Annotated in this window: 50 protein-coding genes and 4 pseudogenes (2 of these 54 cut by a window edge); 37 read left to right on the forward strand and 17 right to left on the reverse strand. The window is 55.6% G+C overall.

The window, feature by feature from the left end; translation table 11 throughout:
* The 4 genes from PM3016_RS17870 to PM3016_RS17885 form a co-directional block, all read left to right on the forward strand.
* A protein-coding gene (locus tag PM3016_RS17870) for a low molecular weight protein tyrosine phosphatase family protein (protein WP_041619460.1) crosses the window boundary here: on the forward strand, positions 1-282 show its 3' portion. Its footprint begins 48 nt before the window's first position; only the last 282 of its 330 coding nucleotides appear in the window; its start codon lies off the left edge, out of view; the stop codon is at positions 280-282.
* Between the two features lie 45 nt (positions 283-327).
* On the forward strand, positions 328-810 hold the full coding sequence (locus PM3016_RS17875; protein ID WP_238540545.1) for a hypothetical protein: 483 nt from the start codon (positions 328-330) through the stop codon (positions 808-810).
* A 133-nt stretch (positions 811-943) separates the two neighbouring features.
* Positions 944-2,407, forward strand: coding sequence for an amidase (locus PM3016_RS17880; RefSeq protein ID WP_014370392.1), 1,464 nt, complete (start codon positions 944-946; stop codon positions 2,405-2,407).
* A gap of 102 nt (positions 2,408-2,509) precedes the next feature.
* Positions 2,510-3,049, forward strand: coding sequence for a GNAT family N-acetyltransferase (locus tag PM3016_RS17885; protein WP_014370393.1), 540 nt, complete (start codon positions 2,510-2,512; stop codon positions 3,047-3,049).
* Positions 3,050-3,294: 245 nt separating this feature from the next.
* Here the strand turns inward: PM3016_RS17885 and PM3016_RS17890 are convergent, their stop codons facing one another.
* Complete coding sequence (locus PM3016_RS17890; RefSeq protein WP_014370394.1) at positions 3,295-4,236, reverse strand: aldo/keto reductase family protein; 942 nt, start codon at positions 4,234-4,236, stop codon at positions 3,295-3,297.
* 514 nt (positions 4,237-4,750) lie between these two features.
* Here PM3016_RS17890 and PM3016_RS17895 point away from each other — a divergent pair.
* Both PM3016_RS17895 and PM3016_RS17900 read left to right on the forward strand, forming a co-directional pair.
* Entirely contained in the window at positions 4,751-6,286 is a 1,536-nt protein-coding gene (locus PM3016_RS17895; protein ID WP_014370395.1) for an NAD(P)H-hydrate dehydratase, read from the forward strand.
* Between the two features lie 137 nt (positions 6,287-6,423).
* Positions 6,424-7,848 carry a PASTA domain-containing protein gene (locus tag PM3016_RS17900; RefSeq protein ID WP_014370396.1) on the forward strand — a complete coding sequence of 475 codons (1,425 nt, stop codon included), beginning with the start codon at positions 6,424-6,426 and terminating at the stop codon, positions 7,846-7,848.
* 798 nt (positions 7,849-8,646) lie between these two features.
* Here PM3016_RS17900 and xerS read toward each other — a convergent pair.
* A complete protein-coding gene (gene xerS, locus PM3016_RS17905; RefSeq protein ID WP_013919641.1) occupies positions 8,647-9,726 on the reverse strand; it encodes a tyrosine recombinase XerS in 1,080 nt (359 codons plus the stop codon).
* Positions 9,727-10,577: 851 nt separating this feature from the next.
* Here xerS and PM3016_RS38730 point away from each other — a divergent pair.
* On the forward strand, positions 10,578-10,745 hold the full coding sequence (locus PM3016_RS38730) for a hypothetical protein (protein ID WP_041619161.1): 168 nt from the start codon (positions 10,578-10,580) through the stop codon (positions 10,743-10,745).
* A 772-nt stretch (positions 10,746-11,517) separates the two neighbouring features.
* Positions 11,518-11,676: a hypothetical protein gene (locus PM3016_RS38735; protein WP_014370399.1), complete on the forward strand. Its 159-nt coding sequence runs from the start codon at positions 11,518-11,520 to the stop codon at positions 11,674-11,676.
* A 711-nt stretch (positions 11,677-12,387) separates the two neighbouring features.
* Here the strand turns inward: PM3016_RS38735 and PM3016_RS17915 are convergent.
* The gene (locus PM3016_RS17915) at positions 12,388-13,488 is read right to left on the reverse strand and encodes a citrate/2-methylcitrate synthase (protein WP_041619162.1); all 1,101 of its coding nucleotides are present in this window, start codon (positions 13,486-13,488) and stop codon (positions 12,388-12,390) included.
* A gap of 206 nt (positions 13,489-13,694) precedes the next feature.
* Here PM3016_RS17915 and PM3016_RS17920 point away from each other — a divergent pair, with 206 nt between their 5' ends.
* The 7 genes from PM3016_RS17920 to PM3016_RS17945 all read left to right on the forward strand — a co-directional run bounded on the left by PM3016_RS17920 (position 13,695) and on the right by PM3016_RS17945 (position 20,905).
* Complete coding sequence (locus PM3016_RS17920) at positions 13,695-14,600, forward strand: NAD(P)/FAD-dependent oxidoreductase (RefSeq protein WP_014370401.1); 906 nt, start codon at positions 13,695-13,697, stop codon at positions 14,598-14,600.
* A 91-nt stretch (positions 14,601-14,691) separates the two neighbouring features.
* Entirely contained in the window at positions 14,692-15,714 is a 1,023-nt protein-coding gene (locus PM3016_RS17925; protein WP_014370402.1) for a serine hydrolase domain-containing protein, read from the forward strand.
* A 126-nt stretch (positions 15,715-15,840) separates the two neighbouring features.
* Positions 15,841-16,857, forward strand: coding sequence for a LacI family DNA-binding transcriptional regulator (locus tag PM3016_RS17930; protein ID WP_014370403.1), 1,017 nt, complete (start codon positions 15,841-15,843; stop codon positions 16,855-16,857).
* 376 nt (positions 16,858-17,233) lie between these two features.
* Positions 17,234-17,737 carry an extracellular solute-binding protein gene (locus PM3016_RS40830; protein WP_274380009.1) on the forward strand — a complete coding sequence of 168 codons (504 nt, stop codon included), beginning with the start codon at positions 17,234-17,236 and terminating at the stop codon, positions 17,735-17,737.
* A complete protein-coding gene (locus tag PM3016_RS17935) occupies positions 17,700-18,647 on the forward strand; it encodes an ABC transporter substrate-binding protein (RefSeq protein ID WP_274380010.1) in 948 nt (315 codons plus the stop codon). The genes PM3016_RS40830 and PM3016_RS17935 overlap by 38 nt, the downstream gene beginning before the upstream one ends.
* A gap of 12 nt (positions 18,648-18,659) precedes the next feature.
* Entirely contained in the window at positions 18,660-19,781 is a 1,122-nt protein-coding gene (locus PM3016_RS17940; RefSeq protein ID WP_013919632.1) for a carbohydrate ABC transporter permease, read from the forward strand.
* Positions 19,781-20,905, forward strand: coding sequence for a carbohydrate ABC transporter permease (locus tag PM3016_RS17945; RefSeq protein WP_014370404.1), 1,125 nt, complete (start codon positions 19,781-19,783; stop codon positions 20,903-20,905). The genes PM3016_RS17940 and PM3016_RS17945 overlap by 1 nt, the downstream gene beginning before the upstream one ends.
* 137 nt (positions 20,906-21,042) lie before the next feature.
* Here PM3016_RS17945 and PM3016_RS17950 read toward each other — a convergent pair whose 3' ends face one another.
* Entirely contained in the window at positions 21,043-21,654 is a 612-nt protein-coding gene (locus PM3016_RS17950; protein ID WP_014370405.1) for a c-type cytochrome, read from the reverse strand.
* A gap of 343 nt (positions 21,655-21,997) precedes the next feature.
* Here PM3016_RS17950 and PM3016_RS17955 point away from each other — a divergent pair, with 343 nt between their 5' ends.
* The 18 genes and pseudogenes from PM3016_RS17955 to PM3016_RS18040 all read left to right on the forward strand — a co-directional run bounded on the left by PM3016_RS17955 (position 21,998) and on the right by PM3016_RS18040 (position 39,550).
* Positions 21,998-23,308: an ABC transporter substrate-binding protein gene (locus PM3016_RS17955; RefSeq protein WP_014370406.1), complete on the forward strand. Its 1,311-nt coding sequence runs from the start codon at positions 21,998-22,000 to the stop codon at positions 23,306-23,308.
* A gap of 205 nt (positions 23,309-23,513) precedes the next feature.
* A complete protein-coding gene (locus PM3016_RS17960) occupies positions 23,514-24,548 on the forward strand; it encodes a carbohydrate kinase family protein (protein ID WP_014651181.1) in 1,035 nt (344 codons plus the stop codon).
* 391 nt (positions 24,549-24,939) lie between these two features.
* Positions 24,940-26,172, forward strand: coding sequence for a branched-chain amino acid ABC transporter substrate-binding protein (locus PM3016_RS17965; RefSeq protein ID WP_014370408.1), 1,233 nt, complete (start codon positions 24,940-24,942; stop codon positions 26,170-26,172).
* Positions 26,173-26,273: 101 nt separating this feature from the next.
* The gene (locus tag PM3016_RS17970) at positions 26,274-27,257 is read left to right on the forward strand and encodes a branched-chain amino acid ABC transporter permease (protein ID WP_014370409.1); all 984 of its coding nucleotides are present in this window, start codon (positions 26,274-26,276) and stop codon (positions 27,255-27,257) included.
* Positions 27,258-28,574 (forward strand): branched-chain amino acid ABC transporter permease, encoded by a 1,317-nt coding sequence (locus PM3016_RS17975; RefSeq protein ID WP_014370410.1) that lies wholly within the window; start codon positions 27,258-27,260, stop codon positions 28,572-28,574.
* Entirely contained in the window at positions 28,571-29,356 is a 786-nt protein-coding gene (locus tag PM3016_RS17980; RefSeq protein WP_014370411.1) for an ABC transporter ATP-binding protein, read from the forward strand. The genes PM3016_RS17975 and PM3016_RS17980 overlap by 4 nt, the downstream gene beginning before the upstream one ends.
* The gene (locus tag PM3016_RS17985) at positions 29,353-30,057 is read left to right on the forward strand and encodes an ABC transporter ATP-binding protein (protein ID WP_013919623.1); all 705 of its coding nucleotides are present in this window, start codon (positions 29,353-29,355) and stop codon (positions 30,055-30,057) included. Before PM3016_RS17980 ends, PM3016_RS17985 begins: the two co-directional genes overlap by 4 nt.
* A gap of 245 nt (positions 30,058-30,302) precedes the next feature.
* Positions 30,303-32,015 (forward strand): spore germination protein, encoded by a 1,713-nt coding sequence (locus PM3016_RS17990; protein WP_014370412.1) that lies wholly within the window; start codon positions 30,303-30,305, stop codon positions 32,013-32,015.
* Positions 31,963-33,084 (forward strand): GerAB/ArcD/ProY family transporter, encoded by a 1,122-nt coding sequence (locus PM3016_RS17995; protein WP_014370413.1) that lies wholly within the window; start codon positions 31,963-31,965, stop codon positions 33,082-33,084. The genes PM3016_RS17990 and PM3016_RS17995 overlap by 53 nt, the downstream gene beginning before the upstream one ends.
* Positions 33,053-34,282 (forward strand): Ger(x)C family spore germination protein, encoded by a 1,230-nt coding sequence (locus PM3016_RS18000; protein ID WP_014370414.1) that lies wholly within the window; start codon positions 33,053-33,055, stop codon positions 34,280-34,282. The genes PM3016_RS17995 and PM3016_RS18000 overlap by 32 nt, the downstream gene beginning before the upstream one ends.
* A 51-nt stretch (positions 34,283-34,333) precedes the next feature.
* Positions 34,334-34,543 (forward strand): CLC_0170 family protein, encoded by a 210-nt coding sequence (locus tag PM3016_RS18005; RefSeq protein ID WP_013919620.1) that lies wholly within the window; start codon positions 34,334-34,336, stop codon positions 34,541-34,543.
* A 231-nt stretch (positions 34,544-34,774) separates the two neighbouring features.
* Complete coding sequence (locus PM3016_RS18010; protein WP_013919619.1) at positions 34,775-35,305, forward strand: DUF420 domain-containing protein; 531 nt, start codon at positions 34,775-34,777, stop codon at positions 35,303-35,305.
* A gap of 185 nt (positions 35,306-35,490) precedes the next feature.
* Positions 35,491-36,168, forward strand: coding sequence for a class I SAM-dependent methyltransferase (locus tag PM3016_RS18015; protein ID WP_014370415.1), 678 nt, complete (start codon positions 35,491-35,493; stop codon positions 36,166-36,168).
* Positions 36,169-36,320: 152 nt separating this feature from the next.
* Positions 36,321-36,506, forward strand: a complete 186-nt coding sequence (locus tag PM3016_RS18020) for a hypothetical protein (protein ID WP_013919617.1) — start codon at positions 36,321-36,323, stop codon at positions 36,504-36,506.
* Between the two features lie 123 nt (positions 36,507-36,629).
* Entirely contained in the window at positions 36,630-37,142 is a 513-nt protein-coding gene (locus tag PM3016_RS18025) for a sigma-70 family RNA polymerase sigma factor (protein ID WP_014370416.1), read from the forward strand.
* An 11-nt stretch (positions 37,143-37,153) separates the two neighbouring features.
* Positions 37,154-38,092, forward strand: a pseudogene (locus PM3016_RS41420) (DUF4179 domain-containing protein); the annotation flags it as partial.
* A gap of 19 nt (positions 38,093-38,111) precedes the next feature.
* Entirely contained in the window at positions 38,112-38,471 is a 360-nt protein-coding gene (locus PM3016_RS18035) for a hypothetical protein (RefSeq protein ID WP_238540546.1), read from the forward strand.
* A 239-nt stretch (positions 38,472-38,710) separates the two neighbouring features.
* Positions 38,711-39,550, forward strand: a complete 840-nt coding sequence (locus PM3016_RS18040) for an SGNH/GDSL hydrolase family protein (RefSeq protein ID WP_051044979.1) — start codon at positions 38,711-38,713, stop codon at positions 39,548-39,550.
* Positions 39,551-39,973: 423 nt separating this feature from the next.
* Here PM3016_RS18040 and PM3016_RS18045 read toward each other — a convergent pair whose 3' ends face one another.
* The 6 genes and pseudogenes from PM3016_RS18045 to PM3016_RS18070 form a co-directional block, all read right to left on the reverse strand.
* Entirely contained in the window at positions 39,974-40,327 is a 354-nt protein-coding gene (locus PM3016_RS18045; protein ID WP_014370419.1) for a VOC family protein, read from the reverse strand.
* A 203-nt stretch (positions 40,328-40,530) separates the two neighbouring features.
* A complete protein-coding gene (locus PM3016_RS18050) occupies positions 40,531-40,995 on the reverse strand; it encodes a DinB family protein (RefSeq protein WP_014370420.1) in 465 nt (154 codons plus the stop codon).
* A 142-nt stretch (positions 40,996-41,137) separates the two neighbouring features.
* A complete protein-coding gene (locus PM3016_RS18055; protein ID WP_337999638.1) occupies positions 41,138-41,809 on the reverse strand; it encodes an isocitrate lyase/PEP mutase family protein in 672 nt (223 codons plus the stop codon).
* Between the two features lie 511 nt (positions 41,810-42,320).
* Positions 42,321-43,151, reverse strand: a complete 831-nt coding sequence (locus PM3016_RS18060) for an NAD(P)-dependent oxidoreductase (protein ID WP_081473210.1) — start codon at positions 43,149-43,151, stop codon at positions 42,321-42,323.
* A gap of 5 nt (positions 43,152-43,156) precedes the next feature.
* Positions 43,157-43,528: a MerR family transcriptional regulator gene (locus PM3016_RS18065; RefSeq protein WP_013919609.1), complete on the reverse strand. Its 372-nt coding sequence runs from the start codon at positions 43,526-43,528 to the stop codon at positions 43,157-43,159.
* 193 nt (positions 43,529-43,721) lie between these two features.
* Positions 43,722-43,892, reverse strand: a pseudogene (locus PM3016_RS18070) (transposase domain-containing protein); the annotation flags it as partial.
* A 3-nt stretch (positions 43,893-43,895) separates the two neighbouring features.
* Between PM3016_RS18070 and PM3016_RS37435 the strand changes: the two are divergent.
* Positions 43,896-44,207, forward strand: a pseudogene (locus PM3016_RS37435) (transposase); the annotation flags it as partial.
* 949 nt (positions 44,208-45,156) lie between these two features.
* On the opposite strand, the gene PM3016_RS18080 reads toward PM3016_RS37435, so the two are convergent.
* Positions 45,157-45,903, reverse strand: coding sequence for an SDR family NAD(P)-dependent oxidoreductase (locus tag PM3016_RS18080; RefSeq protein WP_013919607.1), 747 nt, complete (start codon positions 45,901-45,903; stop codon positions 45,157-45,159).
* Between the two features lie 181 nt (positions 45,904-46,084).
* Between PM3016_RS18080 and PM3016_RS18085 the strand changes: the two genes are divergently transcribed.
* On the forward strand, positions 46,085-46,435 hold the full coding sequence (locus tag PM3016_RS18085) for a winged helix-turn-helix transcriptional regulator (protein ID WP_014370422.1): 351 nt from the start codon (positions 46,085-46,087) through the stop codon (positions 46,433-46,435).
* Here PM3016_RS18085 and PM3016_RS37440 read toward each other — a convergent pair.
* Positions 46,436-46,708 (reverse strand): annotated as a pseudogene (locus tag PM3016_RS37440) (transposase); the annotation flags it as partial. It abuts the gene before it with no gap.
* Positions 46,709-46,977: 269 nt separating this feature from the next.
* Here PM3016_RS37440 and PM3016_RS18090 point away from each other — a divergent pair.
* Complete coding sequence (locus tag PM3016_RS18090) at positions 46,978-48,201, forward strand: IS110 family RNA-guided transposase (protein ID WP_014368826.1); 1,224 nt, start codon at positions 46,978-46,980, stop codon at positions 48,199-48,201.
* A 195-nt stretch (positions 48,202-48,396) separates the two neighbouring features.
* Here PM3016_RS18090 and PM3016_RS18095 read toward each other — a convergent pair whose 3' ends face one another.
* The 4 genes from PM3016_RS18095 to PM3016_RS18105 form a co-directional block, all read right to left on the reverse strand.
* On the reverse strand, positions 48,397-48,645 hold the full coding sequence (locus PM3016_RS18095; RefSeq protein ID WP_014370423.1) for a hypothetical protein: 249 nt from the start codon (positions 48,643-48,645) through the stop codon (positions 48,397-48,399).
* Positions 48,646-49,140: 495 nt separating this feature from the next.
* Positions 49,141-51,063, reverse strand: a complete 1,923-nt coding sequence (locus tag PM3016_RS18100) for a hypothetical protein (RefSeq protein WP_013917901.1) — start codon at positions 51,061-51,063, stop codon at positions 49,141-49,143.
* Positions 51,060-51,440, reverse strand: a complete 381-nt coding sequence (locus tag PM3016_RS37445) for a site-specific integrase (RefSeq protein ID WP_236628485.1) — start codon at positions 51,438-51,440, stop codon at positions 51,060-51,062. Before PM3016_RS37445 ends, PM3016_RS18100 begins: the two co-directional genes overlap by 4 nt.
* A gap of 124 nt (positions 51,441-51,564) precedes the next feature.
* Positions 51,565-55,158, reverse strand: a complete 3,594-nt coding sequence (locus tag PM3016_RS18105; RefSeq protein ID WP_014370424.1) for a glycoside hydrolase family 2 — start codon at positions 55,156-55,158, stop codon at positions 51,565-51,567.
* Positions 55,159-55,595: 437 nt separating this feature from the next.
* Here PM3016_RS18105 and PM3016_RS18115 point away from each other — a divergent pair, with 437 nt between their 5' ends.
* Positions 55,596-57,149 carry an alpha-L-fucosidase gene (locus PM3016_RS18115; protein WP_238540547.1) on the forward strand — a complete coding sequence of 518 codons (1,554 nt, stop codon included), beginning with the start codon at positions 55,596-55,598 and terminating at the stop codon, positions 57,147-57,149.
* 114 nt (positions 57,150-57,263) lie between these two features.
* On the opposite strand, the gene PM3016_RS18120 is transcribed toward PM3016_RS18115, so the two are convergent.
* Positions 57,264-57,671: the 3' end of a glycoside hydrolase family 2 protein gene (locus PM3016_RS18120; RefSeq protein ID WP_014370426.1), read on the reverse strand. 1,296 nt of this gene lie beyond the right edge of the window; 408 of the gene's 1,704 nt are visible here — the last part of the coding sequence; its start codon lies beyond the right edge, outside the window; the stop codon is at positions 57,264-57,266.

Here is a 57,671-nt window from a genome sequence, read left to right on the forward strand (position 1 = left end):
GCGGAGAAGATATTTAATGGGGTTAATGGTCATGTGGTCCGATCGGCAGGTACCGAGGAGAAGGCGAGAATTCGGGTAACCGCCGGCCTGATCGGTTGGGCCGACTGGATTCTGGTGATGGAACGGAAGCACATACAAAGACTGAAGGAGAAGTTCCCGATGGAGCTGCAGGGCAAAAAGCTGATCTGCCTCGATATCCCGGACGAATACGGCTATATGGACGAGGAGTTGATCGGTCTGCTTGAGAGCAGCGTGTCCTCTTATGTGAATCTACATAATTAATTAGGTTAATCATTAATGGCCTATACCAATGGAGGTGCCATTCCGGTGAAGGTTCATAGTCGGGTGAGTGTTCCGTGGAAGATCAAAGAGCCTTCCCGGGTCAAGCTGCTTCTCTGCATGAGTGCGGTTGTGCTTGTCATGGGCCGCGGTGTCGTGAGGGGTCTGGATGAGGGGAGAACCGGACTGCTTTTTTATGCCCATCTGGCTCTGGTCCTCCTGTGTCTCGCCATCATCGGGATTGCGGTCTTCCGAGGGTTCCGAAAGCCGGAAGAGCTGCTGCTTCAGGAAGGGTGGCTGTCCATCCGGGGCCGGCGGTTGAGTGCCGGTAAGCTGGGGCGTGTATACGTGCATGCCGCAGCCGGGCGTACGGTTGGTATCGGACTGCTGCCGACAGGAAAAAGGGTGGTCCCTGCGCCGTACATGTTCCGCTATGCAGACGGGGAGGAAGAGGCGCTGAAGCAGCTGGAGGAATGGTCGGCGCGGCATGGAGTGACCTTGGAGCGAAAGAGGTTCCTGCGATGGATTTGAGTTATCCGGTAAAATAGGGAATGGAAAAAAATGTGAAGCTTCCGTCTTTCCCGTAAGCGGATGCGCTGGGGCGGGGTAATATACGGATAACTCCGGCATGCCGGGAAAGAAAGCAAGAGGAGGCGCAGTACACATGACCCCAACCGCGGACTGGCTGCAGGATCTTGGGATCGCGGAGCTGCAGCGCAGGATGGAAGAAGGAGAGCTGACCGCGGCCGGGCTGACCGAGGGCTATCTGCTGCGGATTGCCGCTTATGATAAACAGGGACCGATGCTGAACGCGGTTCTGGAAGTCAACCCGGATGCGATGGCCATCGCGGAGGGGCTGGACGCCGAACGGCGTGCCAAGAGAGCGAGGGGACCGCTGCACGGCATTCCCCTGCTGCTCAAGGATAACATCGATACGGGAGACGGGATGATGACGAGCGCCGGATCGATCGCCCTTGCCGGCCACTATGCCATGCGCGATGCGCATCTGGTCTCCCGGCTGCGGGAAGCCGGCGCGGTCATTCTCGGCAAGACGAACATGACCGAGTGGGCGAACTTCATGACCCAGGGCATGCCCGGGGGCTACAGCTCCCGCGGAGGGCAGGTGCTGAACCCGTACGGCTGCGGCCGGCTGAACTGCGGCGGCTCCTCGAGCGGGTCGGGTGCGGCGGTGGCCGCTTCCCTCGCTGCCGCCGCCGTCGGCACCGAGACGTCGGGCTCCATCCTGAGCCCGGCGGTGTGCAGCTCGGTCGTCGGCATCAAGCCGACCGTGGGCCTCATCTCCCGCAGCGGCGTCATCCCGCTGGCGATGAGCCAGGATACACCGGGGCCCCTGGCCCGCACGGTGGCGGATGCGGCGCTCCTGCTCGGCGCCATGGCCGGCCCCGATGCGGACGATCCGGCGACGGCCGCCGGCATCGGCCGGGCCTGCCGGGATTACACGCCCTTCCTCGACGCCGATGGGCTCGAAGGAGCGAGGATCGGCGTGCCCCGGAGGATCTTTCATGACCGGCTTCCGCAGGATGAAGGGGCTCTGTTCGAGGAACACCTGGAAGCGATGCGGGCTGCCGGGGCGGTGATCGTCGACCCTGCGGAGATCCCGTCCGCAGCGGAGCTGGTGCAGTACCAGTCGACCGTGTTCCGCTACGAATTCAAATCCGGCATCAACCGCTACTTGAGCCGGCTGGCCCCCCATCTGCCTGTGTACTCGCTCAAGGACCTCATCCTGTTCAATACGATGCATCATGAGGAGGCGCTGAGGTATGGACAGGACAACCTGCTGCTTGCCGAAGAGACCAGCGGCACGCTGACCGAGCCCCGGTACCTGGAGGACCGGCTCACGGACCTGCGTCTCTCCCGCAGGGAGGGCATCGACGCGGTGATGAAGGAGCATGGCCTCCGGGCGCTGGTGTTCCCCGGAACCGCGGGGGCCAGCATTGCCGCCAAGGCAGGCTACCCGTCGGTGACAGTGCCCGGCGGGTATGGGTCCGGCGGCCGGCCGGTCGGCGTCACCTTCACCGGGGGCGCTTATGCGGAGCCCCAGCTCATCCGAATCGCTTATGCGTTCGAGCAGCTGCGGGGGATGAGACGCCGGCCGGTTTGGCTGTGACCCGTCAGGCAGCGGGGGATGCGGCGGAAGCAGCCATTGTTATCATGAGTATGAACATGAACAAGCCATCAGGCAGGAAACGTAGAAGAGGAGAGGAGCACCATGATGATCGGTGATCGGATTCGGTTCAGAAGAATTATGGAAGAAGATTGGGAGCTTCGCTACCGGTGGGGGACGGACCCGGACATCAGCGCGACCCTGCAGTCTGGACTCGGGATTCCGTTATCCGCCGCCAAAGCTAGAGAACAGATACTTTCTTTTTTGGCGGACCCCGGCAGCCGTGCCGATTTTGTTGTGCTGGACAAGGAGACGGAGGAGCCGATCGGTTTCGTGCATCTCACCGGCATCGATCCGTGGGCGAGGCGGGCGGAGCTTGGTATTCTCATCGGACGCAAGGAGTACCACGGACAGGGCTACGGGACCGAGATCACGCGGCTGATCGTCCGCTTTGGGTTCGAGCGGCTCAATCTGCACAAAGTGTACTTGACCGTCAATGCGGATAATCCGGCGGGCATCCGGTGCTATGAGAAAGCAGGCTTTCGCCGGGACGGCGTTCTGAGGGATGAAATCTACAAGAACGGTGTATATCTGGACCGGATCATGATGAGCATCTTGAAGCACGAGTTTCATAGCGCGGAGTAGAGGTTGGCATCGGGAGTACAAGCAGTGGCCTGCAGGTCTGGTAGAATATCAATCCGAATCTATGATCGACTTTGCTGTTGGCATGCGATGTTATAGATCAGATGCAGGCCTCAAACGGATCGCTGAGCAAAACATAGGATAAATTTCATCATATAGCCCCTGATGCTTAGGCGTAATAAAAACACCGCCTTCTGCGGCCCTTTGTAGGGAGCCTGCGGAGAGCGGTGTTTTTGGTGTACAAGGAATTAAGCTTCCAGCACGGCTTCGATCCGCTGCAGCACCTCAGAGGACAGGGTGATGCCGGAGGCGGCGGCATTCTCGGTGACCTGCTCGGGGCGGCTGGCGCCGACGAGCGCGCTGGCCACATTCTCCTGGCGCAGCACCCACGCGAGCGCCAGCTGGGAGACCTGAATGCTGAGCTCGGCGGCAATCGCCGTCAGCTGTTCGACCTGCCGCAGCTTCTTCTCGTTGATGCGTTCCTCGCCCCAATTTTTGCTGGCGGCGCGGCTGTCCGCCGGTACGGCCTCGCCGAGGCGGTATTTGCCGGTGAGCAGGCCCTGCGCCAGCGGAGAGAAGACGACCTGGGAGATGCCCTTGGACGTGCCGGTCGGGATCACTTCTTTTTCGATGTAGCGGTTGAACAGGTTGTAGATCGGCTGGTTGACGATGATCCGGTCTAGCAGGTACCGCTCCGCAATCCCGAGCGCCTCGACCATCTGGGCTGCCGTCCACTCGCTGACGCCGATATACAGCACCTTGCCCTGCGTAACGAGATCGTCGAGCGCGCGGAGCGTTTCATCGAGCGGGGTCTCAGGATCGTAGCGGTGACAGTAGTACAGGTCCACGTAATCGGTGCCGAGCCTCTTCAGCGAAGCGTGGCACTGCTCGGTAATGTGCTTGCGGGAGAGACCGCGGTCGTTGGGGCCGTCGCCCATGATGCCGAACACTTTGGTCGCAAGCACGTACGATTCCCGGGGGTAGCGGCCGAGCACCTGGCCTATCAGCTTTTCGGCTTCGCCCCGCTCGTACACATTCGCCGTATCAAAAAAGTTGATGCCCAGGTCATACGCCTGTTCGATGGAACGGACCGCGCGTTCATTTTCGACATAGCCTCCGTACGTCATCCAGCTGCCCAGGCTGATTTCGCTGACCTTGAGTCCGCTTCGGCCGAGTTTGCGATACTGCATGGATCCCTGCCTCCTAACATGAAATAGTGTTTCCCTTGGAAGTTAGACCATGGAGCCGGTGCTGCCCCTGCGTCAGACCCGCTTCCGGATGCATAGGTCTCCTGAACAGAGTGAACGGGAGCCGGTCCTGCGAAAGTGCAGAAGGTGACTTTCCATTCCCGGCACCCGCTGCGGTAAACCGGCTGTACATCCAGATATATACCTTGCTTGGCAGCAAGGCGGGTCGTGGTTACAGCGCTTTCTTTATTATAGAACGTATTGGCTTGAAGGGTAAGAAGTGACATTGGGGTGACTTAGTTACGTTGGGGTAAGCCATGGAGCCGATCTGCTGATCAGAGGTGTTTCAAGGGAGCAGGCTCGGGGTAAGAGGGGGGAATGAGCGCTTCAGGAGCGCAGCGCAATAAGAATACATAACAAATATTACGTAAAGAATGGGACGATGATAACAGGAAGCCGCACATCCGGATGTGCTATACTGGAAATACAATGAAGTGCAAACAGGGAGTGGGTCAGCGTGTACATCGTCACGGCAGAACAGATGAGACGAATCGACCGTGAAACGATCGAGAACATCGGCATTCCGGCTCTGGTGCTCATGGAGAATGCAGGCCGGGCCGTGGCAGAAGAGATTGTGAGAAGACGGGGGCGCACGGAGCATCCGCTGCGGGTTCTGGTGCTTGTCGGCAAAGGAAACAACGGCGCGGACGGGATCGTCGCCGCCCGCCACCTGCAGCAGGAGGGGCACCGCCCGTATCTGTTATTCGCGGATGATCCCTCGCAGTACCGGGGGGAGGCCGAGGTGCAGTACCGCATCGCGGTGAAGCTCGGCCTGGAGGGCCGCAGGTTCGCGGACGGGGATACGCTGGATGCGGCAGGCTTCGATCTCGTGATCGACGCGCTGCTTGGGACAGGCAGCACCGGAGCGCCGAGGGGCTCCTACGCCCGGCTGATCAGCCAGGCGAATGACTCGGGGCTGCCGATTGCGGCGGTCGATCTTCCGAGCGGCCTGGACGCAGATACGGGACAGGTGCATGATCCCTGCGTCCGGGCGGAGCTGACAGTAGCCCTCGCCTACAGCAAAATCGGGCTGGAGCAGTACCCCGGGGCCGGTTACGCCGGTGAGGTTGTCGTCCGTGGCATCGGGATTCCGCCCGAGGGGGCGGAGCGGGCCGGCGTGCGCACGTTCCGCGTGCAGGAGCCGCTGCTCTCGGAACGCCTCGGCTATGCACAGTACCGCCGCCGTCAGCCTGATTCGCACAAGGGCACCTACGGCCATGTGCTGGTTGCCGCAGGCAGCCGCCCTATGAGCGGCGCCGGCCTGCTGTCGGCGACGGCGGCCCTGCGGGCAGGCAGCGGGCTCGTCACGTGGGCGCTGCCGGACCGGCTGGTGGACGCGATGACAGGCCGGCTGCCCGAGGCGATGCTGCGCGGGCTTGCGGACGGCGGCACCGGCGAGTGGAGCGGAGTGGACCCGCACGCACTGGTGAAGCTGGCTGCCGGCAAGGACGCGCTGGTGTTCGGTCCCGGCGCCGGCCGCTGGGAGGGCGACGGACACTTTCTCCGCACCGTGTGGGAAGAAACCGGGTGTCCGCTGGTTCTTGATGCCGATGCGCTGAATATGATGGGAGAAGCGGACGGTCCCGCTTCCTGGCCGAAGCGCAGCGGCAGCGTCGTAGTTACGCCGCACCCGGGCGAGATGGCCAGGCTGCTGGGAGTATCGACGGCGGAGGTGCAGCGCGACCGGGTGCGGGCTGCAGCCGATTATGCGGTCCGCTGCGGCGTGGTCGTGGTGCTGAAGGGCACCCGGACCGTGACAGCCGCTCCGTCCGGTGAGGTGTACCTGAATCCGACCGGTAACCCCGGTATGGCCACCGGAGGCACCGGCGATGTGCTCGCGGGGATCATCGGTTCCCTGCTGGGACAGGGGTATACGGCCGTGCAGGCCGCGGCGCTTGGCGCTTATCTGCATGGGGCCGCCGGTGACCGGGCTGCTGCCGCCCGGGCGCATGAAGCGTCGCTGACCGCGGGGGATATTCCGGAACATTTGTAATCGATTAGCCCAATACATTATTAATGTGATAAACTATATACGGCGTCAAGTAGACAAAATTGTCGCGGGAACCTCCCAAACCGCTGCTTGTTTACGAATGGTTTGAGAAGGAGTTCGCGTGAAAAGGAGGGGGACGCATGGAAAAGTCAAGATCCATCCATTCGCGTTATGTGCTCGGACGGCCAATCCTCCCTATGGTCAGCGGCATGCTGTACCGCGGCAAAGATTTGGCTTTGCACAGGGAAGTGATTCTGTATGTTGTGGAAAGTGCGGATGATTCGGTTAGACAGACCGCCATGGCGAAACTTAAGGAAGTCGCTCCGTTGAGTGACAACCGTTTTTTGCATATGCTTGATGTGGGCATGGAGAAGCCTTACCTCTTCGCCGCCTTGAAGACGTTCGAAGGCAGACCGCTGATCGAAGCGCTGTCCCGGCACCCGCTGTCGGACCGGGAAGTGCTCAGCGGCGTATTCGAGCTCGGACGGGGGCTCCAGGATGCCATGGAGGAAGGCGTGCAGGGCTTCGCCGTTCATGCGGCCAATGTATGGCTGTGCGACGACGGGCGCCTGAAGATCATCAACTACTGGGACAAAGCCCATGACCGGGAGCGGGGGGTACAAGGGCTTGCACGGCTGCTGCTTCAGCTCTTGACCCGCTCTGAGGAGCCGGAGCTCGGCCCGCAGGGAGAACGCCAGCTGCGCGCGGCCCTGGCCAGCCTGAATGCGGTGCAGCAGGCGGAGCTGATCGCCATGCTGCGGCGGACGGCAGCCCGGCAGGAGACGCTCTCGTCGCTGGTGGTGCACCTCGGCCTTCTGGTGAAGTCGCCGGAGGCGCCTTCCTCGAAGATCGCTTCCAGCATCGATGAGGATGAGGATTTCGAGGCGCCGGATGCTACGATGCGCTTCGAGCGGCCGATACGCCGGGAACCTGCCGGGCGCTACGCTCCTCCAGCCTCCTCACAGGTGCCGGCTGACGAGGAGGAGGAAGAGGAGGAAGAACGTCCGCGGGCGTGGAAGACCGGACTCAAGCTGCTGCTCGGTGCGGCGCTCGTGTGCACCGCCGGTGCGGCGGTGTTCGTCTGGCTCGTCAACGAGGCGCCGCCGCTGCCGGGCATGCCGAGCAAGCAGGAGGCCTCGGCACAGCCGCCTGCGGCTGACGAGACGGAAGAAGGCGGCGGCACGCAAGTGAGTACTGCGCCGCAGGCCGGGGCGTCTTCCGGCACGGGAACCGCTAAGACGCCGGAGACGGCGAAAGTGCCTCCGGTCACGTCTGCTGAGAAGCCTGCGGAAGAGGTGCCGGCCGAAGAAGAGACGGTGACTGAGGAGGAGCCTGCTGTGCCTGCCACAGAGGGCGGACCCATCGAGACGCCGAACCTGATCGGCCTGCAGCAGTCCGAAGCGGAGGCGAAGGCGAAGGAGAGCGGCCTCGGCTACGCCTTCTACAAGAAGGCAAGCGAGGAGCCGGCCGGCACGGTCTACGACCAGATGCCGAAGCCAGGCGAAGCCGCTCCCCAAGGCACGAAGGTGATCTTCTACGTCAGCCGCGGCCCCGGCAGTCCGTAACTTGGAGTGGGGCGCGGGGGTGGCGCGGAACGGTTGAATGGCAAAAAGCCCGGAGGAATCCGGGCTTTTTGTGTTGGGTGAGTGACGCTGGCTTCAGGCATGCACCCGGCGAAGCGGCGCACCTGCCGGTGTGCAGCTCTGCTGCACAAATTAGTAAGCATCCGGCTTTCGTAGGTGTAACTTGGAGCGGTTCCTTGGACTTCTTCGAGTCCCTCATTTGAAATAGAGGAACTCAGATGCCTTATTCGGCCGTAATTTGTGCTAACAGAGAGATTAGCGGAACTCAGATGCGTTATGAACTTCCTTTTCATTAAAAAAGGAGCCTCGGCATGGAAATAGCGAACCTCAGTTCCTCTATTGCTGGAATGACTCTTTCGGTGAAGCGTATAGCGTATCTGAGTTCCGCTATTTCTAATTTTCTTGATATCTGACGGTATAATACCTGGATCTGTCTTGAATGAGCATCTTATCTAGATATTTCGTTACTGGACACTATAAAAGCCCATGCTGCTATTGCGGCATGGGCTTTGTGATGGAAGGTTGGCTTTGGTGCCACACTGAATAGGAATTATGCTAATGCTCTGGCATACTCAGCCAGATCCCGCCCACTCCAGCAGCCCGTGTCTCTTGGACCGACATGTAACGTTTCACTGCCTGCTTCTTATCATGGATGGAACGGAAGCCGTGCAGCTGCGGCATGCAGCGACTCCTTTCGGCTAGGCGGCGGAAGAATAGCGAATGGATCTCCAGTAGTAACAAGTGCATGACGTATACGCGGGTCCTATACGGAAATGGATCTTATTCCGCTGTCCTGTCGATCGCCTCGGCCATCGTTTTGTCGGTGAGATGGGCGTAAATCTGAGTCGTCTCCGGCGACGCATGGCCGAGCTGCTCCTGCGTCTTGTACAGGTCGTTGCGCAGGTAGTAGTCGGTGGCGAACGAGTGGCGCAGCTTATGTACGGAAAGGTAAGGCTTGCCGAACCGCTTGGCGTACTTGATCACCATCTCCTGTATGGCACGCTTTGTCATGCGCTCGCCCTCTTTCTTGCCGTTGGCTACGGCGAGGAACAGGGCTTTTTCACGTTTGGGCGCTTTGTATTGGATCGAACGCAGCTCCAGGTAGGCGGTCAGCGCTTCGGTCGCTTCCTGACGGAAGTACACGGGAGTCTTGAACGTATCGTCGTTCTTGCCTTTGCGGTACACATAGGTCAGCTTCTTTTTCAAATCGATGTCTTCGATGTTCAGGTTGACGACTTCGGACACCCGAAGACCGGAATTAAGGATGAGCGAGACGATACACACATCGCGGATCTTGTTGATCTCATACGAATAGAGGGCCTGCTTGTTCTTCGCGACATCCTGCGGATAACCCGTTTGAATGTATTCGATGAATTCGCGGATCTCCACCTCCTGCAGGAGCTTGCCTTCCAGCTTGGCCGCCGTGTCCTTGGGTTTGTGGGTACGCTTGATCTCCACCTTGGCCATCACGTTGCGCTTCAGCAGCGGATAGAATTCTTCATCCTCGGCAATCTGGCTCAAATAATGGAACAGCGAGCGCAGCGAAGACAGCTTCCGGGAGATCGTCGTTTTGCCGTTGGCGTTCTCCTTGCGGGTGGCGAGGAACATTTTATAGTTATCAATGGAGTCCATATGCAGCCGTTCCAGATCCACGAGCGGAATGTCACGGATGGTTGAAGCCGTGGTCAGTCCCTCCGCAAGCAGCCAGGAGAAGAACGTTTCATAGTCCCGCACATACTCGAGCAGGGAGGAGGGGGAGAGGTCCGGAAGCTTGTAGCCGATAAATTTCTCAACGTACCAGGGCATCAAAGGGACCTTCTTATCCAGCTCCTGGCGGTCTTTGATCTTGATGATATTCATTCGCGGTCACCTCGTTCGATAGAAAGCTCTTGTACTCTATTACCCGGAAAGGATTTCCTCTATTGTACCATAGGGAGCCGAGGTTTCGAAAACAGGAACAGATGCTTTATGTCATGGTGGAAAGAAGGCGGATTAGACGAACGGGGAACTCGGAGGATGATCAGGAAGGAGGATGAAATGGATTTCATGAGGATATGTTCTAGGGTTAGAGAATTTAGTTAAGTCTTAAGATCGTCACTGCAATATCACTGGATCGTAAGGTCAATCCGGCTGGCTATAAGGAGAAAATGGGCCAATACGATGATAAGGCTGTTTATAAGTGTATGCAATGATAATCGTAAGTGATTTTAAGTATATGCAATGAGAAAGGAGGCGTATGCATTGTATACGCTGCAGTGTGGGCGGGGGCTTTCGATCCATAAGGCCCAAGTCTATTGAGTGGCTGCATTATGAAAAAGTGAATCACTCTGAAAATCTCCCGCCCATCGCAAAATGAATTTCTTCGGGACGGCAGGGAAAATGGTGCGACCCTATGCGCGATGTTTTCAGACTACGAATGTGCTGTTCGCTTCAGCGTACTGGTGACTATGATGTAATCGGTCCCTTGGAATGCAGGCAGGCATCAAAAAGGATGCCGAAAAAACGAAGTCCGCTGTGTGCAAGCAATGACCGGGAGAGAAAAGGTTTCAGCGGATGCCGGAACAGTGGTTGATGCCGCTGAGGTTTGACCCAGGGTTGCTGTACAGAGGTTAATGAGGAGCCTTATACTTCTTATTAATATACTTGTTTTCATGCTTTAGTCAACTGCCCCAAACCACCGGGGGGAGAAGTTGGATAGAGAGTGCTCAGGTGTGGTCGGTCAGCTGAACAACGCGCTCGTCCTCCGGATCTCTCTTGTAGGAGAATCGACCTTCGCCGAGCTGCGGAAGAGCACGCGCAGGATGGCGTTCGGCGCGTTCGCCTACCAGGACATTCCGTTTGTGAAGCAGGTGGAAGAGCTGCACTCGGGCTGGAGATGAGCAATAACCACTTTTCCAGACGACGCTCATACATCGGGGTACTCCGGTGGAGGACATCCAGCAGTCGCCAGATAATCCGAGCTCTAAGAGTTCCAGAAGTTGACGATCACCTTCGTGCTCCATTTCACTCACGATGACGGAGCAGAACGGCGAATGCTAGAATTCATAAGTTACAACAGGGAGCAAAATAATCGCAGGACCATTGGGAGTTTGCCGGGCCACTTCCGCAGCCTGCTCGATGTCGCAGTCGAAAGCTTTTAATTAATATACTTGTTTTCATGCTTTCATCAACTGCCCAAAACCTCCTGTTGAAAGGGGCTAAGCTGGGTGAGAGAGCTGGTATCGAGGAAAGTCGGAGAAGCCTGGAGGGGGATGAAATCGTAGTGGAAGGGGCATCGCCGAAGGGGAACGGCAGCTGCTGGAAAGCTTCAGCGGTACCGCGCTGGGGGCAAGTTTGCATCATCTGCATTGCAGGGAAGCAAATGGAGCATCACATTCAGCTTTTGCAGGGAACTACACAGGCAGAAGTTCTTCAGGCGCTCTCGGGAAAGGCTGAATCACAGCAATGCAATGGAACACACTTTGTGGCCGATCCTGTAACCTGCAGGCTGTGGTTTGCGTCTACATAGGAAATTGGGAAAGAAAGGGAGGAGATGCAGCGTGCCAATGGAAGCGGAAACCCTAACTATGCTCAACACCGGCTTTGGGATCATGGTGGCTTTGTGTGCGGCCGTTTTCATTTTGTTATGGATCAAAATCAGGGGGTTCGTATGTGCTGGATGTATTGGGAGGAAATGCGGATATTCCAAAGGTCATGCGATCCGAAGAAAATTCCCTCTCCATTGGCCTGGCTGCGGTGTGGTGGGCGCTCTCCGTCTTCTGCATGCTCATTGGTGTCTGTAAAATCACGAACCGGATCGATTCGCAGTAGCACGCCTTTTGTTCACATATATTATAATATGTAAACAAAAGGCGTGTTTATTTATATGGCCTTCTACTTACTAAACCATGAATTCATTATCCTTGTTTTAAATATACTTGTCTACACGGATTATAATGACTCAAGTGATTTCGAGCTCTCTTGATTATACGAATAGTTTATTTCCTTGACCTGGAACCTGGATACAAAAATCAGGCTGCAAATAGGTCGAGCATTGGACCAAGCTTGGGGGCATTCACCCGAGGAGAATGAAATTTCACCGCTGCACCGGAAAAAACTGTGCTCCGTACAGTTCGAAGCATCCAGCTATTGATCTTCGGACAAGTCAACATGAGAGGAGGCACATGGCATCTGCGCCAAGAGAACCTGCTTTGTCGCCCCTTCTTCAGGGAGATTCATAGTCATCAACGCTGGCGTAAGGATGTATCGCATCCTTACGTTTGATTTGCAGGCAAGTCCGTGCCGAATGACCCGCGGCTACCCCGTGACTGGAACGAGTTACTCGAATGAACCCGGTATTTCGGATAAGCGTGAAAAACCCGAAAGCCACACGCGAAGAAAGTGATGTGGCTGTTTGGCAGTGGTGCCGCTGCTGCTACATAGGGAAGGGAGGGACCGAGGCTTCGTTTTTATAAAGCTCATTTTCGCAGGAGCTCACCTTCCTGGATGCTAAAAAGCGGGCTGGCAGCATAGGCTTATGGTTTAAGCATCTGAGGCGGGCATGTTCCCTGTATAGAGGGACTGCGGTCGGTAAATCCGGTTGTGCTGCGCCTGTTCCAGCACATGGGTGGTCCAGCCGACAATCCGGGCGGCGGTGAAGGTTGGCGTGAAGAGCTCGGTCGGCATGGCGGCGGCCCGCATGACGGCGGCCGCGTAGAACTCGACATTCGTGTAGAGCGCCCGGCCCGGTTTGTATTCGGCGAGCAGCCGGATGGCCGTCTCCTCGGTATCTCTGGCAAGATCAAGCCAAGGGTCTCCGCCGGCAAGTCCGGCGCAAACCTCGCGGAGCGCTTCGGCGCGCGGGTCCCGTGTTTTGTACACGCGATGCCCGAAGCCCATAAGGCGCTCGCCGCGCTCCAGCATGGCCCGGAGTACGGGCTCCGCTCGATCCGCTGTCCCGATGGAGTCCAGCAGCCGGATTACCCCGGAGGGGGCGCCTCCGTGCAGAGGGCCTTTCATCGCACCGATGGCGGCTCCCACCGCCGAGTACAGGTCCGATTCGGTGGAGGCCACGACGCGGGCTGCGAAGGTGGATGCATTCAGCCCGTGCTCCATCGCCAGGACCATATAGGCGTTCAGGGCGCGGACCTGAGCCTCGGATGCCGGGTGGCCGGACAAAAGGTGCAGGTAATACGCGGCGTGATCCTCTTCTGTATCCGCCCCTTCACTTAGCGGCGTGCCGCTGAGCTGATGCCGGCGGTACGCAATGAGGGTCGGAAGCAGAGCCGTAAGCTGTACGGCCTGCTCCAGGGCAGGCGGCCAAGCGGGTGCGTTTCCGGCCAGGGCGGTGACTGCTGCTTGCAGAGTGTTCATCAGCGGCGTGTGCGGGGGAATCGCCTCGAGCAGGCTCCGCAGCTCAGGGGTCAGCCGCCGGCCCCGGGCCAGCTCGTTTTTGAACTCTGCAAGCTGGAGCGGGGTAGGGAGCGCGCCGTGCCACAGCAGGTAGGCGGACTCCTCGAAGGTATGTCGAACGGCGAGGTCTTTCGCCCATTGCCCGCGGTATACCAGATGCCCCTTCGTTCCGTCTACGAGAGAAATTTGCGTCTCGGCGGCTATGATGCCTTCCAAGCCTTTGACCATCATCGTCAGCCCTCCTAGGGGAATGGAATGAGAAAGCGTCATTTGTTGGAAAATCATATCACGCCAATGTGATAAATGAAACATTTAGTTTTGTATAATCCCGATAAAATATGCTTATTAATTAATGGGCTGCTTGCGGGCTTTCCCCCAAGCACGGATTGCTGCTTAGAATCCATGTGAGAAGTGCCTAGAGAAAGGGGAGGTGGGCTGTGCTGTACGACTGCGCGATTATCGGCGGAGGGCCGGCGGGCTTGAATGCCGCGCTGGTGCTGGGCAGGGCGAGGCGGAAGGTGCTGCTGTTCGATGACAACGGGGCCCGGGGGCTGGTAACCCGGGAATCCCACGGATTCCTGACCAGGGATGGGATTCAGCCAAGGGAGTTCCGCCGCTTCGCCCAGGAAGAGCTGGGAAAGTATCCGTCCGTCTCCCTTGTGTTCGAGCAGGTGCTGCATGCGGACCGGAAGGGGGCTGTCTTTGCGCTGGCAACGAATTCCGGCTTCACTGCCGCATCCAGAACATTGATCCTTGCGGCCGGCTTCAGGGAAGTGCTTCCCTCGATCCCGGGCATCCGGGAATTCTATGGGCGGAGCTTGTTCAACTGTCCTTATTGCGACGGATGGGAGTTGAGGGATAAACCGCTTGTCTTGGTGTCGGACGGCCCGCATCTGATCGGCATGACCAAGCTGCTGTACAACTGGAGCCGGGATCTGCTGCTCTGTACGAACGGCTGGAGCGGATTGACGGCGCGGCAAGTGAAGGCGTTCGAAGAGCGGGGCATCCGCCTGCAGACCCAGCCTATCTCCGCATTGACCGGAGAGGAGGGGCGGCTGGAGGACGTGGTGTTTCAGGACGGCATGAGGGTCCGGAGAGAGGGCGGATTCGTCAAAACCCAGTGGGTGCAGAGCGCTCCCTTCGGTTACCGGCTGGGCTGCCGGGTCAACGGACACGGAGGCTTCCTGACGGACGCCAGGGGAAGAACGTCGGTTCCGGGAGTGTTCGCAGCCGGAGACACGGCCGTCTCCGGGCCGACTCAACAGATCATCGCGGCTGCAGAAGGCAGCAGGGCGGCAATGGGAGTGAACCAGCTCCTGACCGATGAGGACTTGGGCTGGTAGCTTTCGCTGTCCGTTTTTTCGCTGGGAGGAATGGAGGCGGAAGGATCGAATAGATACCACATCTTGATCATCTGACTATGGAGGGGGATTTATGGAGCTGCAAAGGGAAGCGGATTCCCGGTTTAATCCTGCAGCGGTGCATGTGAAATGCTCCATGGGAGCTCTATCGGCCTCCGGGGCGGCAGTGGTCATTATACATAACGGTGCGATCGCCTGTGAGTCGTACTGGGGGCGGCATTCCGATCAGCCGGGAGCGCGGTGCATACAGGAGGATTCCCGGTTTCATGTCGCTTCGGTCCGCAAAAGCTATATCGGGTTCGCGGCGGCCTGGGCACTGCAGCAGGGATACATGGGCTCGATGGATGACGAGGTATCCGGCTATCTGCCGGAGGAGAATGCCGGCGTGCTGGAAGGCGTCACGTTCCGGCATCTGCTAACGCATACCCACGGTCTGAAAGTGGAAGGGGGGCGGATCACCCGGAATTTTCCTGCCGGGACTTCATGGAAATACCGCAGCATCGGGGTGGAGCTGCTGACGCGGATGATCAAGCGGGCGTCGGGCTGCACGGTTGCGCACATTCTGGAGGAACAGGTCTTCCGTCCGCTGGCCTTCTCGGAGAGCGGGTGGTATCCTCCCGGAGCCCATGAACGGCTGGTGGAAGTGCTGTACGATCCGCGGGATCCCTATTGGTCCGAGGCGGAATGCGCCGGGACGGAGGGCGATCAGAGCAACCTGTACGTGTCTGCCCGGGAGCTCGCGTATTGGGGATATCTTCACCTCCGGTCGGGAAGTATCCGGGGCTGGCCTGAAGTATCCGCAGAGGTCATCCGTACTTCCACCACGCTGCAGAGTCCTTCTCTGCCGGACCCGGAGCATCCGCGCAATGGCTGCTTCTGGTTCATCCAAGACCGGCCTTCCCGCCGGACGGAGCTTGGAGAGCGGGTGCCGCGGGGCTCTTATCAGATTCTGGGGTATACCGGAGCGGCGGTGCTTGTCATTCCTTCCCATCAAGTGGTGGCTGTAAGGATGCTGAACCGGGCGGGCTCCACGCCGGGCTATGATTATTTGGCCGACATCCGGGGGTTCGGCGATACCGTTGCCGGCTGCTTGTAGAGCCAAGCAGCTGTATTTTTTTCTTGCATAGGAAAGCGCTGTCATTTATAATCAACTTATCTTGAAAAGGTTTTCATCATCCTTCTCCAACTTGTTTTCCAAACTTATCTGCAAGGAAAGAATGTCATGAAACCAACCATCAGGGATGTAGCGAAATTGGCGGGGGTATCGATCTCTACCGTATCGCGGGTAATGAATGCGCCGGACTCGGTTGTGGAGAGCAAACGGGTGAAGGTGCTGCAGGCCATCGAGAGGCTGCAGTACCAGCCCAATGCCTTCGCACGCGGGCTGATTTACAAGAAGTCGCATACGCTCGGCGTGCTTATTCCCGACATCCGCAACCCTTACTATGCGGGTGTCATCCGGGGAATGGAAGATGCGGCAAAGTCGCTTGGCTACAGCATCATCATCTGCAATACCGACAGGGACAAGGAACGGCTGATTTCTTATCTCGAGAATTGTAACGAGAAGCAGGTCGACGGGATTTTGTTCACCTCCGAAACGGTATATCCGGACTATTACGCTGAGATCCGGCGGTTCCGCCTGCCTGTCGTGCTCGTGTCGACGCATTCTCTGGAATATGAGCTGCCCTCGGTGAAGATCAATGACGAAGCAGCGGCCTATGATGCGGTGTCCTATCTGATCGGTCTCGGTCACCGCCGCATCGGTATGATTTCCCTGCCGCTCAGCGACCCGATCGCGGGGCTGCCGCGTTATCAGGGCTACATGCGTGCGCTGCGGGAACACGGCCTGCCCCATGAGGGGGGCCAGGTCATCTATGCGGAGCATTGGTACGATGAGGCCCGCAGCGCAGCGGGGCGCTTATTCGGGCAGCATCCGCAGACCACGGCGGTTTTCGCCGCATCCGATGAGTTCGCCATGGGGGTGCTGTCGTTTTTGCATGAGCGTGGAATCCGCGTTCCGGATGAAGTGTCGGTAGTCGGGTTTGACAATATCAGAATGTCGGAGATGACCATCCCCCAATTGACTACGATGGCGCAGCCTGTGTACGAGCTGGGATACAAGGGAGTCGAGAAGCTGCACCGGCTGATTGAACACGGGAGTGTTACCCCCCTTCGGGAATATCTTCCGCACAGCCTTATCGTCCGTTCCTCCGCCGCACCCGGGAAGGGGACTCAATAACGCTTTGTTGGTTTTCTTTGAAAAGCTTTTCAAAGACCAGGTCCCCAAGGTCCTTACGAGTTGTGAATCTGTTTCAAGGCAGGTGATCTTGTGAACGCAGTTCATCATGGGAAAAACGCTCCTGTCCGCGAGCTTGTTTGGCGATGCGAGAGAGCGGGACCGGCAAGGGACTCCGGTACGATGCAGGCTCGTCCCTTTGCGCAGATATAACTCGAAATTAATTTAACAAGGTTTATATTTAATGATATTAATCATAACCTTCGGCCTGTTCGACCTCTATGAATTGGGCTTTTTGGCGTCTGCTCCAGAATAAAATGTAATCGCATTCAAGGTTGTTCATTCCAGCATGTCCATATAGGAAAGGGGAACTTAACCTATGTCCAAACGCTTCCGTAAGCAAAGCGCATCTGCCGTTTCCGTCCTGCTCGCTTCCTCCATGCTCATGACGGCCTGCGGCGGCAGCACTCCAGCCGAACAACCCGCCGCCGCTCCGGCCAAGACGGATACGGCGCCGGCCAAGAGCGAACCCGCCGCTGCACCGGCAGCGGGGAGCACCGAATACGATCAAGCGCTTGCCGGCAAGTTCAAGGGCACGAAGGTCACGATGTTCGGGCCGTTCACGGATGCCGATCAGGTGAAATTCGAGACGAGCATCAAGGAGTTCGAGGGCAAGACAGGCATCGATATCCAGTACGAAGGCTCCAAGGAGTTCGAGGCGACGATCTCCATCCGTGTGGATGGCGGCAACGCGCCGGATATTGCGGACTTCCCGCAGCCGGGCCTGCTCGGATCCTTCGCGAAGAAGGGCAAGGTCATCGATGTCAACAAGGTGATGGACGTAAATGCGGCTGAAGAAGAACTACAACGCCTCCTGGATTGACATGGCCACGATGGACGGCCCGAGCGGAAAGATCATGGCGGGGGTCTGGAACCGGAGCAACGTGAAGAGTCTGGTGTGGTATCCGAAAAAGCAATTCGACGAAGCGGGCTATAAGGTGCCGAAGACCTGGGACGAAATGCTCGAGCTTTCCCGGCAGATCGCCAAGGACGGCGATAAAGCGTGGAATATCGGCATTGAGAGCGGTGCGGCGACGGGCTGGGCTGCGACCGACTGGATCGAGGACATCATGCTGCGCACGACCACGCCGGAGAACTATGACAAGTGGGTGAAGGGCGAGCTGCCGTTTACGTCTCCCGAAGTCAAGAAGGCCGTTGAGAAGATGGGCGAGATCTGGCTGGATGACGAATTGGTATACGGCGGTCGCAAATCCATTGTCACCACCTCCTTCGGTGATGCGCCGAAGTCGATGTTCACGAACCCGGCGAAGTCCTGGCTCCACCGCCAAGGGAACTTCATCACGAGCTTCTTCCCTAACACGGCCAAGGCCGGCGTGGACTACGACTGGTTCTACCTGCCGCCGATCGATCCGCAGTACGGCAATCCGGTGCTGGTCGCAGGCGATATTTACGCCATGTTCAATGACCGTCCGGAAGTGCGCGCCGTGCTGCAGTTCTTCTCCAAGGGTGAATCGATCAAGACGTGGGTGCAGTCTGGCGGCGTGATCGCGCCGATGAACGATGCCTCGCTGGACTGGTACTCCACCGATGTCGACCGCCGTATGGCGAAGCTCGTGCAGGAAGCGAAGACTCTTCGCTTCGACGGCTCCGACCTGATGCCGGGCTCCGTAGGTGCGGGCACGTTCTGGAAAGGGATGACCGACTACGTCAGCGGGACGGTCGACCTGGACGGCGCATTGAAAGAGATTCAAGCCGGCTGGAACAAGAAGTAAAGGGGTGGAGCCATGAACCCCGACATTCCGAATCCGCCGAAGGAGCCGGCAGCCGGGAACCCCCCGTCGGCCCCCTCCTTCGGCAGGCTGCTGCTTCTCACACTCGGGGTCCCGCTGCTCAACGGGGCGGTGAACTACGGGATCTTTCAGTATTTTCGCACAGCCGCCCTGCATCCGATACTGTACGCGCTGCTCGCTGTCCTATGGGGCGTAGCGGGGATTTACCTGCTCTTCCTCTCCTTGAACTGGGTGGTGGAGCAGTACAGTGACCGGGCCCGGCAGAAGGTGCAGCCGTATGTGTTCATCGGCCCGGCTGTGGCGCTGCTCGGCTGGCTCCTCCTGCTGCCGACGCTGAGGACGCTCTACCTAAGCTTCCTTGATGCCGGCTCGGAGCGGTTCGTGGGCCTTGCCAACTATGCGGCGGTGTTCACGAACCGGCTGCTGCTCGTCGCCCTGCGCAACAACCTGCTGTGGGTGGCTGCCGGCACGGCCGCCTGTGTGGGCCTTGGCCTTCTTATCGCGATCCTCGCCGACCGCAGCTCGTTCGAGCGGACGGCGAAGGCGATCGTGTTCATGCCGATGGCGATTTCCTTCGTCGCGGCAGGCGTGATCTGGAAGTTCATCTACTATTACCAGCCGGAGCAGGAACAGATCGGTCTGCTGAACGCCGTTGTCGTGTACTTCGGTGGCGAACCGATGGCGTGGACGTCGATGCTGCAGCCGTGGAACAATCTTTTCCTCATTGCCATCCTGGTTTGGATGCAGACCGGCTTCGCGATGGTGATCTTCTCCGCGGCGATCAAAAGCATCCCGGAGGATCTGCTGGAAGCGGCCCGGGTGGATGGGGCGGGCGAGGTGCGCATTTTCTTCCGCATCATGATCCCTTACATCTCCAGCACGCTGCTGGCGGTGACGACGACGATCATCGTCTTTACACTCAAGATCTTTGACGTCGTCATGGTCATGACCGGGGGACAGTACGACACGGAGGTCGTGGCGACCCAGTTCTACCGGCAGTTCTTCATGTACCGCAACTTCGGGTACGGCTCGACGCTTGCGATCGTACTGCTGATCGCCGTCATCCCGGTGCTCTGGTTTAATCTCAGGCAGTTCCGGAAGGAGGGAGGGTTGTAATGGCAGCAGCGAACCAAGCGTCAGGGCGCAGGAGGCGCAAGGGGGCCGGAAAAGGCGGATCCCGATGGCTCATCAACGGCGTACTCGGCTTCCTCTGTCTCCTCTGGCTCATTCCGACCGTCGGTCTGCTCGTCTCTTCCTTCCGGCCTGCCGCGGACATTCTCCAGACCGGATGGTGGAAGGTGCTGCCGCACAAGGACTGGGCTACCGCCGAACAGATTACACTGCCGAAGGATACGGATCTGCGCGGTCCGATTGAAGTGCTCGGTGCCGCCTACACCGACGAGCAGCTCAGGGCCGGCGTGGCGGCCGGAGACCGCCGGCTGATCTGGGAGAACCGGCGCGCGCGTATCGTCAATGTGCAGACGCCTTCCTGGACGATGGGGGCGGATTTTACGCTCGATAACTATAAGAACGTACTTACAGGCAAAGAATATGTGATCACGATGGGAGACGGAAGCACGCAGACCGAGAAGGGCACCGATCTCAGCCGGGCTTTCCTGAACACCTTCACCGTAGCGGTGCCTTCCACGGTTATTCCGGTGCTTATCGCCTCCTTCGCCGCTTACGGCTTCGCGTGGCTGAAGTTCCCCGGAAGACGCACGCTGTTCGTCGTCGTGATCGCCCTGCTCGTGGTACCGATCCAGGTCGCTCTGATCCCGATCATGAAGGACTTTACGGGCCTCGGACTGAACGGCAGCTTCCTCGGGATCTGGATCGCGCATACGGGCTTCGGCCTGCCGCTGGCCACCTACTTCATGTTCAACTACATCTCCCAGCTTCCGAAGGATCTCTTCGAATCGGCGTTCATGGACGGCGCATCGAACTTCACCATCTTCACGAAGCTGGTGCTTCCGCTCTCGGTGCCGGCGATTGCCTCGATCGGGATCTTCCAGTTCCTGTGGGTATGGAACGATTATCTCGTCTCCCTGATCTTCATCGGTTCACAGCCGGATGTGCAGGTGCTCTCCATGCGGATCGCCGACATGGTCGGCTCCAGAGGCAATGACTGGCATCTGCTCACCGCCGCCGCTTTCGTCTCCATGCTCATGCCGCTGGCCGTTTTCTTCGGTCTGCAGAAGTATTTTGTACGCGGGCTGCTTGGAGGCTCGGTCAAGGGCTGATAGAGAAATACGCAGACTCCACCGCAAAAACACGGCTGTTCCGCTGTCCATAGGGGCAGGGAAAGCCGTGTTTTTGTGTTGAATCCGAGCCGTTCCTGCGAAGGCCGTACGGCTGTCTTCCTGATATCTGCGGACGTTTATTTCTTCGCTGCAAGCCATTCGGCCAGCGCGTTGATCTCGTCGGCCGTGATGATGTTCTGGAACGCCATCATGCCGTTGCCGCCGTTGGTGATCTGCGCGGCAATCTGCTCCTTCGAGCGGCGGGCGCCCACCTTCGTGAGATTCGTATTGCCGCCCCGCTGGCCGCCTTCCAGATTCGCTCCGTGACAGGCGATGCAGCGCGATTTGTAGACGGCTTCGGCATTGACCGTGCCGCCAGCCGCTGCGCCGCCGGCATCCGTACCACCGCCCGCTGTTCCGCCGGTGGTACCGCCACCTGCCGTGCCTCCGGCATCGGTGCCGCCTCCAGTCGTACCGCCCGTGGTGCCTCCGGTCGTCCCGCCAGCCGTACCGCCAGTGTCGGTGCCGCCGCCTGTGGTGCCGCCGGCCGTGCCGCCTGTGGTGCCGCCGGCCGTGCCGCCTGCATCGGTGCCTGTACCGCTGCCGCCTGTATTCTCAGGCTTACCGGTATTCGTCTCGGTATTCTGCGTGTTCTCCGCCGCGTTATCCTGGTTGTTGTTCCCGCCGCAGGCCGTCAGAGCTCCGAGCAGGACCAGTGCACACGCGGCCATAGTCCATTGCTTTTTCATTTCCCTAACACCCCCTGACTTGTGAGCTTTCTTCCGTTTTTAATATGCGCCCACACATTGGCAAGAATGCATCCCGATTCAATTCATTTTTTAATATTCATTTCATCAATATACTTGTTTGCACACCTTTGTCTCCGTTCGCTTTCATGCGTTCTCTGGCGACGGCGGTCCTCTATTGCCTCCGTTGTCTGTACCTAGGACCGAGAAACCTCTGTTTTTTTAACAAAAAACACGGCTATTTTCATTACCTCTTCCTGCGGACAGAGGGATAATAAGCATGTCAGTAGTTTCCAAAGAGATAGGAGAGGACAAGAGAGAGATGAAACGAAACCGGAGTGCAACCATGAAAAAAATCATTCCTGTGCTGGTCACGGCAGCCATGCTGCTGACTACGGCGGCGTGTTCCTCGGGACCTGCGGAGCCTGCTTCCGGAGGGGCGGCGGGCGGAGCGGCCGGCGAACCGGTGAAGCTGCGCATTGCCTGGTGGGGCGGACAAGCAAGGCATGACTATACGCTGAAGGTAATTGAGCTCTACCAGCAGAAGAACCCGAACGTCAAGATCGAGGCCGAGTACGCGACCTTCGATGATTATTGGAAGAAGCTTGCCCCGCAGGCCGCCGCCAATCAGCTGCCGGACATCGTGCAGATGGATATTTCCTATCTGTCCCAGTATGCGGGCCGCGGGCAGCTTGCGGATCTGACGCCTTATACGAAGGACGGCACGATGGATGTATCGTCGATCTCCCCGAATGCCCTGTCGGGCGGGGAAGTGGGCGGCAAGCTCATGGCGATGAATCTCGGCGTGAACGCCCTGATGACGATGTACGATCCGGAGCTCATGAAGCAGGCCGGCATCACGCCTCCGCCGAAGAATTGGACGTGGGATGATTTTACGGCGATCGGGGAGAAAGCCAAGGCGGGCGGCAAGATGATCGGAGGCTTTGCCTTCCGTCATGATGTGTTCTTCCCATACTACCTGAGAACGCTCGATCAGAAGATGTTCAGCGAGGATGGCTCCCAGATCGGCTATGCCGACGATAAGCCGTTCATCGATTACTTCACGATGTACCAAAAATGGTATGATGCCAGCTATCTGCTCCCGCTCGACAAGGAAGCGCAGAAGAAAGGCACGGCGGAGGAAGACGAAGTGCTTCTCGGCAAAGCGCTGTGGACCAACGGCTGGTCGAACCAGTACCTTGCGGTGGCCAACCTTTCGAAGAATCCGCTGGAGCTGCACCCGCTCCCGGGTCCGAATGGGAACAAGGGGCTGTTCCTGAAGCCTAGCATGTACTTTGCCGTAACGAACTCCTCGAAGCAGAAAGCCGAAGCGGCGAAGTTCATCTCCTTCTTCGTCAACGATGTCGAAGCGAACAAGCTGATCAAGGGTGACCGCGGCGTGCCGGTGTCCTCCAAGGTCAAAGAGGCGCTGAAGCCGCTCCTGACGCCGAACGAAGCGAAGATCTTCGATTATATCGCATGGGCGGAGAACAATTCGTCCCCAATGGATCCGCCGAGCCCGGTGGGTGCCGTTGAGATCGAGAAGCTGCTGCGGGATACGAGCGAGCAGATTCTGTACAAGAAGCTGACCGTCGAGGCGGCAGCTGCGAAGTTCCGCAAGGAAGCGAACGCGATTCTTGCGAAGAACAAGAAGTAATCCGCAGCGGGAAGCGCGGCAGAACATAACGGCGGGAGATCCGGTTGGTGCCGGGGCTCCCGCTTTTTTTGATTTTTTTGCAAGAGGCGCGTTGGTTCCAGCACGCACCTGTCTGGTACGTCGGCCTGGCGTACGCAGGATTGTCTTCGGGGTGCCGCTTCCGGTATGCTTAGGCGATGAGACGTAAAAGGAAGGGTTATACATCATGGAACCAACGAAGCTTACGAGGAACACGGAGATGAGAAACGGACAAATGACGATCACACAAATGAGAAACACCCAAATCACCGTCTTCGGCACGGTGCTGATGGACTGCAAGGGCTTTGCCCACAGCGCTTACCGGCCGGACGGCCGCAATCTCGGGAGCGTCCGGTTCGTGCACGGCGGTGTAGGGAGGAACGTGGCGGAGAATCTCGGACGCCTGGGGGTGCCCGTATCGCTGGTCACCACCGTCAATGAGGACGGGAACGGGCGGGCAGTCACCGACCATCTGCGGGCGAACGGCGTGAACACCAGGCACATCGCAGCTGTGCCGGAGAAGGGCATGGGCTTCTGGCTGGCCGTCCTCGACGAGAACGGGATTCCGGCGGGGTCGATCTCCGATATGCCGGATCTGGCGGCGTTCGAGAAGCTGGTCGGCGAGCGTGGCGAGCGTGTGATTGCCGAATCCGGGCATATTGTGCTGGTGCTGGATTTGAACGAAGCTTTGACGAAAAGCATTCTGGCTCTTGCCCGGCGCTTCGATAAGCCGGTGTACGGTCTGCCGAGCAACTTCAGCGTCATCGCGTCGCATCCCGAAGTGCTGGAAGGGCTTGCGCTGTTCGTCTGCAATGAATTCGAAGCGGAGCGGCTGTTCGGCTCCGGTCCGCTGGCCGGCATGACGCCGGAAGAGCGGATCGCAAGGCTGCGGAGCTTCGCGCAGTCCCGCTCCATCGGGCGGATGGTCGTAACACTGGGGGCGGCCGGATCGGTCTACTATGAGGCGGAGCCGGACGAAGCGGGCGTGCAGGCGGCCTGCCCGGTGGAGGTGGTGGACACCAGCGGAGCGGGGGATGCGTTCTTCTCCGGCACCGTCCTGGCGCTGGCCGCAGGCCGCCCGCTCCCGGAAGCGGCGGATGCGGGCACGCGGATGGCGGCATGGACGATCGGGCATCCGGATAACTGCTGCACGGCGCTGGGAGAGCTGGCCGGGCGGGATGAGCTGCTGATGCCGCTGCTTGGGTATTTTCGGAAGGGATGAAGGTGTACGGAACAAGGGAGCTGCTTGCCGGCCTGGGGTAAGCGGCTCATTGCTGTGTCATGCGGAGAGGTAATGGAGGTGGCGGCGAGCTGTTGGCCGCCGGGCCGGCGGATTAGAACGAAAGGGTACGTGAATTTATGTTAATAACGTGTTATATTAATTAACATATAATAATGTAGTTGATAACCAAATATACAATTCATAAGGATGATCTCTGTAATTTTGTCTTACCTTTTAGCATTTTACACATGAAAACTCACTTATACGTTACATATAACACAAAAATACCATGTGACAATTGCCAGAATTGTTCTATTTATGTTATTGTCATGTAAAGATAAATAACATATATAAATTGCTTTCCACCATTTCATTCACGGGAGGTTGTTTCATGAGGATACCAAAGACAGCGTTACTGATCTCCAGCTTGACTTTGTTTTTGACTGCTTGCGGCGGGGGAACTACACCGGCTCCGGCTTCAACCACCCCTGCGGCAGGCGGAACGGCTCCCGCTTCCGGAGGGGGCGGCACGGCCAAGACGGTGGTCAAAATCGCAACCCAGTCGCCTCTCTCCGGTGGAAGCTCGGTGCAGGGTGAGGCGATCAAGCTGGGCGCCCAGCTGTCTTTGGAGGACCACAAGGCGGAGTTCGAGAAGCTCGGCGTCGATCTGCAGCTCGTCCCCTATGATGACCAGGGCGATCCGAAGAAAGGGGTGGCGAATGCCGAGCTTGTCGGAGCGGACCAGGCGATCCTCGGGGTCGTCGGCCATATGAACTCCGGCGTGGCGATCCCGTCCTCCGTCGTCTATGAGAAATACAGCACGGTCATGGTCTCGCCGTCCAATACGGCCACCGAGGTAACGGACCGCAACCTGAAGGTTGTCAACCGGATTGTGGCGCGGGACGACTTCCAGGGACCGGCGGCGGCGGAGTATGCGGTGAAGACGCTCGGCGCGAAGAATGTCTTCGTCATCCAGGATAAGACGGCCTACGGGCAGGGGCTTGCGGAAGCTTTCAAGAACGAAGCGGAGAAGCTCGGCGCCAAGGTAGCGGGGTACGAGGGCATTACGGTCGGGGAGAAGGACTTCAACGGCGTGCTGAACATCGCGCTGAACAAGAAACCGGACTTCATCTTCTTCGGCGGCCTCTACGGGGAGGGCGGCCTTCTGATCAAGCAGGCGCGGGATAAAGGCATTATGGTGCCGATGATGGGCGGCGACGCCTGGGATTCCGCGGGTCTCGTGGATATTGCCGGCGACAAGGTCAAGGATGCGCTCTACAGCTCCATCGCGGCGGACATCACGAAGACTGAGGAGGGCAAGAAGTGGGCCGAGAAGTACAAAACCAAGTTCGGCAAAGGACCCGACGGCTACTCGGCTTACGCTTATGACTGCATGTCCGTCATCCTGAACGGCCTGAAGAGCGCGATGGCTGCGAACGGCGGCAAGGTGCCGACCCGCGAGCAGGTGCGCGATGCGGTCCGGGCGACCAAGGACTTCCAAGGGGTAGCGACCAAGGTGACCTTCGACGGCAAGGGCGACAACACGTACGCCAAGGTATTCATCTATAAATTCGAGGGTCCCGCTTATCCGGGCGCGATGATCTCCGAGGTGGCGAAGAAATAGACCGCATCCCTCTCCTCGGACCGAATAAGAGGTATGTGCTTCTTTCCAGGACGCATGCCTCTTTGCGGTCGGGCAACCCACCGGCAAAGGAGTTGAAGACTATGGAAGTCATACTGCAAACCCTGCCGCAGGTACTCATCGACGGTCTGGCGCTCGGCGCGATCTATGCGGTGGTGGCCCTCGGGTACACCATGGTCTACGGCATTCTCGAGCTGATCAACTTCGCCCACGGCGAGGTATTCATGACCGGCGCTTTCGTAGGTACCACCGTGCTGCTCGTGATGGAATCCACCGGCACGACGGCCGGCCTGCCCGGCTGGGCCGCTTACTTGCTCATTCTGGTCACCGCCATGCTGTTCACCGGCGTGCTGGGCGTCGGCATCGAGCGGGTCGCCTACCGGCCGCTGCGCAAAGCGCCCAAGCTCATCTCCCTGATCTCGGCCATCGGGGTGTCCTTCGTGCTGCAGGATCTCGTCCGCTTCATCGCCGAGCTGACGACAGGCAACTATATCGTCAGCGGCACGACGCTCTTCGACAAGAGTCTCACCGTGCCCGCCTCGTCGGCGGTCTCCTGGCTCAGCGACGCCTCGCTGAAGACCAACACGCTGGTGATCATCGGTGTGGCGATCGTGCTCATGATCGGGCTCGACCTGTTCGTCAACCGGACGAAGTGGGGCGTGGCCATGCGGGCGGTGGCCCAGGATCGCGAGACCGCGGCGCTCATGTCGATCAACGTGAACAAGGTGATCGTCCTGACGTTCTTCATCGGCTCCGCCCTCGGGGGAGCGACCGGCGTGCTGTTCGCCCAGCAGTACGGGACGATCGATCCGTTCATCGGCTTCATCCTCGGGCTCAAGGCGTTCACGGCGGCGGTGCTCGGCGGCATCGGCAATATCCGCGGGGCGATGTTCGGGGGGCTGGCGATCGGCGTGCTCGAGATGTTCGCTTCCGCCAACCTGGGGCTCTTGACAAGCGGGAGCTTCGGCGCGGAATACAAAGACGTGTTCACGTTTCTGATCCTCATCTTTGTCCTCATCCTGAAGCCTGAGGGCCTCTTCGGCAAAGCCCTCAAGGAGAAAGTGTAGGTGAACGCCATGGAGCTCCTTCCGAAGAAGCTGTTGTCCCGTCCGTCCGCCCAGGCGGTAGTGCTGATCGCCTACGCTTTGGTTACTGCAGCGAGCGTACATCTCCTGACAAAATCCGTCACGGCCTTCCTTCTGCTGCTGGCCTCGCTGCTCCTGCTCTATTACACCTCCTTCTCGAACCGGACCAAATGGGCGGCCGGCGCGGCGCTCATCTTCCTCGTTATCCCGCTGGCGACCTCCGGCGGGCCGGCCTACCAGTCGTACATGGAGGTGGCGACGCAGAGCGGGATCTATATCGCGATGGCGCTCGGCTTGAACATCGTCGTCGGCTTCGCCGGCCTGCTCGACCTTGGCTTCGTGGCGTTCTTCGCCATCGGGGCGTATACGTACGGCATTTTCTCCACGGCCCAGGCGAATCATTTTATCCCGGGTGATCTGTTCCCGCTCTCCGGCTCCTCGTTCTGGCTCTTTATCGTGATCGGCGGCTTCATGGCGGCGCTGTTCGGCGTGCTGCTCGGCCTTCCGGTGCTGCGGGTCAAGGGAGATTACCTGGCGATCGTCACCCTCGGCTTCGGGGAGATCATCCGGATCATCTTCAACAATCTCGAGAAGCCGGTGAACATCACGAACGGGGCGATGGGCATCTCCTCGATTGCCCCGCCGACGGCAGGCGGGTATGCGTTCACGCATCCGAACCAGTTCTACTTCATCGTGATGGGGCTGCTCGTGCTCATCATCTTCGCGGTGGGGCGTTTCGAGCATTCAAGGCTCGGCCGTTCGTGGAAGGCGGTCCGCGAGAACGAGATCGCCGCCCAGGCGATGGGTATCCCGCTCATCCGCACGAAGCTGACCGCCTTCGCGATCGGCGCTTCGTTCTCCGGCATGATGGGCGTCGTGTTTGCGGCGAAACAGACGTTCATCGACCCGTCGTCGTTCACTCTGCTCGAGTCCACCACGATTCTCGTCATGGTCGTCCTTGGCGGAATGGGCAGCGTGCCCGGGGTCATTCTCGGCGCGGCCCTCGTGACGATCCTGAACCTGCAGGTGCTCACCGAGGTGACGAACTGGCTTAACCAGCTGACCCTGCAGGGCGTGCTGCAGGTACCGAGCGCCTTGTCGCCGTCGAAGATGCAGCGGTTCATCTTCGGAGCGATCCTCATCCTCATGGCCGTCTTCCGGCCGAACGGCCTGATCGCCTCGCGCAACCGCCGGGTGGACCCGCCTCATCTGACGGCTCCTGCCCCGAAGGCGGTCGTCTCTTCGGCGGTGAGCTCCGGCACGATCCGCGGCACGAAGGAAGGAGGCATGCTGAGATGAGTTCCCTCAGGGTACGGTCGCTGGTCAAACGGTTCGGCGGCCTCACGGCCGTGAACGGCGTCACCTACACGTTCCCCGAGCGGGCGATCTCTGCGGTGATCGGGCCGAACGGAGCGGGCAAGACGACGTTCTTCAATATGATTACCGGCATCTACAAGCCGGACGAAGGGGAGATCGAGCTGGGCGGCCGCTCGCTGGTGGGCGTGAAGCCGGATCGGATCACGGAGCGCGGCATTGCCCGAACGTTCCAGAACATCCGGCTGTTCGGCGGCATGACCGTGCTCGAGAATGTGCTCGTCGGTATGCACATTCACCTGAGGTCCGGCGTGCTCGGCACGCTGCTCGGGCTGCCGGGCGTCCGCGCGGAGGAGCAGGCGGCCCGCGAGGAGGCGTACCGCCTGCTCGGGGCGGTCGGCCTGCAGGAGCTCCTCAACGAAGAGGCGGGGTCCCTCTCGTACGGCGCCCAGCGCAGGCTGGAGATTGCGAGAGCCCTGGCGGCCAGGCCCAAGGTGCTGCTGCTCGACGAGCCTGCGGCGGGCATGAACCCGCGCGAGACGGCGGAGCTGACGGCGCTGATCCGCTCGCTGCAGGAGAAGCTTGGGATCTCGATTATCCTCATCGAGCATGACATGAAGCTCGTGATGGAGCTCTCGGAGCATATCCTTGTGCTCGAGCACGGGGAGAAGATTGCCGAAGGCACGCCGCAGGAGGTCCGGACGAATCCACGGGTGATCGAGGCTTACCTTGGCCGCAGTGCGGCAGAACAGGAGGCGGGGTTATGAGCATGCTGGAGCTGCGGGACGTGCACGCGTACTACGGCGCCATTCACGCGCTGCGCGGGGTGTCGCTGCGGGTGGAGCCGGGCGAGATCGTCACCCTGATCGGCTCGAACGGCGCGGGCAAGTCCACGACGCTGAAGGCGATCTGCGGCCAGGTGAAGACCGAAGGGGACATCCGCTTCGGCGGCAGGAGCATCGCGTCTCAGCCGCCGCATGTGACTGCGCGGGAAGGCGTCGCTCATGTGCCGGAGGGCCGGCGCATATTTCCGAGGCTCTCGGTGAAGGAGAATCTCGAGATGGGTGCGTTCTCGGTCAAGGACAAGAAGCTGATTCAGGAGCGAATCGAACGTGCGTTCGACTACTTCCCGAGGCTCAAGGAGAGGTACCATCAGGCCGGCGGGACGATGAGCGGCGGCGAGCAGCAGATGCTGGCGATCGCCCGCGCGCTGATGATGAACCCGAAGCTGCTTCTGCTCGACGAGCCTTCGATGGGACTGGCGCCGGTCATCGTGGAGCAGATCTTCGCGATCATCCGGGATTTGAACGCCGCCGGGATGACGATCCTGCTCGTGGAGCAGAATGCGTTCCAGGCGCTGCAGATCGCAAGCCGCGGCTATGTAATCCAGACCGGCCGGGTGATCCTGGAGGATGACGCGAAGATGCTGCTTGCCAGCTCCCAAGTGAAGGAAGCCTACCTGGCATGATCGATTTGACTTCACATGAGGTGAATAATACGACGCGGGAACAAGTGTTTGTGTTGTTTTGGATCAAAGAACCTGCCTGCCTCCGGGCAGGTTCTTTTCTTTTCAACCCGATCCGCTCTTCAGCCCCTCACCACGCCCATTCCGCGCCGCTCGTCAATCGTTCCCACATAAACCCATGGTCCCCGTGGCATACTAATCCCAAAATAAGGGCGGACGATGCCCGGTGATCGGAAGGAAGGCGGCTCATGTTCTGGAGCAGGAGAAAATACCGTAAACCGCAGAACCGGCAACCGGAGTCCCCTGCGCCGATGGGAGCGGACCGGTCATCGACCGGGGAACGTCGGAAGCCTGTCACCCCTGTGCCCGACCGGCTGGAGGAAGCAGTGGAGAAGATAAAGCTGCCGCTTGGCGGCAGTGAGGATCTCATCATCCGCCGCTTTCATATCTTCGGCACGTTCCCGGCGGCGGTGATCTATTTCTCGAATATGGCCAATCAGGCGGCCGTCAACGGCGAGATCATGAAGTCGCTGATGTACCTTCCCGCCCACCTGAATGGCAGGGAGCTCCCGCTTCAGCGGCTGAAGGAGGTCATCCTCCATGATGCGCTGTATCACAGCAACGGCAAGCTGGAGGAGGAGCTGGAGACGCTGCTCGACGGCATCCTGCGGGGGCAGACGGTCATTGTGGTGGACGGCCTCGGCGAAGGACTGCTGCTGGACACGGCGGGTGTCACGAAGCGTTCGATCTCCCAGCCCCAAACCGAGCAGGTCATCCGCGGCGCGCGGGAAGGCTTCATCGAGCAGCTCGACACGAACGTTGCACTGCTGCGGTACCGGCTGCCGACGACGGATTTTCGCATCACGGTGACGAAGATCGGCCGCGTAACCCAGTCCCGGGTCGCCGTCTGCTACCTCGAAGGCATCGCGAATGAAGCGCTCGTCGAGGAAGTGCAGCGCCGGCTGTCGGCGATCGATACGGACGGCATCCTGGATGTCGGATACCTCGAGCAGTACATCGAGGACAATCACTACTCGCCCTTCCCGCAGCTGCAGAACACGGAACGGCCGGACAAGGCGGTGGCGAATCTGCTCGAAGGGCGGGTGATCATCATGGTGGACGGCTCGCCGTTCGCGTTGATCGCCCCGACCGTCTTCAGCCAGTTCTACCAGACGACCGAGGATTATTCGGAGCGCTTCGTCATGGTGAGCTTCATCCGTCTGGCCCGGCTTCTGGCGCTGGCCTTCTCACTGATCACGCCGAGCTTGTATGTGGCGATCATCTCCTATAACCCGGAGCTCATCCCGACCGAATTCGCCGTCGCGGTCTCGGGCGGCCGGGCCGGTGTTCCGTTCCCGTCGGTCGTCGAGGTGCTCATCATGGAGGCCTCGATGGAGGTGCTGCGCGAAGCGACGCTGCGTCTGCCCCAGCAGATCGGGGGCGCGCTCTCGATCGTCGGCGTGCTCGTCATCGGGCAGGCCGCCGTGGCCGCCGGCTTCGTCTCGCCGATCACGGTCGTCGTCATCGCGCTCACGACGATCGGCTCGTTCGCAACGCCGGCCTACAACGCAGCGCTCGCCCTGCGGCTGCTGCGGTTTCCGCTTGTTTTTCTCGCCGGGATGTTCGGCCTGTACGGCGTGATGATCGGGCTGATCCTCATCGCCAATCATATGCTGTCGCTGCGTTCGTTCGGTGTGCCTTACTTAAGCCCCGTCGTACCGGGCAATTTTGAGGGCATGAAAGACACCGTGATGCGTGCGCCGCTCTGGTCGATGTGGAGACGTCCGGCCCAGCTGCATACGCCGAATCAGGTGCGTGTGGGAGAGAAGGTGCAGGAGCAGCTGAACCAGCCGATTCACAATACGCTCGATCCGATCAAAACCGGCAACGAAAAATGGGGGGGAGACGATGGAATATCCGAGGCAGATCACGGTCATTCAGGCGACCTCCGTTCTGATTAGCACGATCGTCGGCGTCGGTGTGCTCCCGCTCCCGTTGTTCGCCGTCCGGGCCGCCGACACGGGGGCTCCGCTGGTCACGCTGCTTGGCATCCTGCTCGCCTTTACGGGGCTGTGGACCGTGACGAAGCTCGGCATGCGGTTTCCGAACCAGTCGATCATCGGCTACAGCGAGCATGTACTCGGACGATGGCCGGCGTGGATCGGCAGTGCGCTCATCATCGGCTTCTTCGCCGTGCTGACGTCGCTGGCGGCCAGGGAGTTCGGCGAGGTTGTCATCACCTCGGTTCTCCGCAAAACGCCGCTCGAGGTGACGGTCATCGTCATGCTGCTGCTCGCCACCTTATCCGCGCGCAACAACCTGACGACGTTCGTGTACATTCACCAGTTCTACCTGCCGCTGATCCTGTTCCCGGGCATCCTCATCGTGGCGCTGTCGCTGAAGAACGCCGAGGAGACGAATCTGCTCCCGCTGCTCGGCAACGAGCCGGTCGGGATGCTGCCCGGGATCGTGACCGTCGCCGCGCTCCTGCAGGGCTCGTTCGTGCATACGATCATCATCCCGGCGATGCGCCGGCCGGAGAAGGCGATGAAGGCGAGCCTATGGGGCATGGGGATTGCCGGCGGGCTGTACCTCAGCATCGTAACGGCGGCCGTTGCCGTCTTTGGCCCGGAAGAAACGAAGCTGCTGCTGTGGCCGACCCTGGAGCTGGCTAAGACGACTACGCTTCCCGGCAACATTCTGGAGCGGCTCGACGCGGCTTTTCTTGCGGTATGGGTAACGGCGGTGTTCACGACGCTTTTCTCGAGCTATTATCTCACGATTAGGGCCGTCTCGAGGCTGCTGCGGCTGCGGGACCACAAGATGTTCTCGTTCTTCATGCTGCCGTTCCTGTTCATTCTCGCGATGCTGCCGGACAACATTATTCACATGTACCGGATCGTTGAGGATGTCGGGCGGATCGGCCTGGGGGTGACCATCCTGTATCCGATGCTTCTGCTGCTGGTGGCCCGGATTCGGGGCAAAAGGGGGGAAACGCATGAGAGCGGGCCGTCTAAAAGCGCGAAGTAACCTGCTGCTCGTCATGCTGCTCGTGTTCCCGCTGCTCGCCGGCTGCTGGGACCGCCAGGAGATTGAAGAGCGGGCCGTCGTGCTGGGCATCGGGGTGGATGTCGCGGACCCGGCCGAAGAACGCAAGGAAACGGAATCCTCGCACGAGCGGGGCGCGCTGACAGCCGAAGAGACGGGCCTGCTGCGGCTCACGGTGCAGATTGCCGTCCCGGGACGGATTCCGCTTGGTCCCGGTGAAGGGGGAGGCGGCGGGGGCGGCCAGCGTACGGTATGGGTCGTCGATGCCGTAGGCCACACGATCGGCGATGCGATCAATACGCTGCAGCAGCGGGTGTCGCCGCCCCTCTTTTTCGGCCATCTGCGGATTATCGTGATCTCCGAGGCGCTCGCCCGCAAGGGCATCAAGAACCTCAACGATTACTTCCGCCGCAATCCGGAAGTCCGGCGGATGAACTGGATGTTCGTCTCCCAAGGCTCTGCCGCGGGGATTATGCGGGCTTCCCCGCTGCTTGAGCGGGTGCCTACGCTGTACCTCATGACGACAATGGACCAGTCGGTGAAGATGGGACGCTTCCCGAATGATTTTCTCGGTATCTTCTGGAGTGCCGTCTCGTCCAAGGGCAAGGAGGGTTATCTGCCTTACGTGGAGCTGATGAAAGAGCAGAATGTACAGATCAGCGGACTGGCTTATTTCCGCGGGGACCGCATGGTCGGCAGCACGAATCCGATCCAGATTCCCGTCTATATGGGCATTATGGGGATCAGTATGGCAGGGGGGCAAACGTTCGTTCGCATCCCCGGAACCGAGGAGCTGTTCATGTTCCAGGGGCGCAGCCGCAAGTCCGTCTTCAAGGTACGGATCGAGAACGGCAAGCCGGTGATTCGCGTCACCGTGGCAATCGAAGGGAACTTGATCAGCAAGTTTAACGAGACCGTGCAGCTCAGCAGCGAAGTCGTCCGCCGGATTGAAGCGCAGCTGTCACAGCAGAGCAAGGAGGCCAGCCAGAACCTGATCGCCCTCACCCAGGAGAAGCGGGCGGATATCTTCGGCTTCGGGGAGCAGGTGCGAGCCAAGGAGCCCGACTACTGGAATGCCCATATCCGAACGAAAGATGCCTGGCAGAAGCAGTACCAGGAGCTGAAGGTCGAGATGGACGTCCGCGTGCATGTCCGCCGCGTAGGGATGAAGGCCACGTAATCAGGAATGACTCAGTAATGAGGAACCAAGCTTGAGAAGGAGGGTCGGGAGATGGGCTCGGGATTGGCGATCGGGTATGCGAATTTTACGATGTTCCTGCTGCTGCTGAGCGGCTTCCTGATTCTTGCTGTGGACGTCAGAGGCTACCGGCAGGGCGGCATGGACAAGGAAGGCAAGGTGGCCAAGTGGCTCGGCTGGTCGAATCTGCTGCTGGGCCTGTGTGCGGGGGTCGGGAACTGGCTGTTTCAACGGTGGATGTAGAGAAAAGGTGTTTCCGTGCCATGCTTGGATGTAAGGCGATGTCTGCTGCGAATCCCGGTCCGTGTCCCGGGCGAATGTGCTGCGGCTCCCAGGTCACAGAACGTTCACGGCCTTCCCGGGAGAGGGGCTTCCGGGGGCTCCGCTGCCTTGACTTCGCCGCTCGCGATTGCTTATGATCAAAGCAAAGCACAATGCATCGCAATCCACTGTCCAAAGGAGCCGCCGTCATTCATGAAGCCATCTTCTTCCTTCAACTATGTCCCCTGGGTCGTGGGGCTTTCCATCGGGATCAACGCGATCGTGATCCTGCTTCTGTTCCTGCCGAACATCGACCCGGCCGAGGGCTTTAATCTGCTGCTGCTGCCGCTGTTCAACGCCGTGATGAACTCCTTCACGTTCGTCTTTCTGCTCGCGGCCCTGTTCCTGATTCTCCGGGGGAACATCGTGTGGCACCGCCGGTTCATCTATGCGGCGTTCACGACCACGGCGCTGTTCCTGATCTCGTACCTCGCCTACCACGGAATGGCGCCATCCACCCCGTTCGGAGGTCAGGGGGCGATTCGTCCCGTGTATTACTTCATTCTTATCACGCATATCGTTCTCGCGGCCGCGATCGTACCGCTTGCCCTGCTGACCTTCGCCAGAGGGATTACGAACCAGGTGGACAAGCACCGGAAGATTGCCCGCTGGACGATGCCGCTCTGGCTGTACGTCAGCCTGACCGGCGTGATCGTGTACTTGATGATTCGGCCTTACTATTAAGGCCGGAAGCCCTAAGGAACCATTCATAGGCTGCCTGCCATAGGCGCACCCGGTTTATCAGCGAGAGATCACACACATCCGTGGTCGTTCGCTGTGAGCCGGGTGCGTTTTTTATTGCCTATTTGCTCCACATGCATGAGGGAGCGGTTGGTTTTTGGAGAAGGAGAGAGGGGGAACGGGAAGCGATGAATGGTGAAAAAAGCGACCCGCTTTACGAAGGAGCGTGGTGGGATGAGCACTGCACCTTCTTCTCGGACGAGGCGCTGTGGGAGCGGGGCGGCCGGAAGCAGCTGCTCGCCTACCTGCGCAGCTTTGCCGGGGAGCCGGCAGGCTGCCGTCTGCTCGACGTCGGCTGCGGTCCCGGCATCGGAACGCGGCGGTTCGCGGAGCTCGGCTTTTGCGCCAGCGGCGTGGACCTGTCGCCGGGGATGACGGCCGCGGCCCGGCGGACCGGTCTCGACATCCGGCTCGCGGATGGATGTCAGCTCCCTTACGAGAGCGGGAGCTTCGATTATACCGTCGCCTGTACCGTCGTGGAGTGGGTCCGGCATCCGATGGCCCTGCTGGCCGAAATGAAGCGCGTTACCCGGCCCGGCGGCGGGGTGATTACCGCCATTCTGGGGCCCCGGACGCTTCCTCACGACGACGCCTTCCGCAGGCTGTACGGGGAGCCGGCGAACTACAATATGCTACTTCCTGTGGAGCTTCACCGGGCGCTCACCGAGACGGGCCTGAGCATCCGCTCGACGACCGGCGTGCGGCACCCGGATGTTCCTGTCGAGCTGTACCGGCAGATGGATATGGTGACGAAGTCCTTTTGCAGCACGATGTGGATCGTAGGGGCGGACAAACCGGCAGAGTGATGGGAATATAGGGTTGGGAACATATGTTCCGTATCTCCATACGAAGAAGAAACCCCTCCGAAGGAACGCAAAAGGAACCGAGTATCTTTGTGCAGCGGGTGCCATACTAGGATAGAAGTGGAAACCACGACCGCAGAAGGAGGTACAGCAGCATGACAAAGCAGCCGAAGGGCCATGTGGAATTTCATGCGCCTGTAGTGAAGCTGACAGCCGACCTGCCCGGTGATGAAGAGATGCGCGAGCATCTGGCGGAAACGATGGCAAACGACGGTTATCCGGGCTCATGCGCCGTCATAGGCACGCAGGCGTTGGAGCAGTCGGAGAAGGAAGAGGAGTAAGTGAGCGAGAAAGGCACTGAACAGCTGCGGATCGGATTGCGGCTGTCCGGTGTCTTTTTTTAGGGTAGGATGAAAACCGTTTGATCTTACCGACCGTCTAATCCGGTAGAGGGAGGGGAGGGCATGTCCGTTCATGAGACGGTCCTCGCCGCGATCGATGGCGACGAAGAAGCGTTCTTCTCGCTGGTCAGCGGCAGGCGGGAGCGGCTGTATCGCATCGCTTTCGCTTATGTAAGGAATGAAGCCGACGCGCTCGAAGCGATCCAGGAGGTGACCTGCCGTGCCTATCTCCAGCTGTCGAAGCTCAGGGAGCCCCGTTATTTTGACACGTGGCTGACACGGATACTGATTTATTATTGTATCGATGAACAGCGGCGCCGCCGGCGGGTCTTCCCGGCAGCCAGCATACCCGAGGAGATCGTGACGGACGGAGCAGGCCTGGAGGAGCAGATCCGTATGGAGCAGGCGGTTGGCGAGCTTCAGCCGAACCTTCGGCATGTCATCATGCTGAAATACGATCAGGATATGACGCTGGCGGAGATTGCACAGCTGCTGAAACGGCCGGAAGGGACGGTCAAAACATGGCTGCACAAAGCGCTGAAGCAGCTGCGCCGCTCGATTGGGAGGGATGAGTAGGAGTGACTGGTATGCGGGATGAGGGAACATCGAAAGTTGATGACGTGCTAAGAGAGTCGGGGGAGCGGCTTCAGGCTGTGAGCGTGCCTGCCAGTGAAGCGCTGAATGACAGCATCCGGAGGGGCATCGCTAAGGCCAAACAGGAGCAGCGTGTACGGAGGGACCGTCGAAAGGGTTTTGTCTGGATCGCTGCTTCGGTCTGTATGCTTATTATGGCCCTAGGGATTACGGTTCGGGTCTCTCCGGTGTGGGCAGCGGCACTGGGTGAGCTGCCGGGTCTTCGTACCCTCGTTGCGCTTGTAGGTAAATCTTCGGATCAGGGCTTACAAGTGGCTGTGGCCCACGACTACATGCAGCCGGTTGGTGTGTCGGGCGGGAAGGACGGCTTGTCGTTCACAGTGGACGGTATACTGGCGGACCCGGGACGTCTGGTCGTATTCTATTCGCTGCGAAGTGAAACAGGGGGGAAGATGAGAGTAACAAATCCCCAAGTGTTGGACGGAGCTGGTATTTCCCTGCAGGCGAGTTATAGCTATGGAGATGCTCATTCGCTGCAAGAAGATGGTGGTGTTCAACGCGGCATGATCGACATCCATATGGCTCAAGGAGTTCTCTTGCCGGATGAGATTCGGCTTCGAATGGATCTGGTCGCAATGCCGGAGGATCATGCGCCTTCCTGGAGCAGGTCTGCGTCCGCGGATGCAGAGCCTAGGACGGCGGAAGTACAGTTCGGAATCGACACCAGTCGGTTCGCGGAGCAGAAGCGGGAGCTCGAAATCAACCGCTCGTTCGAGGTGGATGGCCAGCGGATTACCGTTGTGAAAGCGACCGTTACGCCTCTACGCGCGGATGTTCTGCTGAAGTACGACGAAGCCAACACGAAGCAGATTTTCTCACCGGTCGGCATGCGACTTACGGACAATGAAGGGCGGGATGTTCCGCGCGCTGGACAAGGAGGACATGACGGTTGTGATGCGTACAGATACAGGAGAGCTCCTGCGGGCACCGGACAGCAAGCTGACCTTTGGCGGAATGAGCAGGGAAGGGGATTATACCAAGCTGGTCTTCAGGTTGGAGGGATTGGCGCAAAAAGACCTTGTGGTCGGCTACAATATCCTTGACCATCGGTTTCAGGATGCGGAGGGGCGCCCATACGAGCTGGCGGCTCCGGATGAAGCGGGCCAAGGGACTATCAGCGGTATTTCATCGGATGGGATTCAAAGCCGGTTTTATTATCTGAAGAACGCGACCTATGCTCAGCCGCTAACCTTTCGTGTGAATGAATATCCGTCATATATCGAAGAAACTTACCGGCTGCAGATTCAGTAGAACACCTTTTGGCGGGGCGGAGTGGGGGAAATACCTTTAGCAACATCATGGAAAGGGGTGCTGCATGGCTGCTCTTTTGATGAGAGAAGTCCGTGTGGCTGCCCCTCGGAGCTGTTCGTTATATAAAATCCTAAATATTAACAGATTCGTCGGGTTTTGTAGAATTATTTTGCAAGATGTGCCGGATTTGTTGTACTATACCAAGTGGGAGCGCCTCTAACCATATTATAGAAGGCTTAATGAGAGAGGAGAGAAATAAAGAAATGTTACCATGGCTTCTCATGCTTCTGCTTGCGACCGACCAGAGCGGGCAAGCGGGGCATACAGCAGAGACCTCAGGGAGCGGGAAGACGCTGACGGCAGTACAGCAGACCGCGGCAGCTTGGGGACAGCAGGAGCTGATTAAGGCGGAGCGGGAGAAAGAATCGCTGTACCAATTCACCAAGGGGCTGGCCAAAACCCGCCAGGCGCAGAAACAGAAGGTGATTTTTGGCACCTTGGGCAGCAGTGTTACAGTAGGCGCAGGCTCATCGGGACCGGATAAAACCTGGTCTTATTTGGTGCATGAGCGGTTATCCAAGGATCTCGGCGCAGGCCGGCTCAGCTATGAGAATACCGGCTTCGGCGGATATTCGACAAACGGCATTCTGAAGGAAAATAAAGTCAGCGTCATCGCCAAGCAAAATTTGGATTATGTTTTCTTCGAAACCTGTTTGATCAATGACTACGGATCCAACGTGCCGATTGAGCAAACCAAGAACAACATCCGGGAAATTGTCCGGCAGATGCAGACGCAGATGCCGAATACGCGAATCATTTTGACATCCGCGAATCCGATCAACAAAACAACGCCCAACAAGTTAGGACTTACATACGAAGACTATGTGAATCAGGCTGGTGAATTTATCAAGCAAAACGGCTGGACGTATTTTGATATTTATCATCCGTTTTTGGATGAAGTTCAAAAATCCAACCTGACACTGGCTGAGCTGCTGCCGGACGATATTCACCCGAATGACAAAGGTTATGCAATCTGGGGCAGCATATTGAATGATTATGTATATGGTAAGCGATTTTGATTTGATTTGAAGCCGAAAAGAGCGCATCCGATTGGGTGCGCTTTTTAACCGGCACTACTTCTTCACAAAACCCGTATTTTATACATATGTTCAAGTCCTGTGGCTTCTCAACTTTTGTCCCCCGTTACTGCATCCTGTGAACATTAAGCGCAGCGAAGGCAACCGGCGATTTGGCCGGCTGCCTTCGTGCGTTCGTTCAACTAACGTCTCCTGTATTGAACGTTCAGCAATCAGGCTTTTGCTTTTCATAATCGTTGTACTTTTACTCTTCTTATGGAAGAGTATGTAAACCATCCAATTACCGAACCGATTACATAAAATAAAATAGAGCAGCTGCCGCGGCGGCAAACTGCTCCCTGATTAAACTATCGTCTCCCGTTAGTTGAACAAACCAGGGTACCTTTACTATTGGCCGTTAGTGTATCAATGTTCATGAGTGAGAATATTGATAAGTTTTCCAAACGGGTCGCGGACATAGAATCGTCGAACGCCCCAAGGCTCATCAACAGGCCCATATTCTATCGGAAAACCAGATCTCTTCATGCTTTCTAATGTAGCATCAACATTATCGACTTCAATCGATAGATCAGGCGTAGGCGTTTCTGAGCCACCCTGTGAGGCGAAACTTATTTGAATGCTCATCTCCTCGTTTAAACCATAAGTTCTTATCCAACCATGATCCATCATTAAATCAAGGCCGAGCACATCCTGGTAGAAGCTTTTAGCTGCCGTGATATCCTTCGTATTTATATTGGCGACGATTCGTTTGACCTTCATTTCAAACCTCCCAGATTTAAACAGATTGTCCTTCAATATAGAATACATTCGACATGTAACAGTTAATTCTTCTTTGGCATTAAAATCCCTGTTTACTCCGTTATTCTGCCCGTTAACGTAATGAAGCCGCCGATCTGGACCGGCAGCTTCATACTGGTTGTTATTTAGCTATCGTTCCCAGATAGTTCAATCTTGCTCTACTACTATAACTGCTGCTTTATGGCTTTAATCGCTGCAAAATGCATGCCTTCATGATATATGCAAAAACTGAGGCATTCCTTAACTGCCAACAATTCAAGACCAGCCGAGGTAACAAATGGTTCCTCGAGTTTTTCTTCTAGACGGTGTTCCAAGGTTTGACCAGTTCGTTCGATTTGCATAGATAGCAATAGCAGAATTTCATTCAAGCCAGGTACTTGCGTTCCCCAGTGCTCCGGCATAGTACCTGGAGCAAACACTTCTGCAAAGTGCTTAGGCAACTCCATTTTTTCGTTCGCTAGTGCAAAAGAGAACTTTTCATGAACAAGAAGAATGTGCCCAAGGTTCCACAGAATATTGTTGTTGAATCCTCGAGGTACAGTGCGTGCTTCTTCCTCGCTCATCTCTTTAACCTGTTTTATTGTACTGTCTCGAACAAATCTCAATTGTTTAAACAAGTAATTGTTCATTGTAATTCCTCTCCTTGGAAAAAGTGGTTACAAGACAGCCTAAGAACGTATGAACAGTTGCTGCAGGATCTTATTCAGCTAACGTTCCCAGATAGCTTAATGGCACTACAGTATTGCCGTCCTAAAAATCACAGTATTTGTTTCATTCAAATAAGATTGCTGCATCATGAGAATCAAGCATTTCTACTGCACATTGCTCAAGTAACGTAGTCATTTTACGATACAACGATCCACCTAAGCTTAACCGTCGAACTCCCAGTTCCTTTAACTTGTCGTAATCCGTAAGGTCAGGAAGTGCCATGACATTGAGCGGTGCAGACGCGGAGGAGGCAATCATTCTAATTTCTTCCTTATTCTTTAGTCCGGGTACGAAGATCCCGGATGCACCACTCTCTACATAATATTTAGATCGGGTCATTGTCTCGTTAAGCGGGTCATGATGATGGAGAAGATAGGGGTCGGTCCTTGCATTAATAAAAAAGTCCCCGAAACCGCTATTATCTAGGGCGCTTCTTATTTTGGCAAGAAGACCGCATTGTTCCGACAATGGTTTCAGCCCCGTAGAAGCTTTCAACGAGTCCTCTATATTGATTCCCACTCCTCCGAGATTCGCCACCTTCAAGACGTTGCTGACAATTGATTCATCGTTAGGTCCATAGCCGGACTCAATATCAGCTGAGACAGGGACTTGTACATGATGAAGAAGGGAGCAGCTGCCGCGCGGCGAACTGCTCCCTGGTTGTTGTGCTAACGTTCCCCGATAGCTGAATAATGCCCCCTTTCTCCCCTTGTGGGTATTTATTATTTGTCTTATTTATCTAGAGTGTATTCCAAATATGAAATCCTTGCTAATTGTTTAAGAAGTCTTTTCTGAGGATCACCGTTTACGGTATACGGGATTGTATCGGGTATAATTATTTGTGTGGCATATGTGCCGGGCGGTACTCGGTTCCCAGACTGGTCTTTTAAATCCCATAACGGGAGCTTCGCCGTATACCATGAGCTGGCCGGTATAACTCCCTCCAGAACAGGAAGCTTGTGGCTATAAAGGTAAACGTCAATAGCCCCAGCCTATCATTGGAGGCCACTGAAAAAGTCCTGTTAACTGTTTGGTGCGATGCAAAAAGACCGTTTTCAGCAGCATTGGAACCTTTTATGCCTTGGTCGCCGTTGCTTCCTGATTCTTGCCGCCTCACGTAATCTTCATCAATCATACCCGGGCTTCCATCTAACTGCTAGGTGGGGCCTATTTGACGTTCACTTCAACCATAAGCTCTATTTGAGTCAAATGAAAGTCTACGGTAACTGCGTTGTTCATGCGACTGTTAAGGAGAAGGAGATTCGCTTATCAGGTCGTTTAATAAATTAGCGAGCGGCGCCTCCGTCTCCGCCATTACTGCTCTCTCCTTGAATAACCCAATGTCTTTGACGACAATCCAGCTGTTCGGGAGACCTTGCAACGTAATTTGCTCGGCATTAATCGCAATTAACTTGCCAAAATTTTGATACACCGGAGCGGTAAACATCGTCCGAGAGAGCATTTCCATCATTTCCGAAGGATTGATTCCGTTTTTTTGCGCCATTCTGCACGCCTCCATCATGGCTTCCATGGCCGTAAAGCTAATGAAGTTGCCACAAATCTTGACGATTAAGGCTGAGCCGATCCTTTCACCGAAATCAAAAATTCCTTGCCCCATCGCATCCAGAAGCGGCAATGCTCGTTTCTTAGCCTCCTTCGATCCCGCGATGCAGATCCATAGTTTTCGCGCGGTAGCCGCTTCGGGAGGACCAAAAACCGGCGCTTCAACATAATGACTCCCATATTCGTCATGAAAATCGGCGAGCTGCCGAGAGGTGGCGGGCGAAACGGTACTCATCGAGAGATGGAGTCCTCCACGTCCAAGCCGTTCCATAAATCCTTCGCTCCGCACAATATCTTCGAGCGCGGAATCGTCGGTCACCATAGTAATGACGATATTTCCCTTTGTAGCGGCTTCGCTCGGCCTGGAGACGGATTCGGCCCCGAGCGCGACCAGAGGCTCAGCTCTGCCTGCTGTTCGATTGTATACTCTAAGCGTGTAACCGGCTTTGATCAGATTAAGAGCCATAGCTTGCCCCATATTCCCCACTCCAATAAATCCAATAGGTGTTGTCACAGCCTTCACTTCCTTTTTTCGTTTTGAATTTCCGCATATTTGGCCAGTTTTAGATTGACCGCTTCAAACGCTCTATCGAGCTCCCATTGCCTTTCTTGAAGCTTCTGCTTGTGCTTTTCCAATAAATCCTGTCTTTGCGGAATGGTCGAATCGCCCTGGACGGCCAACTCAACGAATTGTTCCAATTCGGCAACGGTCATGCCGGTCGCGCGAAACCATATCATCAGGTTGATCCATTCCATGTCCCTCTCTTCAAAAATCCGATTTCCGTAAGGGTCGCGTTGAAGAAATGGCAGCAACCCTTTCCTTTCATAAAATCGGATGGTATGAGGAGGAATCCCCAGCCTTTCCGAAGCCTCTTTAATGGATAAACTCACCTTGAGACCTCCATTTCCGGTAAGATAATATATTCCGATTTACATGACTCCCACCAATTAGGGAGAATTTTAAATTCATTGTACACCTTAAACTTAAGTTTAAGGCAACAGCTTCTTGGAAGTGGTTGATGTGCTTTGGAACGTCAAACAGCCCCCACCTTGTTATTAAGATGAGGGCCAGTATTAGTTACAATCAGGATTTAAATACGCGGCAGGTCAGCGGCAACGATGGCGACCACGGCAGCAGCCTTTCCAATGATTCAGGATCTTTCGGATCGGTAAGTTGCGGGAGTTGCTCAAACAAATACATCAAGTACTTGAACGGGTTTAACCCGTTTTCTTTTGCCGTCTCGATGATACTGTAGCCAATGCGCTGCTTCGTCATGCTGGTCTCAACCTGGCAGAAGCAAGTTCGGGCAAGTGGACCGGACAGATGAAGATTAGCAAGCGTGGACGATCTCGACTTCGTCGGTTCATCTTCTTGATGACCATGAGTTTAGTCGCAAATAACCCTGAATTTAAGGCCATACATGCGCACAATGTACAGGTGAAAAAGATGAAGAAAATGAGGTCTCTTATGAAACTATGCGGTAAATTAGCTCGAGTTCTCGTTGGTATGGCCCGAAGCCGGGAAGCTTACAATCCCCACAAAACGATACCATTTCAACTAGCTGCTTAATCAATATATAACCGTTTCGTCGTACCAATTTTGGCTTATTCGCGGGATTTCAAAAGAAAGCACGGAGTACCGGATGCATTAAACCAAAGGGCACTGACCCGTACCGATAGCAAGACCGGACTCCACCCCTTGGACAGGCGTAAGGAAGGAATGAGAGGGCATCGACCCGTTGAGACATGGGAGTGAAAACCTCCAGGGGCGGCGTGGAGCATACGTGCAGTATATGGAAGATATGGGGTTGCGATATTCCCCTCTATTTCCTCACGCCTTCATGTTGTCTCGGTCTTCAACCGTGGTCCTCAAACTATCTTTCCGTATTTCTGTCAAAGGTGGAATCCTGCGAATAAGCGAGCATTCGTGAGAAAACTAAATCGTATCGAGGGAGCTTAATGACAAAAGGAGCAGCTGCCGCGCGGCTATCTGCTCCCTGGTTATTGAGCTATCGTTCCCATATAGCTTAATCGTGACTACTGAATACAAATCACATCACCATTCAAATTCAACATTTCCCATAGTTCTATCTCATCTTGATCTGAGCATCCAACTACGATGTCATAATGGTCCTTATTTTTCCTGATCTCCGTTATACAGCCGTTTACTTGTAGGGAATTATTCAGGGGCACATGAACATACATTCCCTTACTTAATTGTCCCTCCAGCAGAATTCCTTTGATGATAAAAGCTTGTTCTGTCCTCAACGTTTGCGCTACTTGAAACTGTGACATATTCCACCTCAATCTTACATCATAGAAACTGAGCGTGAAACTGCCCAGTGCCGGCAGCTTCGTCCAGGATTGCTTGAGTGAACTAACGTTCCTCGTTAGTTCACTCATACTCCTGCATTGGATTGTCTCGCAACACCTGATAAGCGCAGGCAAGCCAGTCAGTCCAACTCAAAAATTGGGAGTCGTGCTTACCATTATTTTATCATAGTGGTATATCTTCCGAACTAAATTTGTGCAGCTCCGCCATCCACAAACAATTCGGTTCCTGTGATATAACTACTTTCGTTGGAAGCTAGGAACATAACTGCTTTTGCAATTTCTTCAGATGTCCCCAATCTACCTAACGGCGTTGTAGACTTGGCATACTCCATTGCATTATCGAGCTCAGCTCCAAATAATTCATCATAAGCTGGTGTAATAATCGTTCCAGGGCTAACCACATTAACACGAATTTGAGTTCCCTTTAAATCAAGAATCCAGTTGCGAATTAGTTGTCTGATTGCCGCTTTTGTAGCGCTGTAGATACTGAATGCCGGCATTCCCATTGAACCTGCCATAGACCCAGTCAGGATAATCGAACCTACATTGTTCGGAAACAAGGGTAATGCCTTTTGAACTGTGAATATCGTTCCTTTTACATTAACATCGAAGGTTTTGTAATAATGCTCCTCCGTAATTTCACCCAACGGAAGAAATGACCCCATTCCAGCATTAGCAAAAAGAATGTCCAAATGACCTTTCTCTTGCTTCACTGCTTTATACAGCCGGTCCAAATCCGCCAGATTGGAAACGTCGCCTTGAATACCAGTTACATTATCTCCAATCAGCTTCACAGCCGCATCAAGCTCACTTTGTCTGCGCCCCGTGATATAAACATGCGCCCCTTCTTTAGCAAACTGCTGTGCCGTTACAAGCCCGATACCGCTAGTGCCTCCTGTAACAACTGCCACTTTCCCATTAAACTTTCCCATGTTATGACTCTCCTTTTAAAGGTGCTTTAAGTATGTCTGTCCGTCGTTTTGTCATCAAACAACTGTTCAGTACATCTCATAAATGATATTATGTAATAAAAGTAACCATAATAATAGTACCCACTTTTTTGTTATATAGTAACTAAAAAGTAATAATTGTAATTGAAGGGAGATATACAACATGAAAGTTTATTATTGTAACCTTGAAGTTACCATGGAGGTAATTGGGGGGAAATGGAAAGGGCTAGTTCTATACTATTTGATAAAAGGTCCGAAACGAACGAGCGAATTAAAGCAACTTGTGCATGGTATCACTCAAAAAATGCTTATCCAAACTCTCAGAGAATTGGAAGCTGATGGACTTGTTAGCAGGAAAATGTTCAATCAGGTCCCTCCGAGGGTCGAATATTCGACCACAGAGCTTGGGCAATCGCTTGAGCCGATTCTAAGAGCGCTTTGTCAATGGGGTGACGGTTATGCGGATAAAACATTCGCTGAAGGAGAGTTTCAAATTCTTAATAATGAATTTTGATTATCCAACTAATTCAGGATAGGTTATTGTTTTTGACAAAACACAACACTGAGTTAGTCGGTTGAACCGATAGCAGAATTCATCCAGATACGCTTGCAAATGCTTCGAGTCAAGACCGTGAAACGTGCCACCAATAAAGGCTTTAGCCTTGGAGATGACCGTATGAAGCCACTTGAGATGATCCGCGTTTTCTACAGGGTTAAACAGCTTGGCTTCATGCTGTTATCCTTGTTTAGCCAGAGCCTGGTAAGACCGGTACTTGTCGCTATTTATTAAGTAATCTGCCCTTTAGCCATCCATGCCGCGCGAACGCGGCACCACGGAATCATGAAAATTTATACTTCCTGCCTTATACTATTCTTACGGCTGGTGAGGAAGGTCGATAAGCTATGGTGTTGCGAACCCAACCTTTAGTCTGACTCCGACGACCATGGTGCACCACGGAATGTCGCTCCCTTTGGGGAAGCACGCAGGGTAGATTAACCCTTTTGCTGGTTGTTGCGCCAGTCCTCAATTCAATTTGCCGAAGAAAGGTGAGTATCATGGAAGTTCTTATTGAACGAGCTTGCGGGTTGGATGTTCATAAGAAGTCCATCACAGCCTGCATCGTTACTCCTGAAGGAAAGGAGATCAAGACATTCCGTACCCATACAGTCTTTCTTCTTGAACTTATCGATTGGATCAAGGAACACCGCTGCACCCACGTGGCCATGGAGAGCACCGGCGTTTTTTGGAAGCCAATCGTCAACCTGCTTGAAGCGGAACAGATTGAATTTCTGGTTGTGAATGCACAGCATATGAAAGCCGTTCCCGGCCGCAAGACAGACGTGAAAGATGCGGAATGGATCGCCGATTTATTACGGCACGGCCTGCTTAAAGCGAGCTTTATTCCGGACCGAAACCAACGTGAATTGCGAGAGCTGGTTCGCTACCGCCGAAGCTTAATCCAGGAGCGTGCCCGTGAACACAACCGGATTCAGAAGGTTCTGGAAGGGGCTAACATTAAGCTGGCTTCTGTCGTTTCTGACATTATGGGCGTCTCGAGCCGGGACATGCTGGAGGCCATGGTGAATGGGGAGACGGATCCGGAGAAGCTGGCAGGCTTCGCACGCCGAACCATGAAGAAAAAGAAAGAAGAACTAGAGCTTGCGCTGCGGGGGAACATGACTGCACACCAGCGTCTCATCCTCAAAAGCATGCTGACGCATATCGACTTCCTAAATGAACAGATTTCCGAACTGGATATGGAGGTAGCCAAACGGCTCGACCCTTTTCAGCAAGATCTGGATCGCCTGGATACCATTCCAGGGGTCGCCAGACGGACCGCTGAGCAAATCCTGGCTGAAATCGGCACCGATATCGCCTCCCGTTTCCCGAGTGCACCACACCTCTGCTCGTGGATCGGCCTTGTGCCGGGGCATAATGAGAGTGCAGGTAAGCGCAAACCCTCCAAAACCCGAAAAGGCAACAAGTACCTCCGCTCTGCCCTCATTGAAGCTTCCCATTCCATTCGAGGATCGAACAACTACCTCGGTGCTCAGTATAGACGCATTGCAGCCCGTAAAGGCGGACATAGAGCAGCTGTTGCAGTTGCTCACTCCATCATGACTATTGCATACCATCTGATAACACGCCAGGAAGATTACACGGATTTAGGCTCTGATTACTTTGAGAAGCGAAAGCAAGACGCCATTGTCAGACAGACGGTTCGAAAGTTAGAAAACTTAGGATACTCTGTTACTTTGGCCACTACCGAAGTATCTTAGTTCTGAAATAACATCATTACTTGGAGGAAGACGCAGCTTTTAAAAAATTGAAGCAGCTGCGCCTAGTTTCGTGCTGCCTTTTTAGGCTATACGCTATGAGTTATTTTCAGGGTAGCTGAGAAGGCCACCGTTTCGTGCCGGTAGCCTTCCCATGGTGTATTCATTGAACTTTCGTATCCGATAGCTTAAGAAAGTCTAGCCTAAATAAACCATGTCACCGTTTTCTCTCTTAGCTCGAATTGTGATTTTACCTAAAGATTGTTGTGGATTTGAATATCCATTTTCAACCTCATCAAATAACTTGGTTAATAATGACTCAAGCTCACCTATTGTTGTTTCTTTTGGTAGTTTGTAGACGCGGGCGAATTCCGTACTCTGATAAGCATCTTCTGTACCTTGAACCTCCACTTTCCCAAATGCCCTCACTTCAAGTTCAATCTTCATGAAATCACCTCCAAAGTCATTTTACAAATTATAGGAATCTAAATCAAAGATTAGGGCTACTTTATAACGCTATCGTCCATTGTCGTAATCTGCCAGTTAGTTGAACGACCACCCGAGAATTTTAAGCTATAATGCAATGAATACATGTTCTTGTCATTTACGGCTAAGGATGTATGTTCTTGTCATGCACTTTTGACAAGAACATACATCCTTAAAAAGAAAAAACCGCAACTTATGCGGCCCTTAATGAATATATGTTCTTGTCCTCCGACATTTAGTGTCATACACTCCCTCGTAAAATGCTCGCTATCGATCGATTCCGGTTCAGCAGCCCGCTCGGCGACATCGCCGAGCGTGTTCTTCCATCGGTATCGATTCGGAGTCATCCGCAAGTAGCCTCGCTTCGTATTTCGTCAATTGGTCCGATGCGGCCGAACAGGTCGCCCATCTCCGCTCTGCGGTCTTTCGTATTTATGGCCAAAGTCTCTTGCAAGCTCATCTCCGCTCATCTTCTCCGCCAGATGCTAGATTTAGTTCGAATTCTTCTACAACCTCCATGCCCACCCGGCGCAACACTTCAAGCCGGAAGGCTGTCGGCCACGCCACCAGCCATTGCGAAACGTTAAACTTATCTCCCCAGCGAGTGTGTAAGAAGCCCTCGTCCTGGCTGCCCTCTGGGCGCAGCTTGCCCATGAGCGTCAGGCTGCCGTCCGAAATGCCAATCGTCGCATTCGCCCATGCGGCAATAGCTCGATCGCGCCATATCCTGTTACCCGTGAGTTCGGCCAGCTCAAGCCAGTCCTCGATAAAAACCAATGCGAAGGGATCTATATGATGGTGCTGAGTGGATACTGCCGTTCCGCCAAACGTATCATACCCCATGTCTCCCAGTGCGGTTCCTGCATCATACCCGACGGTATGATGCCATTGCCACGTGGCCAGATACCAGGCGGCATGCTCCGCCCATTCGAGATACGTCCTCTTGCCGGTGATCTGGAATAGGGCAAGTCCCGCCTTCAGCAAAGGGATAGAGGATTCCTTATCAACGCAATACGTATCCAGCGCCCCCGCCGTCGTGTAACCGTTTTCGAGCAGTTCCCTTATATAATAGCGGTAGCCAAGCTCGGCCCCATGAAGATAGGCTTCGTTACCGGTAAGCTCGTATGCCTTAACCATAGGCGGGATGAGGAAGCAGCCTACCGTACCCTCTGGATCATGCGGCGTCCCGTCGTACTTCCATGATTTACCAATCTGACCTTCCGGCGACTGCACAGATAAGGCAAAATCACAAATGCCCAGCGCGGTTTCGCGGTAGATCGGCCGCTCCACTCCGCATCTCCGGGCCAATTCTTCCGCTTCGAACAGGTTTAACGCAGCCGTGCCGAGGTTGCAGGCGTCCTGCACTTCCCGCTCTGCCGACTCGAATCCTATGACATAGTCGTAATGACAATGAATCATCCCGTTCGGCAGCCTTCCGCTGGCTGTCCAGTTGTCCAGAACTGCGAGGCCTCTATGAAGCGAATCCTCATTGCCGGAATTCAGATAATCGACAAGCATGGAATTGGCCAACGAGGCGTTCTGCCCGCACCAGCCTATTTCATAATGACGTCTTTGTACCCACTTTTCGCCGTCCCAGTATCTGCCGATTGCGAATCCCCGAAAATCCCCGTCTTCGGCCCATAGGCTATTCTTGGCATACGCCATGCCCAGTTCCCAGATGCGCTCTGGTTCGAACCATACCTGAAGCGGATGTTGTTGCATCCGCCAAGCCTCTTCGAGCATCATTCTCCACGCCGTGCGCGGCTCGGTGTAAGCGTTAAGCGCCAGAAACGCACGGGCCGTAAACGTCTCGCCCGGCACAAACGTCCTTTCCACTTCGAATGCCTCACTGTAATGGTCACGGTAATAGTAGGTCGCAGGTGTCTCTGCCACCGGCCAGATCAGCCGATGGATGATGCGTCCTGCAGCCGGCACGAGTGAGCAGGAAAAGCCTTGCATATCCAGGGGAGGCTCACCGAACAAGGCTACGGAGATCCCGCCTCCCTCCGAGTAGGTTGCGCCGGCCACTGCCGCCCGATGCCACGCAAATACCCAAGGTTGCCCATCACGCACCAGCCCTTTGGGCTCCAGGCCACTGCCCCAACCGTTCCCGTTATAGGTGACGGAAGGAATCATATAATACTCGGGCTCGTAGTCGGTGGCGAAATCCATCGAAAGCTTGCTTGGCGCGGTCGATTCGCCTCGATAGGTGAACTGCCGCGTCCACTGCAACAGTCCCTCCCGCAACGGTTCGAACGTATCGGTTACGGCAAAGCGTTCGTCCTCGAACGGCAAAACGTCGCCGATGGTCCTTTCGCCCAATAGGAACCTATAGCCATTGTCATGTTCACGTTGTTTCCAGTTGATCTTGATCGTCATCGCAATATTCCTCCAATAAGTATAATCATATGTCCTTGAAATCTTGTTTTACTGCTACTCTTAACACTGCTACGTTGTCCATGCGAAATCTGAAAAGCTCCAACAAGTTGCTTCTTTTTGTCTTCGATTTGAGCAGCCGTTTCCGATTGTTCATATATACCGCGCAGCATGGAGGTCACAAACCAGTGCCTTGCTTTATGCGGGTTTAGTTTGATTCCAGCGTGGTTGGTGATCGTGGTCCAATTCGAATAAAACGCTGAGTAAGTGTATGGAGTACCTCTGTTTGATAAAAACAATGGTTCGCCATCAGGCAAGTCGTTGAACTTTACTTGTGTGTTTGCGAATTGACGCCGCTCAGAATTCACGTATTTGATCAAGAGCTTTAATGTCTCTGGATTAGCTTTATAGAGTAAAAGCGTTCTTCAACGAAACAGCCGGAACAAGACTTGCTTGTTCCGGGCTGCCGATCATTCTGAGGCTCCTATTAACATACGGTAAAACTTAATTCTGATAAACGCCAAATTCGTTAATGCTCACCCAACCGCCCGTATAATTGCTGGCGCCGGTAACGGTCAATCTCACATATCGCGCTGTAACGGCGGAGAATGTATCCATCAGCACAGTGCTGCCCTCGGTATTGGCCGTACGATTCACCACTTGCGTATAATTCGTTCCGTCCATGGATACCTCTATTTTGTATTGATAAGCCCGGTTTTGGTAAGGTGCAAGCTCTGTTTTGTTGATTAAAGTATTTTGACCCAGATCGATTTGTACCCATTGCGGATAAGTCTCGGCAGACCATTTCGTTCCCGCGCTGCCGTCGACAATGTTGGATGCTTCGTTACCCGCTTGCTGTGCCGAGAAGGTAATCGGCTTGTTTAAAGCCAGATTTACGCTCTTGAATACTCTGAACTCGTTAATGCTTGCCCAGCCGCCCGTATAATTGCTGGCGCCGGTAACGGTCAATCTCACGTATCGCGCGGTAATGGTGTTAAATCTGTCCGTCAACAGAGAGCCGCCTGCGGTATTGGCCGTTCGATCCACAACCTGCGTATAATTCGTTCCGTCCGTGGATACCTCTACTTTGTATTGATATGCCCGGTCAAAATAAGGCACAAGCTCAGTTTTATCGATCGAATAATTTTGACCCAGATCGATTTGTGCCCATTGCGGATAGGTTTGCGCGGACCACTTGGCGGTCGTTGTACCGTCAACAATGTTCGATGCCTCGCTGCCCACTTCTTGCGCCGAGAAGGTAACCGGCTTATTGAATGCGATATTACCGCCTGCTGTAGCGGGTGCGCTAGACGTATCTACCTTGAAGCTGATCGTTCTTGTATAATCTCCAGCCGCGACGTTCTTCTCCCCTTGAGGCCCAGTGTCTGCCGCTGTACTTAACTTGTTGCCGATTGCCGAAATGCCGTCCAGGAAGGAAATGTCGCCCACTGGCATCACTGCTGTTGCTGATACGGGGTTGTTTCCGAAGAATGGATTAAACAGCCGCAGGAACAAATTCTCGTCTTTGCTCGAGAAAGTGATATTTCCTTCGGCGGTCTTTAATACCGCCCAGTACGTATCGCTGTAATACCCGTTAAATTCAGGATATTGGAAAGGTATAGTTTGATCCATGTACGTCTTATTCCATACACTCAGCTTCGGACCTCTCATCCGATTCTTGTAAACACGGAACGGTCCTTTACCCAGCCATTTGACTTCCTGCACCTTGTTCTCAGGGTAGCTGAAGCTGACTCCCATCGTATCGTAGCTGCCGTTCAAGTTGTATTTATACTCCAGGTCGACCCAGCCTGACGGATAAACCGTCCACTTGGCGTAGTTCATGTTGCCCGTATAATTAACGGTTACGACGATATTGCTGCCGCTGGCAGCTGCGCTGATGCTGCTGAAGGTCTGCGTGCCTGCGGTAAGAATCGGTCCTTTATTGAAGGAGAACGGCTTGCCATTCTGCGAGATACTGGTCAGGTTGCCTGTTGACTTGCTGAACTTGAGGACGGTCTGACCCGCCGTAACGACGACCTCATTGGCGTCTTGCGTCGTCGTAACCGTCCCTGTACCCGCCGTTACCAACTGGCTGTGCAGCGCAGCCGCACTCTTGATCATCCAGGTCCAGGAAGTAATCTCCTTACCTGCTGAATCTTTCACAATGACGCGCAGAGCGTCGTGATTTTGCCAATTGGTCGGTAAGTTCAGATTCAACTGGCCGCTGGTTCTGGCCGGTATATTGGGACTTGCCGGCGTTCCGCTTGCCACCGTGTCAAATCCGGTTACGCCTGAGGAAACCGTCTTGAAATTAATAAGCTGCCATTCGTAATTTAGTTGATTCAAGTTGGTGTAATCATAGGCATTCGTAATTCCCACGCTGCCGCTGAAATTGGTCGGGAACGTGTTCTCATAGTAGGACAGATTCGTCAATTGAACCGGAGACCAAATATCCTTGATCGTATAAAAGCTTCCGCTTTTTTGCCGATATGGTCCTACAATACCGTCCGGCGCATTGCTGCCCGCGACGTCAATCGTGCCGTCCTGTCTTTTGATCCCTTCATCCATAAGCGCCCATATAATTCCGCCTGCCGCTTTCGGCTTAGTTACGTCGCCCATGTATTTCCAGTAATCATCCAAGCCCGCGCCTGCCCCGCCGTCATACAACGCATGCAAAAACTCGGTTGGCATGAATACGTTAGTGGAGGTTCCCTCGATTTTATTCTTCGTGCTGTCGAAGAATTCATAGTGATCCGAGTCTATCCCGTCATTCACGGCCCAAGGATGAAGCAGCGGACGCTGCTGCGGATCGAGTTGTTTAAACAACGGATCAAGAGCCGTATTCCATCCGCCTTCATTCCCGTTGGCCCAGAAAATAATGCTTGGATGATTCACATCGCGTTTCACCATTTCATTGGTAAGGATCGTGCCCACGGTCGTATCGTAAGACTTTTGCCAGCCGGCCAGTTCATTGACCACATACATGCCCATTTCATCCGCCAAGTGAAGGAAGCTTTGATCCGGCGGATAATGCGACATACGAACGGTATTCATATTCATCTCTTTCATTAATTCAATATCCGCGCGATCGATTGCAGGACTGATCGTTCGGCCGGAATCCGGATGGAAAGCATGACGGTTAGCACCCTTGAAAATAATCTTTTTGCCGTTAATGTAAATCCCATCGTTCGACCTTACTTCAATCGTTCTGAAGCCAAACCGTTCGGCAGTCTTATGCACGACCGTACCCGAATTTTCCAGTGTGACTTCCACTCTGTAAAGGTTGGGTGTCTCAGCCGTCCACAAATTGGGGTTCAAAATTGTCGTATTCAACGTTGTTTTGGTTGCTCCCGCACTGATGGATGCCGTCATCGGCGAACCTACCGCAACGCCGTCCAACGTCTTGATTTGAGCCTTGATCGTATTGGTGGACGTGATGCCTTGCGTATGAACATCGACCTTAAAGCTGCCGTTGGCTTTTCCATCCACAGCGATTCTGTCAATGTACTGTTGAGGCCTCGCTTCCAAATAAACAGGTCTGTAAATACCGCCGAACTGCCAATAATCAGCTTCCCGTTCCGCAGCATTGACGCTGGCGTTCGAAGAATATTTGGCAACCGATACCTCAAGCAAATTATTGCCTGTCAAGTTAACCTTGTCTGTGATATCATACTTGAATTGATAGAAGGAGCCTTTATGCGTAGGTCCTGCCGATACTCCGTTGATCTTAACCGAGGTGTCCGTCATGGAGCCTTCAAAAACGATAAATATCCTACTCCCGTTCCAATCCGCAGGCATTGTAAAATTCTTCTTATAACTTCCGACCTCATTAGCAGTACTCCACCCGTAGGACAGCACGCCGAAACCATGCGACTCCCACACGGAAGGCACGGGTAGGGTTGTCCAGCCCTCGCTGCTCCTATCACCGGCGGAAACCATGAAGTCCCAGTTCACCGTGTTATCCACGTCCGTGCCGGATAAATACTGAACCTGTGTTTCGACACCCGCGGCTTTAGCCGGCGCCGGCATCATCGCAATTGCAGAAAAACCGAGCACAAACGACAGGAAACACAACAATGATGCTTTTATTGCTTTCAATACGCTAGCCTCCTTGAAAAATGTGTAGTTAAATCAGTTGCAGTATTACTATAATGAAAACGAATTCAAGCTTGTAGGGGGGGATTTTGATATTTTTTTGTGTTTTCTTCATTCGTTTGCAGATGCCCCTTTCTATACTCGCTAGGTTGCTGATGCGACAGATCCCCAGCTGTAAAAGACAGTTGTAACCATCACGGCCATAGCTAACAAGAAGCATCGGATTGAATTTCCGTGTAAGCGGATACAAATTACCTCCGCCTGAATGAATTTGAGCTTGCTCATTACAAGAGTTTCAACGGCATTGTCGGTTCGATCTCAATCCCCCCCTTCCTTCATGAATCTCTTCTGTCAACCATGAGGAGTCGTGCAACCAGATTATATAGTATGAAGCACCTGCCCATTACCCCTTAAATTGTCACAGAATTCATACCAAAATATTGAAAAGGCTTACATTTCTGCGCACAACGAATTTCGATATGATATTAAATTCATTTTTTGCTAAAACGCATATCGCCAAAGGTCCTTTCGAACCCACATTTGAATCGCTCGGGAAATTCGAGTGTCCGGAATGGTTTCGTGACGCGAAGCTAGGAATATGGTCGCACTGGGGCGCGCAATCTGTGCCGATGTACGGGGATTGGTACGCCCGGAACATGTATGTGGAAGGTTCCGAGCAATACCGGTACCATATTCGCCATTACGGACATCCGTCGACATTCGGCTACAAAGATATCGTTCAGCTGTGGAAAGCGGAACATTTCGATCCGTACTCACTGATGGACCTATACGTAGCTGCCGGCGCCAAGTATTTCGTCGCGCAGGCGATGCATCACGACAACTTCTTCAACTACGACTCAAAACTCCACCGTTTCAATTCAGTCAACATGGGACCGAAAAAAGATATCCTAGCGCTATGGAAAGCCGCCGCTTCCCGCCGGGGACTTCCTTTCGGTTTGAGCGAGCATCTGGGAGCGACGTTCAGCTGGTTTAAATTCAATAAAGGACTGGACAAGGAAGGTCCTTATGCGGGCGTCCATTATGACGGTAACTCCCCGGAGTACGAGGATTTATATTTGCCGAACCGCGAGCATTACGATCCGGACAATCTGTCGTCCGAGCCAAGGCCTTGGTATACTGATAATCCTTGGTGGCATCAGCGCTGGCTCGACGTGATGAAGGAAATCATTGATTTCTACCAGCCGGATCTGCTGTACTCCGACGGCGGGCTGCCGTTCGCAAGCGCTTGGGATCAACGAGACGCTCCCTTGGACGACCCCTTGTTCACGGCCGGACTGCGAGCGGTTGCACACCTTTACAATACCAGCGCAGCGGCCAACGGCGGGGTGAATCGCGCCATTTTTAATCAAAAAGACCGCAGGCAGGACGTGTATCGCATAGGAATCCTCGACATTGAGCGCAGCCAGTCGCCTGACATCAGACTTGACCCTTGGCAGACCGATACATGTGTCGGGGATTGGTTCTACAATGTGAGAACCGAATACAAAAAACCGGGGCATGTCATCGAAATTCTTGTCGATATTATAGCCAAGAACGGCAACCTGCTCCTCAATATTCCGCAGAAGCCGGACGGTACGATTGATGACGAATGCACGTATATCTTGCAAGAGATGGCGAAATGGATCCGGGTTTGTGAGGAGGGCGTATACGGCACTCGGCCATTCCGCGTATCGGGCGAAGGGCTCTCCCGCGTAGTCATCGACCATTTTACGGAGGATCGGGTGGATTGGAACGCTGGCGACTTCCGTTTCACGCAAAAAGGGAATACGCTGTACGCCTTCCAGATGCGGTGGCCGGAGGATCATCGCGCCGTGATTCGTACGTTGACGCCAGCAGACCAAGTGAAGTCCGTCCGGTTGCTTGGAGTGGGTGAAGTTCCGTTCGAACAGTCGTACGGCGCTCTGATCGTATCGCTGCCGGACAGACGTCCTACGCCATACGTGAACTGCTTAGCGATCGAACTACATGCTTAATCCCAAGCCAAATAGCGAAGCCGGCTGACGTTCCCCCGTAGCCGGCTTCGTTGTTTACTATAAGAGGATGCATTCCGATTATGGTTAGGTAAATATAAGCTACGCGATGAGAAATTACTCCTGTTCAGAGCGCAGTTGTCCTGCATAATATTTCTTTACCACGGCATAAGCCAACTTGGGTCGGCGGTACCGGTCGACGATTCCCTTGCTGTTCTGCGTTCCGGCGCGGGTCAGCAGCCATCCCGTCCCTTCCGTTACCTTGCAATCGCAAAATTGCCAGATCAGCATGCCGGACAAGAATGGGACGGACGTATAAGCTTCCAGATTGCGCTCGATGATATCGGCATGGCGCTCCTCCGTTCCTTTCACCCGGCTCGGATCGCGATAGCCATAATAGCCGTCGGCCCCGAATTCGCTCATGATCATCGGCTTCTCCAGACCGCCGGCTTCGTCCGCCCACCGCCTCGCCTCCTTGACAAGCTCCAGCGGATCCTCCTCTTCGTACCAGAGCGGATACAAGTT

It is taken from the genome of Paenibacillus mucilaginosus 3016 (assembly GCF_000250655.1).
GTDB lineage: Bacteria > Bacillota > Bacilli > Paenibacillales > NBRC-103111 > Paenibacillus_G > Paenibacillus_G mucilaginosus.

Coding starts and splice junctions, on each gene's coding strand:
- PM3016_RS17880 (WP_014370392.1), top strand. CDS start 944: ATGACCCCAACCGCGGACTGGCTGCAGGATCTTGGGATCGCGGAGCTG.
- PM3016_RS17885 (WP_014370393.1), top strand. CDS start 2,510: ATGATGATCGGTGATCGGATTCGGTTCAGAAGAATTATGGAAGAAGAT.
- PM3016_RS17890 (WP_014370394.1), bottom strand. CDS start 4,236: ATGCAGTATCGCAAACTCGGCCGAAGCGGACTCAAGGTCAGCGAAATC.
- PM3016_RS17900 (WP_014370396.1), top strand. CDS start 6,424: ATGGAAAAGTCAAGATCCATCCATTCGCGTTATGTGCTCGGACGGCCA.
- xerS (WP_013919641.1), bottom strand. CDS start 9,726: ATGAATATCATCAAGATCAAAGACCGCCAGGAGCTGGATAAGAAGGTC.
- PM3016_RS17915 (WP_041619162.1), bottom strand. CDS start 13,488: ATGATGGTCAAAGGCTTGGAAGGCATCATAGCCGCCGAGACGCAAATT.
- PM3016_RS17925 (WP_014370402.1), top strand. CDS start 14,692: ATGGAGCTGCAAAGGGAAGCGGATTCCCGGTTTAATCCTGCAGCGGTG.
- PM3016_RS17930 (WP_014370403.1), top strand. CDS start 15,841: ATGAAACCAACCATCAGGGATGTAGCGAAATTGGCGGGGGTATCGATC.
- PM3016_RS40830 (WP_274380009.1), top strand. CDS start 17,234: ATGTCCAAACGCTTCCGTAAGCAAAGCGCATCTGCCGTTTCCGTCCTG.
- PM3016_RS17935 (WP_274380010.1), top strand. CDS start 17,700: ATGCGGCTGAAGAAGAACTACAACGCCTCCTGGATTGACATGGCCACG.
- PM3016_RS17940 (WP_013919632.1), top strand. CDS start 18,660: ATGAACCCCGACATTCCGAATCCGCCGAAGGAGCCGGCAGCCGGGAAC.
- PM3016_RS17945 (WP_014370404.1), top strand. CDS start 19,781: ATGGCAGCAGCGAACCAAGCGTCAGGGCGCAGGAGGCGCAAGGGGGCC.
- PM3016_RS17950 (WP_014370405.1), bottom strand. CDS start 21,654: ATGAAAAAGCAATGGACTATGGCCGCGTGTGCACTGGTCCTGCTCGGA.
- PM3016_RS17955 (WP_014370406.1), top strand. CDS start 21,998: ATGAAAAAAATCATTCCTGTGCTGGTCACGGCAGCCATGCTGCTGACT.
- PM3016_RS17960 (WP_014651181.1), top strand. CDS start 23,514: ATGGAACCAACGAAGCTTACGAGGAACACGGAGATGAGAAACGGACAA.
- PM3016_RS17965 (WP_014370408.1), top strand. CDS start 24,940: ATGAGGATACCAAAGACAGCGTTACTGATCTCCAGCTTGACTTTGTTT.
- PM3016_RS17970 (WP_014370409.1), top strand. CDS start 26,274: ATGGAAGTCATACTGCAAACCCTGCCGCAGGTACTCATCGACGGTCTG.
- PM3016_RS17980 (WP_014370411.1), top strand. CDS start 28,571: ATGAGTTCCCTCAGGGTACGGTCGCTGGTCAAACGGTTCGGCGGCCTC.
- PM3016_RS17985 (WP_013919623.1), top strand. CDS start 29,353: ATGAGCATGCTGGAGCTGCGGGACGTGCACGCGTACTACGGCGCCATT.
- PM3016_RS17990 (WP_014370412.1), top strand. CDS start 30,303: ATGTTCTGGAGCAGGAGAAAATACCGTAAACCGCAGAACCGGCAACCG.
- PM3016_RS17995 (WP_014370413.1), top strand. CDS start 31,963: ATGGAATATCCGAGGCAGATCACGGTCATTCAGGCGACCTCCGTTCTG.
- PM3016_RS18000 (WP_014370414.1), top strand. CDS start 33,053: ATGAGAGCGGGCCGTCTAAAAGCGCGAAGTAACCTGCTGCTCGTCATG.
- PM3016_RS18005 (WP_013919620.1), top strand. CDS start 34,334: ATGGGCTCGGGATTGGCGATCGGGTATGCGAATTTTACGATGTTCCTG.
- PM3016_RS18010 (WP_013919619.1), top strand. CDS start 34,775: ATGAAGCCATCTTCTTCCTTCAACTATGTCCCCTGGGTCGTGGGGCTT.
- PM3016_RS18015 (WP_014370415.1), top strand. CDS start 35,491: ATGAATGGTGAAAAAAGCGACCCGCTTTACGAAGGAGCGTGGTGGGAT.
- PM3016_RS18020 (WP_013919617.1), top strand. CDS start 36,321: ATGACAAAGCAGCCGAAGGGCCATGTGGAATTTCATGCGCCTGTAGTG.
- PM3016_RS18025 (WP_014370416.1), top strand. CDS start 36,630: ATGTCCGTTCATGAGACGGTCCTCGCCGCGATCGATGGCGACGAAGAA.
- PM3016_RS18040 (WP_051044979.1), top strand. CDS start 38,711: ATGAGAGAGGAGAGAAATAAAGAAATGTTACCATGGCTTCTCATGCTT.
- PM3016_RS18045 (WP_014370419.1), bottom strand. CDS start 40,327: ATGAAGGTCAAACGAATCGTCGCCAATATAAATACGAAGGATATCACG.
- PM3016_RS18050 (WP_014370420.1), bottom strand. CDS start 40,995: ATGAACAATTACTTGTTTAAACAATTGAGATTTGTTCGAGACAGTACA.
- PM3016_RS18080 (WP_013919607.1), bottom strand. CDS start 45,903: ATGGGAAAGTTTAATGGGAAAGTGGCAGTTGTTACAGGAGGCACTAGC.
- PM3016_RS18085 (WP_014370422.1), top strand. CDS start 46,085: ATGAAAGTTTATTATTGTAACCTTGAAGTTACCATGGAGGTAATTGGG.
- PM3016_RS18090 (WP_014368826.1), top strand. CDS start 46,978: ATGGAAGTTCTTATTGAACGAGCTTGCGGGTTGGATGTTCATAAGAAG.
- PM3016_RS18095 (WP_014370423.1), bottom strand. CDS start 48,645: ATGAAGATTGAACTTGAAGTGAGGGCATTTGGGAAAGTGGAGGTTCAA.
- PM3016_RS18100 (WP_013917901.1), bottom strand. CDS start 51,063: ATGACGATCAAGATCAACTGGAAACAACGTGAACATGACAATGGCTAT.